This window comes from Oscillatoria sp. FACHB-1406 (assembly GCF_014698145.1).
Taxonomy (GTDB): Bacteria; Cyanobacteriota; Cyanobacteriia; order Cyanobacteriales; family Spirulinaceae; genus FACHB-1406.
Genome location: NZ_JACJSM010000011.1, coordinates 115,344 through 160,197, shown reverse-complemented (window position 1 = coordinate 160,197; position 44,854 = coordinate 115,344). Strand labels below are relative to the sequence as shown.

Annotated in this window: 44 protein-coding genes and 1 pseudogene (1 of these 45 running past the window's edge); 17 read left to right on the top strand and 28 right to left on the bottom strand. The window is 48.2% G+C overall.

The features are described from left to right. Positions 1-240: pseudogene (locus H6G50_RS13160) on the top strand (photosystem II q(b) protein); the annotation flags it as partial. A 158-nt stretch (positions 241-398) separates the two neighbouring features. On the opposite strand, the gene H6G50_RS13155 reads toward H6G50_RS13160, so the two are convergent. After that, positions 399-1,043 (bottom strand): DUF3386 domain-containing protein, encoded by a 645-nt coding sequence (locus H6G50_RS13155; RefSeq protein ID WP_190716941.1) that lies wholly within the window; start codon positions 1,041-1,043, stop codon positions 399-401. Positions 1,044-1,135: 92 nt separating this feature from the next. On the opposite strand from H6G50_RS13155, the gene H6G50_RS13150 reads away from it, so the two are divergent. Further along, positions 1,136-1,744: a TetR/AcrR family transcriptional regulator gene (locus H6G50_RS13150; protein ID WP_190716939.1), complete on the top strand. Its 609-nt coding sequence runs from the start codon at positions 1,136-1,138 to the stop codon at positions 1,742-1,744. Between the two features lie 42 nt (positions 1,745-1,786). Here the strand turns inward: H6G50_RS13150 and H6G50_RS13145 are convergent, their stop codons facing one another. Both H6G50_RS13145 and uvrB read right to left on the bottom strand, forming a co-directional pair. Next, positions 1,787-2,221: a hypothetical protein gene (locus H6G50_RS13145; RefSeq protein ID WP_190716936.1), complete on the bottom strand. Its 435-nt coding sequence runs from the start codon at positions 2,219-2,221 to the stop codon at positions 1,787-1,789. A 232-nt stretch (positions 2,222-2,453) separates the two neighbouring features. Continuing rightward, positions 2,454-4,454, bottom strand: a complete 2,001-nt coding sequence (uvrB, locus tag H6G50_RS13140) for an excinuclease ABC subunit UvrB (protein WP_190716934.1) — start codon at positions 4,452-4,454, stop codon at positions 2,454-2,456. 352 nt (positions 4,455-4,806) lie between these two features. On the opposite strand from uvrB, the gene H6G50_RS13135 reads away from it, so the two are divergent. Then, positions 4,807-5,643 carry a hypothetical protein gene (locus tag H6G50_RS13135; protein ID WP_190716933.1) on the top strand — a complete coding sequence of 279 codons (837 nt, stop codon included), beginning with the start codon at positions 4,807-4,809 and terminating at the stop codon, positions 5,641-5,643. A gap of 276 nt (positions 5,644-5,919) precedes the next feature. On the opposite strand, the gene tsaE is transcribed toward H6G50_RS13135, so the two are convergent. From tsaE to H6G50_RS13120, 3 genes are read right to left on the bottom strand one after another with little or no spacing between them, the layout of a single operon-like run. Then, on the bottom strand, positions 5,920-6,396 hold the full coding sequence (gene tsaE / locus H6G50_RS13130; RefSeq protein WP_190716931.1) for a tRNA (adenosine(37)-N6)-threonylcarbamoyltransferase complex ATPase subunit type 1 TsaE: 477 nt from the start codon (positions 6,394-6,396) through the stop codon (positions 5,920-5,922). Between the two features lie 49 nt (positions 6,397-6,445). Further along, on the bottom strand, positions 6,446-6,913 hold the full coding sequence (locus H6G50_RS13125) for a PspA/IM30 family protein (protein ID WP_190716929.1): 468 nt from the start codon (positions 6,911-6,913) through the stop codon (positions 6,446-6,448). A gap of 11 nt (positions 6,914-6,924) precedes the next feature. Beyond that, entirely contained in the window at positions 6,925-8,076 is a 1,152-nt protein-coding gene (locus tag H6G50_RS13120; protein WP_190716927.1) for a hypothetical protein, read from the bottom strand. A 550-nt stretch (positions 8,077-8,626) separates the two neighbouring features. Here H6G50_RS13120 and H6G50_RS13115 point away from each other — a divergent pair. Further along, positions 8,627-8,896 (top strand): hypothetical protein, encoded by a 270-nt coding sequence (locus H6G50_RS13115; protein WP_242032811.1) that lies wholly within the window; start codon positions 8,627-8,629, stop codon positions 8,894-8,896. A gap of 88 nt (positions 8,897-8,984) precedes the next feature. Here the strand turns inward: H6G50_RS13115 and menB are convergent, their stop codons facing one another. The 9 genes from menB to H6G50_RS13070 form a co-directional block, all read right to left on the bottom strand. Continuing rightward, positions 8,985-9,818 (bottom strand): 1,4-dihydroxy-2-naphthoyl-CoA synthase, encoded by an 834-nt coding sequence (gene menB, locus H6G50_RS13110; protein WP_190716924.1) that lies wholly within the window; start codon positions 9,816-9,818, stop codon positions 8,985-8,987. A gap of 114 nt (positions 9,819-9,932) precedes the next feature. Then, positions 9,933-11,276, bottom strand: coding sequence for a tRNA (N6-isopentenyl adenosine(37)-C2)-methylthiotransferase MiaB (miaB, locus tag H6G50_RS13105; protein WP_190716922.1), 1,344 nt, complete (start codon positions 11,274-11,276; stop codon positions 9,933-9,935). 230 nt (positions 11,277-11,506) lie between these two features. Beyond that, a complete protein-coding gene (locus H6G50_RS13100; RefSeq protein WP_190716920.1) occupies positions 11,507-11,677 on the bottom strand; it encodes a hypothetical protein in 171 nt (56 codons plus the stop codon). Positions 11,678-11,761: 84 nt separating this feature from the next. Continuing rightward, the gene (locus H6G50_RS13095) at positions 11,762-12,220 is read right to left on the bottom strand and encodes a PIN domain-containing protein (protein ID WP_190716918.1); all 459 of its coding nucleotides are present in this window, start codon (positions 12,218-12,220) and stop codon (positions 11,762-11,764) included. Beyond that, entirely contained in the window at positions 12,217-12,468 is a 252-nt protein-coding gene (locus H6G50_RS13090) for a hypothetical protein (RefSeq protein ID WP_190716916.1), read from the bottom strand. The genes H6G50_RS13095 and H6G50_RS13090 overlap by 4 nt, the downstream gene beginning before the upstream one ends. A 94-nt stretch (positions 12,469-12,562) precedes the next feature. Continuing rightward, positions 12,563-12,898 (bottom strand): XisI protein, encoded by a 336-nt coding sequence (locus H6G50_RS13085; protein ID WP_190716914.1) that lies wholly within the window; start codon positions 12,896-12,898, stop codon positions 12,563-12,565. Next, positions 12,895-13,314 carry a XisH family protein gene (locus tag H6G50_RS13080; RefSeq protein ID WP_190716912.1) on the bottom strand — a complete coding sequence of 140 codons (420 nt, stop codon included), beginning with the start codon at positions 13,312-13,314 and terminating at the stop codon, positions 12,895-12,897. The genes H6G50_RS13085 and H6G50_RS13080 overlap by 4 nt, the downstream gene beginning before the upstream one ends. A 53-nt stretch (positions 13,315-13,367) precedes the next feature. After that, a complete protein-coding gene (locus H6G50_RS13075) occupies positions 13,368-15,245 on the bottom strand; it encodes a tetratricopeptide repeat protein (RefSeq protein ID WP_190716911.1) in 1,878 nt (625 codons plus the stop codon). Further along, positions 15,242-15,583, bottom strand: a complete 342-nt coding sequence (locus tag H6G50_RS13070; protein ID WP_242032810.1) for a hypothetical protein — start codon at positions 15,581-15,583, stop codon at positions 15,242-15,244. The genes H6G50_RS13075 and H6G50_RS13070 overlap by 4 nt, the downstream gene beginning before the upstream one ends. A gap of 301 nt (positions 15,584-15,884) precedes the next feature. Between H6G50_RS13070 and H6G50_RS13065 the strand changes: the two genes are divergently transcribed. Next, positions 15,885-16,439, top strand: a complete 555-nt coding sequence (locus H6G50_RS13065; RefSeq protein WP_190716909.1) for a DUF2854 domain-containing protein — start codon at positions 15,885-15,887, stop codon at positions 16,437-16,439. Between the two features lie 240 nt (positions 16,440-16,679). Here H6G50_RS13065 and H6G50_RS13060 read toward each other — a convergent pair whose 3' ends face one another. Further along, complete coding sequence (locus H6G50_RS13060; protein ID WP_190716907.1) at positions 16,680-16,934, bottom strand: chlororespiratory reduction protein 7; 255 nt, start codon at positions 16,932-16,934, stop codon at positions 16,680-16,682. A gap of 66 nt (positions 16,935-17,000) precedes the next feature. On the opposite strand from H6G50_RS13060, the gene H6G50_RS13055 reads away from it, so the two are divergent. Both H6G50_RS13055 and H6G50_RS13050 read left to right on the top strand, forming a co-directional pair. Beyond that, positions 17,001-18,413 (top strand): YdiU family protein, encoded by a 1,413-nt coding sequence (locus H6G50_RS13055; protein ID WP_190716905.1) that lies wholly within the window; start codon positions 17,001-17,003, stop codon positions 18,411-18,413. Positions 18,414-18,570: 157 nt separating this feature from the next. After that, positions 18,571-19,542, top strand: coding sequence for a pentapeptide repeat-containing protein (locus tag H6G50_RS13050; protein ID WP_190716903.1), 972 nt, complete (start codon positions 18,571-18,573; stop codon positions 19,540-19,542). A 275-nt stretch (positions 19,543-19,817) separates the two neighbouring features. On the opposite strand, the gene H6G50_RS13045 is transcribed toward H6G50_RS13050, so the two are convergent. The 5 genes from H6G50_RS13045 to H6G50_RS13025 all read right to left on the bottom strand — a co-directional run bounded on the left by H6G50_RS13045 (position 19,818) and on the right by H6G50_RS13025 (position 24,452). Continuing rightward, positions 19,818-20,666, bottom strand: coding sequence for an HIT family protein (locus H6G50_RS13045; RefSeq protein WP_190716901.1), 849 nt, complete (start codon positions 20,664-20,666; stop codon positions 19,818-19,820). A gap of 736 nt (positions 20,667-21,402) precedes the next feature. Further along, the gene (locus H6G50_RS13040) at positions 21,403-22,065 is read right to left on the bottom strand and encodes a hypothetical protein (RefSeq protein WP_190716899.1); all 663 of its coding nucleotides are present in this window, start codon (positions 22,063-22,065) and stop codon (positions 21,403-21,405) included. Positions 22,066-22,083: 18 nt separating this feature from the next. Next, positions 22,084-22,257: a hypothetical protein gene (locus H6G50_RS13035; protein ID WP_190716897.1), complete on the bottom strand. Its 174-nt coding sequence runs from the start codon at positions 22,255-22,257 to the stop codon at positions 22,084-22,086. A 19-nt stretch (positions 22,258-22,276) separates the two neighbouring features. Then, positions 22,277-23,071 (bottom strand): type 1 glutamine amidotransferase, encoded by a 795-nt coding sequence (locus H6G50_RS13030; protein ID WP_190716895.1) that lies wholly within the window; start codon positions 23,069-23,071, stop codon positions 22,277-22,279. A 34-nt stretch (positions 23,072-23,105) separates the two neighbouring features. After that, positions 23,106-24,452: an OB-fold nucleic acid binding domain-containing protein gene (locus tag H6G50_RS13025; RefSeq protein WP_190716892.1), complete on the bottom strand. Its 1,347-nt coding sequence runs from the start codon at positions 24,450-24,452 to the stop codon at positions 23,106-23,108. Between the two features lie 300 nt (positions 24,453-24,752). Here H6G50_RS13025 and H6G50_RS13020 point away from each other — a divergent pair, with 300 nt between their 5' ends. Continuing rightward, entirely contained in the window at positions 24,753-26,810 is a 2,058-nt protein-coding gene (locus H6G50_RS13020) for a prolyl oligopeptidase family serine peptidase (protein WP_190716891.1), read from the top strand. A 12-nt stretch (positions 26,811-26,822) separates the two neighbouring features. On the opposite strand, the gene H6G50_RS24555 is transcribed toward H6G50_RS13020, so the two are convergent. Beyond that, the gene (locus tag H6G50_RS24555; RefSeq protein WP_190716889.1) at positions 26,823-28,049 is read right to left on the bottom strand and encodes a response regulator; all 1,227 of its coding nucleotides are present in this window, start codon (positions 28,047-28,049) and stop codon (positions 26,823-26,825) included. 499 nt (positions 28,050-28,548) lie between these two features. Between H6G50_RS24555 and H6G50_RS13010 the strand changes: the two genes are divergently transcribed. Then, positions 28,549-30,102, top strand: a complete 1,554-nt coding sequence (locus H6G50_RS13010) for an ATP-binding protein (RefSeq protein WP_190716887.1) — start codon at positions 28,549-28,551, stop codon at positions 30,100-30,102. A 26-nt stretch (positions 30,103-30,128) separates the two neighbouring features. Beyond that, the gene (locus H6G50_RS13005; RefSeq protein ID WP_190716885.1) at positions 30,129-30,806 is read left to right on the top strand and encodes a response regulator; all 678 of its coding nucleotides are present in this window, start codon (positions 30,129-30,131) and stop codon (positions 30,804-30,806) included. 138 nt (positions 30,807-30,944) lie between these two features. Here the strand turns inward: H6G50_RS13005 and H6G50_RS13000 are convergent, their stop codons facing one another. Both H6G50_RS13000 and H6G50_RS12995 read right to left on the bottom strand, forming a co-directional pair. After that, on the bottom strand, positions 30,945-32,066 hold the full coding sequence (locus H6G50_RS13000) for a peptidylprolyl isomerase (RefSeq protein ID WP_242032809.1): 1,122 nt from the start codon (positions 32,064-32,066) through the stop codon (positions 30,945-30,947). Between the two features lie 215 nt (positions 32,067-32,281). Further along, complete coding sequence (locus H6G50_RS12995) at positions 32,282-32,719, bottom strand: Fur family transcriptional regulator (protein WP_190716883.1); 438 nt, start codon at positions 32,717-32,719, stop codon at positions 32,282-32,284. A 160-nt stretch (positions 32,720-32,879) separates the two neighbouring features. On the opposite strand from H6G50_RS12995, the gene H6G50_RS12990 reads away from it, so the two are divergent. The 5 genes from H6G50_RS12990 (at position 32,880) to H6G50_RS12970 (ending at position 37,509) form a co-directional block, all read left to right on the top strand. Next, a complete protein-coding gene (locus H6G50_RS12990; protein WP_190716881.1) occupies positions 32,880-34,013 on the top strand; it encodes a hypothetical protein in 1,134 nt (377 codons plus the stop codon). 215 nt (positions 34,014-34,228) lie between these two features. Beyond that, positions 34,229-35,140, top strand: a complete 912-nt coding sequence (locus tag H6G50_RS12985; RefSeq protein ID WP_190716880.1) for a Uma2 family endonuclease — start codon at positions 34,229-34,231, stop codon at positions 35,138-35,140. Next, the gene (locus H6G50_RS12980) at positions 35,137-35,547 is read left to right on the top strand and encodes a VOC family protein (RefSeq protein ID WP_190716878.1); all 411 of its coding nucleotides are present in this window, start codon (positions 35,137-35,139) and stop codon (positions 35,545-35,547) included. Before H6G50_RS12985 ends, H6G50_RS12980 begins: the two co-directional genes overlap by 4 nt. A gap of 24 nt (positions 35,548-35,571) precedes the next feature. Next, on the top strand, positions 35,572-36,399 hold the full coding sequence (locus H6G50_RS12975) for a YheC/YheD family protein (RefSeq protein WP_190716876.1): 828 nt from the start codon (positions 35,572-35,574) through the stop codon (positions 36,397-36,399). Positions 36,400-36,411: 12 nt separating this feature from the next. Continuing rightward, positions 36,412-37,509 (top strand): RuBisCO large subunit C-terminal-like domain-containing protein, encoded by a 1,098-nt coding sequence (locus H6G50_RS12970; protein ID WP_190716874.1) that lies wholly within the window; start codon positions 36,412-36,414, stop codon positions 37,507-37,509. Between the two features lie 42 nt (positions 37,510-37,551). On the opposite strand, the gene H6G50_RS12965 is transcribed toward H6G50_RS12970, so the two are convergent. The 4 genes from H6G50_RS12965 to H6G50_RS12950 form a co-directional block, all read right to left on the bottom strand. After that, complete coding sequence (locus tag H6G50_RS12965; protein ID WP_190716871.1) at positions 37,552-38,727, bottom strand: bifunctional oligoribonuclease/PAP phosphatase NrnA; 1,176 nt, start codon at positions 38,725-38,727, stop codon at positions 37,552-37,554. Positions 38,728-38,853: 126 nt separating this feature from the next. Then, positions 38,854-39,972 carry a quinone-dependent dihydroorotate dehydrogenase gene (locus H6G50_RS12960; protein WP_190716869.1) on the bottom strand — a complete coding sequence of 373 codons (1,119 nt, stop codon included), beginning with the start codon at positions 39,970-39,972 and terminating at the stop codon, positions 38,854-38,856. Positions 39,973-40,125: 153 nt separating this feature from the next. Beyond that, positions 40,126-41,607: an NAD(P)/FAD-dependent oxidoreductase gene (locus H6G50_RS12955; RefSeq protein WP_190716867.1), complete on the bottom strand. Its 1,482-nt coding sequence runs from the start codon at positions 41,605-41,607 to the stop codon at positions 40,126-40,128. A 112-nt stretch (positions 41,608-41,719) separates the two neighbouring features. After that, positions 41,720-42,769, bottom strand: a complete 1,050-nt coding sequence (locus tag H6G50_RS12950) for a glycosyltransferase (RefSeq protein WP_190716865.1) — start codon at positions 42,767-42,769, stop codon at positions 41,720-41,722. A 401-nt stretch (positions 42,770-43,170) separates the two neighbouring features. Between H6G50_RS12950 and H6G50_RS12945 the strand changes: the two genes are divergently transcribed. Both H6G50_RS12945 and H6G50_RS12940 read left to right on the top strand, forming a co-directional pair. Further along, positions 43,171-44,226, top strand: a complete 1,056-nt coding sequence (locus H6G50_RS12945) for a glycosyltransferase family 2 protein (RefSeq protein ID WP_190716863.1) — start codon at positions 43,171-43,173, stop codon at positions 44,224-44,226. A gap of 131 nt (positions 44,227-44,357) precedes the next feature. Beyond that, on the top strand, positions 44,358-44,854 hold the 5' portion of the coding sequence (locus H6G50_RS12940; RefSeq protein WP_190716861.1) for a glycosyltransferase. 2,203 nt of this gene lie beyond the right edge of the window; 497 of the gene's 2,700 nt are visible here — the first part of the coding sequence; its start codon is at positions 44,358-44,360; the stop codon falls past the right edge of the window.

Genomic DNA, 44,854 nt, shown 5'->3' with positions numbered 1-44,854 from the left:
GGAATCTGGTTCACGGCAATGGGAATCAGCACGATGGCATTCAACCTGAACGGGTTCAACTTCAACCAATCGATCCTTGATTCTCAAGGTCGAGTGGTGAATACCTGGGCAGACGTACTGAACCGTGCGAACTTGGGCTTTGAAGTAATGCACGAGCGCAACGCTCACAACTTCCCGTTAGACTTGGCAAGTGGCGAACAAGCACCTGTAGCTTTAACCGCACCTTCGATCAACGGCTAAGCTCAACTGTTCGAGTTTTTAAACTCAATAATGGTTAAAGCAAAACCCCTTCTCCTTACTGTGGGAGCGGGGGTTTTGTCGTTTTTGGGTGAATTGCGCGAGACAAAAGGATAGATAAAATTATGTCTCTACGCTTGCGGTAATATCAGTTCAGGTGCTTAAACTAATGCGGGTTCGAGCAGTTTAATTTCAGAGAATCCGAACTCCGTTACGTCGCCGTCGTCAGAACGGATGACGCGATCGCTCAAAATATAGTAATCGCCGACTTTCTCGTAAGTATCCTCAAACTCGCTACGGCTGCCTTTCGGTTCGCCAGTTTTAGGATCGGTATACAGGGAGTCGTAACGATGAGAAAGATATCCTTCTCCGGTATTGTGACTGCTGAAAGTGTGAATGGTGACGACAACGCCGTGGATATGGCGGTGAACCAAACACACTTCATTATCGCGGAGTTTGTAGCGATCGCCTTCTGCTTTTCCGCCCATCAGAATTTCAACCGCTCCGGTTTCATCCGTATCGCCGAAACTAAAGGTATTGTTGCCGTGAGTTTCATCAAAAGTACGGCGAATGCGGTGAATCGATGTTTCCCAGAGTTGATTGTGGATTTCTTTCTTCGCTTCCTCATCGGTTACGTCGAAAACTTCCGCTTTGAGATCGCGATTGACGCGCGCTTTACCCGTAACTACCTTATCGCCTTGTTTTAAGGTGACATTCATCGTATAACCGGGAAAGTTTTTGTCCCAGGTGTAACGGTTTTCGTAGGCGGCGCGAAATAAGTCGCGAGCTTCGATTTGCTCTGTCATGGTATGCTCCGATGTTGATGCTGTTAACATTGAAGTATAGCACAAAATGTTGACAGTGTTAACATAACACTTCAGGGACGATGTAGAGCGCGATGACGCAGCAGAAGAAGAGTTACCACCACGGTGATTTACTCCAAGCCTTAATTGATGCCGCTTTAGATTTAGTGGCGGAAAAAGATGCCAGCGAAGTGTCGTTGCGAGAGATTGCGCGACGAGTGGGGGTATCGCATACCGCCCCCTATCGCCATTTTGCCGATAAGGAGGCGTTACTTGCGGCTGTCGCTAGAGAAGGGTTTCAGCGCTTCAAACAGGAGATTGAAACAGCGATTTTGTCGGCAAGCACTCCCTTAGAGCAATTGGAAAAAGGTGGTTTAACCTATGTGAGTTATGCCCTGAAACATCCAGCGCGCTATCGGATTATGTTTGGGGCGCATGGGGCAAATCCGGAAAAAGCAGATGCAGCAATGGTTGCGGTGGCGAAACAGACGTATTTACCCTTTGCCGATGCGATCGCGCGCGGACAAATTGCGGGTATCTTTCGAGCGGGCAATCCGGAGCCGATGGCGCGAGCATTATGGGCATTATTGCACGGTTTGGCGATGTTGGCGATCGGCGGACACCTGGAAGAAGAAGGCGGTACGATTGAATCTTTATCCAAGGCGATGCTACATCAATTTATTACAGGATTAGTCTGCCTGTAGAGTAACCCAATCATTCGTAATTACGCTCTGGCATCATTCCCCTCAGCCTCGCCCAATCCGCTGCACCCACCCCTTCCGCAACGCCAGATCGATCGCAAAAAACGCGCACAAGCAACAAAACAGGCTCTCTCCCCCAAAAATGATCCAAACGAGAAAATGCTCGCTTAAATCGCGTTCTAGCTCGATTGGTGCAACACCCCGCACGATCGCGAAAGCCGCTACTGCCCCGGATTTGAGGTGCGGGTTATCTTCATCGCGGACGATGTAGCGATAGGTTACGCCAAATAAAAATCCGCTTGCCCACGCTGCCCCCCAGCACAAGGCAGTTTCAACGGTATTATTGCCCTGAAAGGCTGCTAAAACTGGAAGTTCGAGCGTATGGACTGCTACTGTCAAACCATAAGCGATGCAAAATGCCAAACCGCCGATAACACCAACTTTTACAGATTCGATTCGTTCTTCGCGCGAAATAGTCAAGGGTTAAACCAGATTGCAACAGTGAGTATAATAGCCCCGATTGGGAGATGGGGTACTTCGGCAAGCTCAGTTCTGGAAAAAACCGGCTGTCGATAAGCCGAAAACGGAATAAAGCGGGGTTGATATAGCAGTCGGTTGGGTCAAGCACAGCGCGACCCAACCAATATCCCTGAATGTTGGGTCTTATCCCTCTACTCAAGCGACCCTAATTATCCGTTGAATTGTGCGGCATTCAATGCCCCAATAAGCGATCGCGCAAACTCTTGATGCGATCGCGATATTTCGCCGCTTCCTCAAACTCCAAGTTCTTCGCCGCGTCTTTCATCTGCGCTTCCAACTGTTGAATTAAATCGGGAATCTCATCGAGAGAAAGTTCGTCGGCGTGGGTATAAGCATCTTCCAATTGTTGGGAGTTCAAGCGACGGGAAATATCTAAAAATGCCAAAATTGAATTGCTCGATCGCGTCACAATTGACTTTGGCGTAATATTGTGCATCTTATTATACGCCTCTTGAATTCCCCGGCGGCGTTCCGTTTCTTCCATCGCCTTCACCATGCTATCGGTGAGGTTATCCGCATATAAAATCGCCTGTCCTCGCACGTTACGCGCCGCCCGTCCAATCGTTTGAATTAAGGAGCGTTCCGCCCGCAAAAACCCTTCCTTATCCGCATCCATAATCGCCACTAAAGAGACTTCGGGCAAGTCCAATCCCTCCCGCAACAAGTTCACCCCAATCAAAACATCAAACTCGCCATTTCTTAACCCCTGGATAATTTCAATCCGTTCGATCGATTGAATCTCTGAATGCAAGTATCGCACCCGAACGGCTCGCTCTTGTAAATATTCGGTTAAATCTTCCGCCATCCGCTTCGTCAGCGTGGTAATTAGTACCCGTTCCTGGCGCATAACTCGTTCTTTAATCTCGCTCAACAAGTCGTCAACTTGTCCGCTCGTCGGGCGCACAAAAATTTCCGGGTCTAGTACGCCCGTCGGACGAATTACTTGTTCGGCAACTCTTCCCTCGGATTGTTCTATTTCCCAATTCCCAGGTGTAGCAGACACAAAAATGCACTGTCCAACTTTATCCCAAAATTCTTCCGATTTTAAAGGACGATTATCTGCCGCACTGGGCAAGCGAAACCCATGCTCGATTAACACCTTTTTTCGCGCTTGATCGCCGTTATACATCCCGCGAATTTGCGGCACGGTAACGTGAGATTCATCGACGACAAGCAGCCAATCTTTAGGGAAATAATCGATCAAACATTCGGGCGGTTCTCCTGCTTTACGCCCTGCTAAATGCCGCGAATAGTTTTCTACGCCATTACAATAACCCACCTCCCGAAGCAATTCTAAATCGTAGCGGGTACGCTGTCTTAGTCGTTGCGCTTCGAGGAGTTTATTTTCTGCTTCCAATTCTACCAAGCGCGCTTCTAATTCTGCTTCAATATCTTGGCAGGCAGCTTCGAGGCGATCGTCGGGGGTAACGAAGTGGCGCGCGGGGTATAAATTAACGGCAGAAAGACTGTGAAGAATTTCTCCCGTCACTGGATCGAGGTAACGAATCGCATCAATTTCATCACCGAAAAATTCCAGACGAATGACGCGATCTTCGTAAGCGGGAACAATTTCTAAAACATCGCCTTTTAAGCGAAAGTTCCCGCGTTTGAGATCGGCATCGTTGCGCGCATATTGCACTGCCACTAAATCGCGCAATAATTGACGCTGATCGAGTTCTTCACCCACCCGCAATGGAATCGCGGCTTTGAGATACTCGGCGGGCATTCCTAACCCATAAATGCAGCTAATCGAAGCAACAACAATGACATCGCGCCGTTCAAACAGCGATCGCGTTGCTGAATGCCGCAGCATATCAATTTCTTCATTAATCGAAGCCGTTTTCTCGATATAAGTATCGGTGACGGGAAGATAAGCTTCCGGTTGGTAGTAATCGTAATAACTGATAAAATATTCGACTGCGTTATTGGGGAAAAATTGGCGCAGTTCGTTGCACAATTGCGCGGCAAGCGTTTTATTATGAGCGAGAACGAGGGCAGGACGACCGACATTGGCAATCGTTCGCGCGATGGTGTAAGTTTTTCCCGTCCCCGTCGCCCCTAATAGGGTTTGCATCGGGTGTCCAGAACGCAGGGATTCGGTTAATTGCGCGATCGCGCGGGGTTGATCCCCCGTGGGTTCAAAAGGGGCTTGCAAATCGAAGGGAGAGACCATGAGCTAAGAAAGAGTACGATTGAGCGGACAACAGCATAATCCATACGCCTGTACTCTATTTTAACGAATTTAGGAAGTCGAAACCTGTCCTTTTCGTAACACTTATTTATCAATTGATAAATTTTGATAGACTCTTGATGAAGATAGGTGTACTTTATTAATATACCTCGTTCTAAACTCCGATCGGCCTGTACCCTCGAAGCCTTTTGAGTCCAACAACTTTGAACTGTTCGCCTTAGAGAACCGCTAAATTATCGTGACGACCGCCCGCAGAAACGCCAGCAGAAACGCAAGAAGACGCAAAACTACTCCAGTTACTCCCCTAAAAAAAAGCAATACTGAGGAAAGTCCAATGAGTGTAGAAACTGAAACCGAGAAAACTCAAAACGAACCTAAAAAAGTAGAAACAGCGGAAGCAGCGGCGCAAGTCACGGCAGAAAAAGCAGCAGAAGCAGCGGAAAAAGCGAAGCTCGCAAAAACCGCAGAACAGAAAGCAGAAAAAGCCGAAGAAGCAGCAAAAGAAGAATTAGTCCAAGCGGCAAAAGTTGAGACTGAAAAAGCCGAAGAAGTGGCAGAAAAAGCGAAGCTGGCGAAAGCGGCGGAAGCCGAAGCTAAAAGAGCCAAAGAAGCCGCAGAAAAAGCTAAACTAGCTAAAGCAGCGGAAGCGGAAGCGAAAAAAGCACAAGAAGCAAAACGCGCCAGAGTAGCGGAAGCGGAGGCAAAAAAAGCCAAAGAAGCCGCAGAAAAAGCTAAACTAGCTAAAGCAGCGCCAAAAGCCAGAACGGCTCCCGCGTCGAGCGCGAAGTCTGAAAAAGTTAATAACAAAACTGCTAAAGAAAAGTTAGCACAAACATCAAAAGTTAAGGAGCAAAACATGGAAAAGACAAACGACAAAGGTGGATTAGTCCGAGCTTCTAAAAATTCTGACGTTGAAGTGTACCAACCTTTATCATTGCCCAACAATCGCCCTATCGAACCCAGCCATCATGAGATTGTCGGTTCTATTGCTGGAAACCGCCCGGTTTTTTCGAGCGGCTTAGAAGTGACGAACAGTTTAGCGATTTCGGGAAATCGCCCCGTTACCAAAGGACATCTTGTGGTTCACGAAGAGTACAGCGTTATGGGGAATCGTCCCGTCGCTTCTAACGATATTGAAGATATCGATACGCTGATCGGTTATATCGATTAGAGTTGCTCGATTTCTCGATTTTAGAAGGCTGATACCAATTCTCATTTTCAATGCACTAAATTTTGTCTGTAGGGGCATAACACTGTTATGCCCTCGCTCTGGGGAATAGTGCAAAACCTATGGGAATTGGTATGACAAGAATTAATCTTTTCGATCGACAAAAATTCTGACTTAGCCTGTCCTCTTTGTTTGAGTTCGCAGCTTGTGAAATGTAGGGACTTTCCCAGGAAATGTCCCTACTCTTTAGTCGTTAAAAAAACTTTCCTCAAAGCAGGGTCACTCATTACTCATTGCAAAAGCAATATTGTCTAACCCGATAAACATTAAAGTTGCTTGGCGCTCTCCAGTGGGGGTATGCTCGAGTTGTAAGTTGAGATAGCTTGGCGGTTTGTAGGGCAAACGCTGCGCCCATTCAATCGCCGTAATGCCGGGATCGACTTCAATTCCTTCCCAATAAGTTTCGGGGAAAAGTTCGGCGGTTTCTGTTGATTCTAAACGATATAAATCAAAATGATAGAGCGGCAAACGTCCTTCAACGTACTCGTTAATGAGCGTAAAAGTCGGACTGAGAATGGGTTCGTTAATGCCCAATCCGATCGCAAGTCCTCGTACAAAGGTCGTTTTTCCCGCGCCTAAATCGCCTTCGAGGAGAATAACGCTATTGGGGGGCAAGGTTTGGGCTAATTTGCGCCCGAGTTCTAGGGTTGCCTCGGAATTGGCCAGGTGAATGGATTGGGGCAGCGCGGCAGTCATAGTCAGGAAGGAAAGCTTCAGGGTACTAACAACGTCCGGAGGGAAGGTATTAGAGTTCGTAGAGGCGGCGCGTGGCTTCTGCCGATCGCGCCCTTGCCACATACATTTGCTGTTTCGTTAGCGCTTCGCTCAGCTTCTGTTCGAGGTGGCGCAAGTTAGCCCGCATTTGCAGGATTGTCTCGCTGTCCCGCTCGATTTGCGCTTGCAAAGTGCGAGCATTTTTAAGATGAGGTTGGCGCTGAGTCAGGGCGGCTCGGGCTGAAATTTCATCGCCTCGGCTTAAAGCTTCTTTCGCCCGACGCTGCAAGCCCTCAGCGACGGCTTCTTCTTGCAACTTCTGGCGCTCGGTGCGTTTTTGCAAAGCGATCGCGCTGGCAACCGCCTGTCGCAACAGGAGCAATTCTTCTTGCATTGCCCTTAGCGTTTCTCCCAACTCCCCTTCGGGATCGGAGTTCGCGGCGCTCGAGCGACTAGCATTGGCTCGCCGGTTTTGCAAGGTGCGATCGAATAATCCCATCTTGGTTTGACCTATCGATGATAAACCGAAGCTGAATACCCTTGGGCTTGCAGTTGCTTGGCAAGACCTTCTGCTTCTGATTGTCGCAGAAATGCTCCCATTTGAATTTGCGTGCTGCCGCCAAACTGACGCAGATAAGCATCGGGAACAGTCCCTTTTGCTTGTTGCAAGGAAGCTTCGCCTGCATAGTTGCTAATAACGTAGTAGAAGCGATCGCCCTGTTTGGGAGCGGGAGCCGTCTCTACATTACTCGATGGGGAAGTCGCAGGGGAGGGCGAAGCCACGGGCGAAGGGTTAACGGGGGGAATGAGCGCGCGGGTGAGATTGGAAGAATTGTCGGCGGGCGCTACGGCGGCGGGCGGAAGCGGAGGAACGGCGACGGGCGAACTGGCGGGCGTAGGAGGAATTGCGGGTTTGGGACTGCCTTCCACCGTACTTAAATTATCCAGGTTTAACTGTACGAACTCGTCGGTCTCCAGTTTGGGCGATTGGCTGTTAGTAGGAGCCGCAGGAACGGCGGCGGGGGATGGATTTTCGGCGACGGTAGTCTTGGATTTCTGCGCGCGAGAGCCGGTAATTTTACTCACGAGGGCGGGATCGATGAGAGCGGCGGCTAGAAGAGTTCCGGATATTAACAGCAGCAGCATCGAGACGACTCCCAAGGGGGTTAAGAGGCGATCGGCAAGATTGGGGCCTCTAACCGAACGTGGGGGGGCGGGGGGAACGATCGGTTCGGGATCGAGACCGCGTAGCAGTTGTTCGGAGGATTCGAGATAGTCGTTAGGAGCCGATGCGCTCTCAGAAGCCGTTGCAAAGTAGGGCGCGGTTCCGGTTGGCGGTTCTGAGGGGGGCGGTAGCGTTTCGCCCTGCGCTGGCGGTAACAAGGGTTCGGGGGAGGGCGCTTCCGTTGGCTCGTTCATCGGCACGAGGGGTGCGATCGATCCGGGCGCTTCCGTCGTTCCCAAAGAAGTCGTGCGGCGCGAGCCGACATAAGCGCTAGGGGTTGGGCGTTTCGGCGCTGTACTGTCTTCGCTCTCGTGGCGCTGTCGTCGGTATCTTGCTAGCTCGGCTTCGAGTTGTACGTCCATGCAGCTTAAGGCGGCTGCAAGTCGGGAATGGGGGCTAGGGGTTTGGGAAGTTTCAACGGAAGTGCGTCTCTTCATTGCGAACCGTTTTTAGAGGAAGTTTGGCCTTCCAGTTTAGCGAAAGGTTTCTTGGAAGGGAACTGCTTTTTCTTAAGACGGTTAAGAAGTGTGTATTTTTACCGATTGGGTGAGAGAAATCACTGATACGAGAGTGCGCTCTTCACATTCTTTTTGTCTAAATACTTAGGACTGTTTCTTATCTCTTTCTGCTCTGATTAAAGCCAACTCTTATTTTTAACAAAATTTTACATTACCAAGTCTAAAGAAAGTCTTAAAAAAAAAATGACCTCATGAAAGTAAAGACTATTCTAGATAAAGAGAAAATAAAAACTAACTGGTCAGGGTGTATGAAATAAAGTTTTTCGCGATCCCCAGTGTTTTTAGTCCAATCGGCGTTCATTTTCTTGCCGATCTTATATAAATAAAATGAGTCAGCGATCGCGATTTGTATCAAATTGTTAAGACGGTTTTTCTTCAAGGCAAGCTAAAGCAGTAGCGAAATTTTGAAGGCAAAGTTAATCCACTTTATTACTCGAACTAAAGACTTATGAGAGCGCAAACTTTCTCAATGTCAACTTGTCGGTGTTGCCAATATTACAAGCCCGAAGGGCGGCGCGGGGGACAGTGCCAGCAACTTGGCGTTCCAGTTCGAGGATGTTGGAAAGCCTGTAGCATCGGCTCTCCAGCCTTCGATGGCTACAGCAGTCACTTGCAAGAAGATTTTGCGATCCTGGAACACTCGTTGAGGTTAGACTGCATCCCCAGCTACACGGTTGCAGAACAATCCACCGAGCTTGAGAGCGTGGCGACATCTAAACCACCCGTCAAAGCTGCTTAATCGAGAGCTTCAAGCCAAAAACCGGACTTTTAGGGCGCACTTGCTTTGAAAGTCCGGTTTTGTTATTAAAAGCCTCCAGGTAAACCGCTTAAGGCAACCAAGGATATTGACGAAAATCTGGCTTGCGTTTTTCGAGGAACGCTTGTTTGCCCTCGCTTCCCTCCTCGGTCATGTAGTAGAGTAAGGTGGCATTGCCCGCGAGTTCTTGCAGTCCGGCTTGCCCGTCGCAGTCGGCATTGAAGGCAGCTTTCAGACAGCGAATCGCGATCGGACTTTTTTCAAGAATTTCTTGCGCCCATTGAATCCCTTCCGCTTCAAGCTGTTCGACGGGAACGACGCAATTCACCAACCCCATTTCTAGTGCTTGCGCGGCATTATATTGGCGACAGAGAAACCAGATTTCTCGTGCTTTCTTTTGCCCGACGATGCGCGCGAGGTAGGATGCACCAAAACCGCCGTCAAAACTCCCGACTTTCGGCCCTGTTTGCCCAAAAATGGCGTTATCGGCAGCAATTGTCAGGTCGCAAATGAGGTGCAAAACGTGACCGCCCCCGATCGCGTATCCTGAAACTAGCGCAATAATCACTTTGGGGAGCGATCGCATCAAGCGTTGCAAATCTAACACATTCAAGCGCGGCGTACCCTCATCGTCAATGTACCCTGCTTTGCCCCGCACGCTTTGATCCCCGCCGGAACAAAAGGCATATTTCCCATCCGTATGCGGACCCGCGCCAGTGAATAATACAACGCCAATTTCCGGATCTTCGCGGACATCACAAAACGCATCGTACAGTTCAAACACCGTTTTCGGGCGGAACGCATTGCGCTTGTGAGGGCGGTTAATCGTTATCTTAGCGATACCGTCGGCTTTGTGAAAAAGGATATCTTCGTAGGTTTTGGCGGTTTGCCATTCAATTTGCATTTTTTAGGTCATTTCAAAAAATGAGGACATAGCAATGCTATGTCCCTACCGACTCCGGGTAAACTCGCTCTCTCTAATCTTAATTTTTGATAAAAAGACTTGACAAAATTATCACTAAGCCAAGGCATTTCCCGTCAAGCTGAAAGCCCGCACGTCGGTAATTTCGACCCGAACGAGCTTTCCTTTCAACTCCTCAATCTTACCGTTGCAGAACGTCAGCCGATTGCCGCGCGTCCGCCCCATCACTTGCGCCGAATTTTTGGGGTTTTGGTCTTCGATTAACACTTCTTCGATTCGTCCGAGATAACGCAGCGAACGTTCGGCAGCTTTGATGGAAACGAGATGGTTGAGTCGCTGGAGGCGATCGCTCTTTTCCTCCTCGCTTAACTGATTGTCCCACAGCGCGGCGGGCGTACCCGGGCGCGGCGAGTAGGCAGCCGTATTGAGTTGGTCGAAACCGATATCTTCGACCAATTTCAGCGTATTTTCAAACTGTTGCTCGGTTTCGCCGGGAAAACCAACAATTGCATCGGCACTAATTGACGCATCGGGCATCATTTCGCGGATGCGGGCGATAATGCGGCGGTACTTTTCGTGGGTATAGCCCCGCGCCATCGCTTTTAGAACCTCGTTATCGCCAGATTGGAAGGGAATGTGGAAATGCTCGCAAACTTTGGGGAGTTCCTGACAAGCGCGGATCAGGCGATCGCTAAAATAGCGAGGGTGACTGGTCGCGAAGCGAATGCGATCGATCCCTTCCACGTCATGGACGAAATACAATAAATCCGTCAGCGTGTGTTGGTATCGTCCTTCTGGCGTAACTCCCGGCAAATCGCGCCCGTAAGCATCGATATTCTGCCCCAACAGCGTCACTTCCTTAAAACCCTGCCGTCCCAACGTCTCCATTTCCGCGCGAATTGCTTCCGGGGTGCGGGATTGTTCGGTTCCGCGCACGCTGGGAACGACGCAATAAGTACAGCGTTCGTTGCACCCATAAATGACGTTTACCCACGCCGTCACCGTACTGTCCCGGCGCGGTTTAGTAATATCTTCGACAATATGAATCGGTTCGGTGGCAACCACTTGGCTGCCCGCAAATACCTGTTCCAGCAAATCTTGCAAGCGATTGGCGTGCTGCGGGCCCATCACCAAGTCTAACTCCGGGACGCGGCGCAACAATTGTTCGCCTTCCTGCTGGGCGACGCAACCGGCAACAATCAGGGTTAAATCCGGCTGTTCGTGCTTGCGTTTGGCTTGTCGTCCCAGGTAAGAATAGACCTTTTGTTCGGCGTTATCGCGAATCGTGCAGGTATTGTAGAGAATCACATCTGCACTCAGGGGATCTTCAGACCATTGCAATCCCATATTTTCGAGAACGCCAGCCATGCGTTCCGAGTCGGCTTTGTTCATCTGACAGCCGAAGGTAGTGATGTGGTAGCGGCGGGGCATTGCGGTCATTAGAGTTATCGGGTTATCAGCGATGGGTGACTATCGCCCTAAAAAAGACGCAGATTCAACTCAGTGATGTAAGTTAAAAACGGCGATCGGGCAAGCAATGTTCTATTTTACCGAAATTTTGGGTTTGTAGGGCAGAGCAGTGCTATGCTCCTACAGTTGTGCTACATATAGCTCCGTAGCTTCGTAGGGTGTGTTAGCGAAGCGTAACGCACCATTGGCTTAAGGCGAACCTACTCCTCTCCTATTTCCGTTAAATATTCCCCCAAATACAACCGGACAAAGGTATCAGCCGCCTTCGGATCGATCTGTTGTAAAGCCGACGCGATCGCAGCGATATTATCTCCGGTTGGGTCTGCAAGCTCGCGAACCCAACGGTAAATGACAGACCGCCGAACCCCCATAACCCGGAAACATCCAGCGAACTCATTCGGTATTCAGAACCCCATCGGTGAAGTTGTAAAAATTACGATTTATTTGATTTTAATTCAAGTTGCAGAACGATTAACCAACTCTTGAGGATGAACGATTACTACATCTGACACGGCAGTAAAATCGCTTGGATTAAAAGTTAAAAGATGAGAAACTTGATGGGATAGCATGACAGCAATCAGACGCACATCATGAGTTCGCTTTCCGATAATATTTCCAGTCTTAACGAGTGCTAACCAGTTTAAAAAAACTCGATCGGACTCCTCTAAAAGGGGGAACTGTTGTAGAAGCATCTCTACAACGTCCTGTGTCTTGGCAGTATTCCATCCCAAACCATTAACTTCTACAGGGCGCGTAGCAACTACCCAAAATTCAATTAAGACTTGGGCAGTTAGTACGCACTCATCTCCTTGTTCTAACAGCAAAGAAATCGCTTTGACAGCTACTTCAGAGCTAGATGAAGAGAGATCGTAAGCGCGCAACAGAATATTAGTATCGAGTAAATATCGAGTCATTCGTCATACATCGTATCGCGATGGAGAGCTATTTCGGGTAAGTTTACCCCTAATGTTCCCGCCCACTTTACAGATTCTTGCCATTGTCGAGCGCGTCTTTCAGGAGTTAAAGTTTGTCTGAAGGAAACGTTAGTTGGCTTGGGGTGGGACACAAATTCTAAAAAAGCGATAAAGTTAGCAACTTGTTTTAATTGCTCTTCGTTTAACCCCTCTAATTGTTGTCTCAGGCTTTCTTTTAGTTCAATCATCTTATCTTAGAATTAAATTCAACCATTCAAAACTGCGGAGCAAAAACACATCTAAATTGGGTACAGGAGAGCGCCCCATCATTCCCTCTCCCCTTCAACCTACCGCATAATCGGTATATTGACGAATAGAAGGCGGATGAAACCCTAAAACAATATCTTGCTTCGGCACATCAAGCTCTACCAAATCTGCTGCAATATCGTGTTCTGTCGCGTTATAAAAAATCCAAATCTTCTCATTCCGAATTGCCAAATGAATGGTGCAATGGTGAACCCAGCGGCGATGATGCCAGCCCCAATGCAAGATTTGATAATGATGTCTCTCTAAGTCGAAAATAGTCGCGACTTCAAAATCTCCGTAAGCAGGCTTAACTTCAGCATATTGTAGAAGTAAATCTCTAACGATTTCTGAATATTGGATCGATTTATTCATGAATCCTTCCAGAGAACGATCTCCTGGTTATCGATGTTATAGACTACGATACTGACTAAATTTTCCTGAAGCATTTGTGCGGGAAAATCAAGCTGAAAAAATGTATGATAAGTGAGTTCTGGAACTCCTAAATAAAGAAAGCGCTCTGGTTCTTCTCGTCGCAGAGCCGCTCGATAATTAATAAATTGTCCCAAAGCAGTATGAAATTCTGAAATTGCCGATGCACTTGCTAAAAAACTTTTGACTTCAATCGCAATTTTTTCGTCACCTCGCTCGGCTCCCAATAGGCGTTCTGCTCCTAGGTCAATTTCCATTTCAACCCCGCCGACTTTAAGCTGAAGCGGATCGTGCGTTACGTTCCACCCGTCTTTGATTAAAGCTGCTTTAACAATGTTATGAAATCGATCCCTTGCCACGCGACGCAAGCCCGTTTGTAGATTGATTGCTGTTTTAATCTGATTATAGCTTTTTATCCGCCCCACATCCCCTGCAATTCCGCCGCCGAAACGCCCAAGATTGTCGCCGCCGATGTTAAGAATTCTTCGTCTTGGGTGGCTTGGTAAATTTGGGAAAGACAGGGTAGCGAGAAGGTTTGGATGTTGTATTCATCGCCATACTCTGCCCAAATTTGCAAGCACTTTAAATGATTAGCTTTTGCTTCCTCATATTCCTCTAAATCTATCGCCACATTTCCCAAACAACAGTAGGTACTCGCTTGGCTGTAGCGATCGCTGAATTCGATCTTAATTGCTAAAGCCTGTTGGTAATGCTCCCGCGCACTGTCCCACTCTCGCAATTCTTGGGCAACGATTCCCAATTGGTGGTAGGTACTCGCTTGGCTGTAGCGATCGCTGAATTCGATGTAGATTGCTAAAGCCTGTTGGTAAAGCTCGCGCGCTGTGTCCCACTCTCGCAATTCTTGGGCAACCATTGCCAAATTGTGGTAGGTTTTGCCTTGTTCGTAGCGATCGCTGAATTCGATGTAGATTGCTAAAGCCTGTTGGTAAAGCTCGCGCGCTGTGTCCCACTCTCGCAACTCTTGGGCAACGCCTCCCAAATTGTGGTAGGTTTTGCCTTGGTTGTAGCGATCGCTGAATTCGATGTAGATTGCTAAAGCCTGTTGGTAATACTCGCGCGCGCTGTCCCATTCTCGCAATTCTTGGGCAACGATTCCCAAATTGTGGTAGGTACTCGCTTGGCTGTAGCGATCGCTGAATTCGATGTCGATTGCTAAAGCCTGTTGGTAATACTCGCGCGCGGTGTCCCAGTCTCGCAATTCTTGGGCAACGATTCCCAAATTGTGGTAGGTACTGGCTTGGCTGTAGCGATCGCCCTCTTGCTTTTCTATCTCCAAACAGCGCTGATAGTTGTCTTTTGCACGCTCGAACTGTCGCAACGCCAACGCTACATTCCCCAAACCAAACCATGCTGCTGCTACTCCGCTGCGATCGCCGATGGTTGCTGCCAACTCCCGCGCGCGATTGTAGGCTGCGATCGCCTCGTCAAATTTGCGAGCCTCTTCATAAGCATTGCCAAGCTGACGATATATACTCAGTTGCAACTGATTATCTTGCCGTTCCCCTGCCAGTTTGAGGGCTTCCTGGAAATAATCGGCAGCTTTATAGGCTCGTTTTTGGGTGAGGTAAGCCAGCCCCAATTTGTAGTAAATATCGGCACAAGTCGCTAAATTTTTGGCTGCGATTGGCTGTCCGGAAGGATGATATTCCATCAGCAACCGCCCGAGGCGATCGATTTGTTCTTGGTTTTCCTCGGAAGCGATTGTGGGAGGAATAGAATCTAGCGCTTGACTGCGAATTATTTCGCGCGTTTCTGGCAAAGTTTTAAAGGTTAATACCGTCGATTCCCACGCCCAAAAATCTGGCGCATACTTAGCAACGCGCGCGATGGCATAGTCGGGCAAAAAGAATAAAATCGGGTGAGGAACGCTAGTGCGATACGCATCGCGAACAAAGTTTAAATCTTGGAGAACGGGCGGGTAAGAACCGATGCTATCAGTGCCAATGGCCGCTTCCAATCCGCGCAAAATAACGACTAATTTTTTTCCGTCCGTAACGGCGAGTTTTTCCAGCCGTAGCACTAGGGCATCCCGCAAAAATCTCAAGTCCGGTTCCCGGGAAAAATCCATCACTTCAATCTGAAGCTCCGCACAATCGGGATGTTGCTTCAAAGCTTCAATCAAAATATCCCCATCCCGCACAAAATTAATCTCGATAAAACCGATTGTCAATCCTTCAGCAAAATCTAAAAACGTCAGCAGTTGTGCAAATTCCTGCTCGTTTAGCTCTAAAAAAGGGTCGTCTAAAATGGTGCGAGACGCGGCTGTCATGGGAGGTTAGCCTCTAAAGCCTGTTGAAAAAATGCACTGCGTTTCACGACCGGGTTGGGATAATTCCAGCGATCGCTGCCGTTATATTCCAACACGGAAGTATTGAACAGCATTAACTGCCCGATTTCGTCTTTTGTTACATTTTTAGTCAGACAAACGCGCGCAATCAAAGGATAGTGTTCGTCGGGCAAAAATCGCTCGAAATTAAACTGTTGTTGGTTGATGGCGTAGGTCACATCTTCCGCTTGAATTTTGGCATGATTTCGCGTCGCTGCTGTCTGACAAGCCGAGCGCATCATCTGCATCAATTGACGAACGTGACCGCCGCTCGCTTTCACGAGATCGATCTCTCCTTCGAGCTTTTATTATATAGCTGTCGCCCATCGCCACTACCCTCTGCATTCCCGCCGCCATCGAACGACTGTCCAAGCTGGTTTCCCGCGCTGAAATCCCCTGCTTAGTCCCGCTTATCCACGGAGAGGGATTTGCTTGGCATTCCCCTTTCGATGCAGAGTTGGCTGAGTTGGGCGCTGAAATTTCGGGACTCGCTGCAAACGTCGGTTTTTAACGCATCCCAAATTCGTGCGAAAATAGAAAGCGCTGCAATTGCGCGATCGCACTTAATCTATAAATACCTTCATGCTCCGAAAAATCTCTCTTGGCAACCTCGGTTTAGTCGTCGGCGGTGCGATGACCCTCATCGGAATTACCTCCTACTTCCTCAACCTCAACCCCACTCTTGACCTTATCGGCATTTTTTACGGCGGTCCCATCCTCCTCGGTGGATTCGCCCTGAAAGCTGCCGAACTCAAACCCGCCACCTACAGCCAAGAAACCCCCCCTGAAGTCGTCGCCCTGCGCGAACAGCAAGCCACCAAAATCCAAAATCAAATTCGCAGCGATGTAACCCGCTTTCGCTACGGCCAAGAAGTTCATTTAGACGATTCTTTACAGCGTTTGGGGTTGAGTCCCACTGACGAAGAACGACCCATCCTCCGAAGCGTGCGCGAAGAAAATCGAGACGGTTCTTATACTTTAGTTCTCGAATTTGAATCTCCTTTCATGACCTTAGAAACCTGGCAGCAACGCCGAGAAAAAATTGAGAAGTTCTTCGGCCCCGGAATTCGAGTTGAGTTGAATCAGCCCAAACAAGATTGGGTGGAAGCGGCTTTGATTTCCACGGGAAACGAGTAAGTTCTTTAGGAATGCGTAAGGGCGCATTATTGTCAACTTTAAGCTTAAACCTGCTCGCACAGCCCGCCTTGGGTTCAAATCCAAGGCTAATAACTCAAGTCCTCTTCAGAAGACTGGGAAATTCAGATGTATCCAACCCGTTTCAACGGGTTTCAGCTATCAGCCAGGAACTTGAGTTCCTGGCAGGCTTTGCTCGTTTTTAAGTTTCCGGTTTAATTTTGAAATTGGTAATTTACCGAACTATTTTTCTAACCGAACGACATACCATTGAAGATATTGCCCCGGCGCAACATCAAACTCGCAGGAGGATTCCATTAAATATTTCGCTTGTTCGCCGACCGTAGAAAAGCGTTTTAAATCTCGCGGTATGTCTTCTCGATCGCGTAAAATATTTTCAAGCTTTTCGAGTAATTCCTCCGGCGAAAGAAAGACTTCGGGTTGGTCGGGTTCGAGGACGACGTAAGCATCCTCTTGGTACATAATTGAATCGGGCATCGCTCGAAAGAATCGTTGATAGGTGTAAAACGTTAGACTGTAACAGCATTGCTCCCCTCATCTTACATGACAAATCCGTTTCTTTCTTTGCCCTACGAAACCGCCTTGGAAGACCTCGGCGGCGATTACTACGATCTCGTAACAGCAGCCGAATTTCCTCAATATCTCCTCCGTTTCCGCAACGATGCGCTCCTAAAAATCCTGGGACTCGATCCCCAACAAGTCAGAGACGATGATTTTATCGAAGCTTTCGGCTTGTTTCAGGGGGTTCGCCCGTTCCTAGCCCTGCGCTATCACGGCTATCAGTTTGGCGAGTACAATCCCTATTTGGGGGACGGGCGCGGTTTTCTCTACGGACAGGTACGCGGTCGGGATGGGGAATTGTATGATTTTGGGACGAAGGGTTCGGGAAGAACGCCTTATTCGCGCACGGCGGACGGACGATTGACGCTTAAGGGCGGCGTGCGGGAGGTTTTAGCGGCGGAAGCGTTGCATCGGTTGGGCGTAACGACCTCGCGCTGTTTGAGTTTGATTGAAACCGGGGAGTCGCTGTGGCGCGGTGACGAACCTTCGCCGACTCGTTCTTCGGTGATGGTGCGTTTTAGTCGCTCTCACATTCGTTTCGGAACCTTTGAACGGCTGCATTTTTTCCAGGAACCGGAGTTAATTGCGAAACTTTTAGACCATGTTATTGCGGTTTATTATCCAAAAATTGACCCACAAGCCGAAGATCGTTACGTGCGCTTCTATGCGGAGTTAGTGCAGCGGGTGGCAACCTTGGCGGCGCAGTGGATGGCGGCGGGCTTCTGTCACGGGGTTTTAAATACGGATAATATGTCGATCGCGGGGGAAAGTTTCGATTACGGGCCGTATGCTTTCATTCCGACTTACAATCTCGATTTTACGGCGGCTTATTTCGACAGCGGCAGACGTTATTGTTACGGCAATCAACCGGGAATTTGCAAACTGAATTTGGAAATGTTGCAAGCGCCGCTGCGATTGGTGGCGGTGAAGGCAGATTTAGAGGCGGAATTGGCGAATTTTTCGGAGTATTATTTTGCGGCTTACCAGCAGTTGATGCTGCAAAAGCTCGGTTTTGTGGAACTTCCGGAGGAGATGGCGAGGGAGTTAGTCGGGCAAACGGTGCAGTTGTTGCAAGAGTCGCAAGTCGCCTACCATGCCTTTTTTGCAGGGCTTGCAGAACGCTTCGATCGCGAATGGCGTTCGTCGGTGACGAGGGTTATTGAGGGGGTAGATTTACCGCGAGAAATTGCTGAGGCATGGTGCGAGACTTATTATCGCTGTTTGAATGAGTTGCCGGGAGAGGAAATGGATCGAGTGCGCGATCGCTTGCGGGAACGAAATCCGAAAACGGCGTTGCTGCGCCCGGTGATTGAGTCGGCGTGGGAAGCGATCGCGCAGGAGGATAACTGGCAGCCTTTTCACGATCTCGTAGCAGCAGTTCGCGCCAAAGATTGAAGCCTTGCGATACGATCGTCTGTAGAAGCGCTGAGAGTAGGGTGTGGGAATTTCTACACAAATCTTCGGAATATTTTCATGGCGTGATTGCGAGAGGGGAACGACAATGAGAGGAAATGCTGTCGCATAAGTAAGCCAAAGAGGGAAAGGAACGCGAATGGACGATTTGGCTCAATATTACAGAGTGTTGGGATTAGAACCTGGGGCTTCTCTTGAAGAGATCAACCAGGCTTATAAGGATTTGGTGTTCGTTTGGCATCCCGATCGCATCCCTCAAGAAAATCAGCGACTCCAGCAAAAAGCCCACGATCAGATCAAGGCGATTAACGAAGCGCGCGATAAATTACGTTCCCACCGGAGCAGTTCCTCGAAAACCGCTTCGCAATCGTCGTCCTCATCTTCTTATAACAACGGCTACTCATCCGCTTCGCAATCCGCCTACGAGCGCGGCTACTCATCCGCTCCGCGATCGCCCTATAATTACGGTCACGCCTCGCAACGCAGCCATTCTACCTCCGAGCATAGCTCCTCGCAGCACAGCCATTCCACCTATAACAATGGCTATTCGCAGCGAAGTTATTCCTCTTCTAGCAACGGTTACTCGCAGCGCGGTTACTCATCCTCCAATAATGGTTATTCCCAACAACCGCGAGAGTCCGACGCTTCCCACGCTTCCCACGCGCCCTCTTCGCCTTACACGCCCAACCGCGATCGCGAACACCACGATCGCGCTTCCTCTCACGTTCGCCACTACCGTTCCGATCCAGACTTAAGCGGGCGCGACTTCAGCGGTATGGATTTAAAAGAACGAGATTTCTCGCGCCGCAATCTCAGTAACGCCAACCTCAGTAACGCCGATCTCAGCGATGGATTTCTGCATCGCATCAACCTTGAAGGTGCAGATCTTTCTCGCGCTAAACTCTTCCGCGCTAATTTACTCGAAGCGAACTTAAGAAACGCCAACCTTAAGGGTGCAAATCTCATCGGCGCAGACTTAAGCGGTGCAGACTTAAGCGGTGCGGACTTAACCGGCGCAAAAATGGGATCGGGTAATAAATGGTTCGTCAAAATGACCGGCGCAATTTTGACCGGCGCGACACTTCCCGACGGCACGAAATGCACGAGATAATGGATAATTGATAATGAAATATAGCATTACTTAAAACGTGAATCTACGTTTTTAAGTGCTAAAGTCTTTGCTGGTGGGCGCTGCCCACCCTACGAAATGTCTGCGTTTTGAAGTGCTAAAGTCTTTGCTAAAGTCTTTGCTGGTGGGCGCTGCCCACCCTACAAAATATTAATGGTTTGGGCGATTTTTAAACTTTAGCGCCATTTTATCCATTGTCAATTATTAATTATCAATTATCCATTATCAATTATCCATTATCCATTATCCATTAGAATCTACTTCGGAATTACCGATCGCATCCCGCCTTTCTTCGCCCCCGTATCTCCCCAATAGCGCGGGATAACGTGAATGCTCGCGTGTTTCATCTTTTGACCGGCCGCAGGACTGACATTAATCCCCACATTAAAACCGTCAGGATTAAATTCTTGCTTCAAAAAAGTTTGGACGCGATCGACCATCAACCAACACGCCGATTGTTCCTCAAACGGAATATCAAAGTAATTCGCCGTATGACGCTTGGGGATAACAAGGGCATGACCGCGACTCATCGGATAGGGGTCAAAAATTGCATAAGCATTAGCAGATTCAGTTAACAAAGTCAAGTTTTTAGAGGGATTGCAAAATAAACATCGGTTGTTGGAATTGCGGCAATCGTTATAAGGTCTATATTCATAAATCTCGCAAGATTCATCGAGGTGAATCGAACGAAAAGGCAATTTAACGCGACATTGGTAAGTTGGCTTTTTATGAACGTAATGTTCCCGAAAGCCTTCTCGTTTCAGATCGCGCCGCACCGCAAAGTAAGCCTTACCTTCCGCTGCTAAAAGATGGGAAACTTCCATCAAAACTCGTGCTTGATCTTCCGGAAATAAGACATTCAGAACGTAGAAACAGAGAATCGTTGAAAACTTTCCTTTCGGATAGTCAGGAAAGTAGTAAGGATCGTAGCCGAGAACGTCCAGTTTTCTTTTTCCAAGCAACTTGACATCGTTCCCAAAACCGCAGCCAAAATCTAAGACTTTGCCTTGAATTAAGTTACGCTCCAATAAAAAACGAGCGGGAAAGGATAGATAAGTTCGGTCGATGGCGGTCAGATGGCTGTATTGATTCTGGGATGGCTTCATGAGAATATACAGTTATGGCTCCGCAGCGAAGAAATTGCCGACTGTTAATTCTGTAACGAGCTTAAAAGTATTAATATTTTTGGTCACTCAGCAAACACAAGCGAATAATGGAGTGGCTGCAATAATGGCATCAATATATTTTATTTATAGTATACATTTATCGAGCAAATGCTGACTACTAATCGATCGCTACGCAACTCGTCAGCCTATAAAAAAACACCCTCTGGAAACCAGAGGGCGATAGAAATAGCCAGGATGTGACTACCACTATGAAGGGAAACTCAATCTCGTTGTTGCTACGACAACTCTAGAAAATATCAGCCCGGGGTGCGAGAAGCTTATGGTGGTATATATAAGCAAGAGGTCGGGCTGATATTTATTAAGATAAGCAAGGGATGTGACTTTTGAGTGTCGCTGCTATGACGCTTGGTTGACATTCTCTTTAGCGATCGCCGCGTGAGTATTTCCAAACATTGCAAGTGGGTGTGTCTGCTTCCGTACCGAGCTTCTAACTCTCGGTGGCTGTAGGTTCGCCTTAAATCTCTCTCCTATCTTAAGACAGGCTCTAAAATTTTTCTCCTTCAGAAGTTGGCTTACGGTGCAAGTCTCACTGATACTCTTCTACCTACTCCCATGACACGACGGTTTTTCGGCTGTTTAAGTAGGCGGTTGTAATTAAATAGAATGCGGGGAGGGCGGGTTTTGATTTCTAGCTCGCTCTCATAACAACAGTGCTCTAAACTTGCGGTATAAACATTCTATCTTCCGGCTGATACTTCCAGGCAATCCCTTCCGGGTCGAGCTTTTGCGTCCATTCACCAAAGTCATCGTTCGTTTTATAACGACTGATTTTGTAGTCTTTGACGTTTAACCGCTTCGCTAAATCGGCTTGAATAAGACTGGAAATCGAACCGCCATCTTGGGTTGAAAAATACTGGACGGGCGCGCTAACAGCGTCATCCGTATCAACTTCGGGCGCATCTTCGCTATCGATATCTCCGAAGGGTTCGCTCGCATCGAGAATGCTGCCTAAAGAACTTGCTGTTAGGAAGTAATATACACTCCCTCGATCGCGAATTTCTTTGCGCTGCGCGCCGTATTCTTCGGCTTTTTTTTCGAGGTAGTGCTTGGCGGTAGACGCATTGAGGTTAGCAGTTGCGGCTAAATCAAGCGGTGTCAGACAGCCTTGATTTTCTTTAACCAGTTGATTGAAAAAGGGATTCACTTGCGCGCTTAATTGCTGCCAAGCATAGGTTTGCCACAGTTTTAGGGCTAAGGCTAGCACGCCTATTGCTAAAAGGATCGGCCAAGCTGCGTACAAAAAAACGACCGTAAATGCTACTGGGATAATCAGAACCAGCAGCCCAGTCGCGCTTCGTTCCATTACATTTCCGGACATGGCTTTTGATGTTTTCCGCTAGGAATATAAAGTAGAATTGGCGAAGCGATCGAGAGCGGCAGTCTCGCGCCGTCTCGATTCGAGTTGCGCCAGAGGTTTTTCTCCCGGTTGGGAATTGTCGTTGCAATTCCAAAACAGCGATCGCGCTTTGTGCAAAAAGCTACTATATTCTACTTTTTGCAGTTCTTGCACGCCAAGTTCTACCCCAATATTAAGGCGTATTGGCTAAAGTGGCTAAGTCCAATCGCTTAAACATGGCCGAGCGTGCTTGCAGTGCAAGAGTATTATCTAGCGGTTCAAGGGAAACGGCTTGCGAGGATTTGCGCTCGAGGGCTTTTTGCAGCAGCCAGTCAGCGACGAAGGGATTTTTGGGCAGCAAGGGGCCGTGGGAATAAGTCGCGATCGCGTTGCGATAAAATGCTCCTTCCGTCCCATCTTCGCCATTATTACCGTAACCGCGCAATACTTTTCCTAACGCCTGCACGCTGCCTAAATACGTCCGTCCGCCGTGATTCTCAAAACCGATAATGACGGCAGGTTTTCCTAACATTGCCTGCAATTCTTCGGCTAAGGGAGAAGCGGCAATCTCAAACGCTAAATTTCCGATGCAGCGTTTGGCTTCAAAACCGGGATGCTTGCTGACTAAATCCAAAATTCCCAATCCCTCGATTCGCTGTCCGAGGGCGGGTTCGTAGTAATGTCCCAGCAATTGAGGAGAACCGCAAGTAAACACGCCCGGTACGCCCGCTTCGATCGCAGCGCGCATTGCCGAAGCTTTTGCACCTTGCAAATCCCGCATCACAATTTCTTGCTGCCGGTCTTGCGCGCCGCCACCGACAAAGATATCGACTTCCTCAAAGGTTTTTGCGTCGCAGTCGCGATCGAGTCGCACGATTGAGGTTTCAATCCCTCGCCACAGCGCCCGTTGTTGCAAGCAAATTGCATTGCCGCGATCGCCGTAGGTACTCATTAATGTTGGGTACAGCCAGCCAATTTTTAATTCCATCGTTCACATCGAAAAACAGCGATCGCTTCTCAGTTTAAGATGTTTTTTGCGGTACGACATATTCTTCGCGCACGGCAAAACGAGCATTTTTCAGCGCTGCTACTGCTGCTTGTCGATCTTGCACCCAATATTGCGGCCCGAATCGAATCAACTGGCGATCGCTAGCGCTGCTGATAATCCCGACAACCGGAATTTTAGGTGCGTTTTTATCGCCGTTACAAGTCTGGAGAATGTTTTTAAGCGTTTGTGCTTGCGCTTGAACTTGGGCGGGAGTGAGTTCGACTGTTACCATCTGCACGCTTTCGATGGCTTCGAGATCTTCAACCAGGAGTTGAACTTTATCGTCTTTACTTTCGACTTTTCCCCAAATAATTAGGCGCGCGTCGGCAAAAAGCGCATCTTGAACCCGTTCGTAGATTTTAGGGAAGACGATCGCTTCGGTCGAGCCGGTGCTATCTTCAATCTGGACGAAAGCCATGCGCTCGCCTTTTTTGGTCATAATCGTTTTTACTCCCGTTACCATTGCCACAACGCTGATTAGCGTCCGTTTGGGTTGTTGGGAAAGCTGACCGATACTGGCGGGGGCAAGAATTTGCTTAGCAGTTTTGAGGGCTGAAAGGGGATGTTCGGAGACGAAAAATCCGAGCAATTCTTTTTCGCGGTTGAGTTTTTCTTGGAGGGAAAAATCTTCGATGGGAGGGGAAGTGGGGGCGCGATCGAAACGATTTTCGTCGCTCGCTCCTACGGAGGGCTGAAATTGCTCGAATATATTAGTTTGACCGCTTTCTCGTTCTTTGGCTCGATTTTGCGCCCAGGCGATCGCTAAATCGAGATCTTTGAGCATTTGGCGGCGGTTAGGATTGATGTTGTCGAAAGCGCCGCAAGCAATCAGGGTTTCTAAGGCGGAACGTTTGACGGTTTGGATATCGACGCGATCGCACAAGTCGCCGATACTCTCAAATGCTCCTCCCGCTTCCGCTCGGGCTTCTAAAATTGCATCAAGCGCCCCTTTCCCGACATTTTTCACCGCCGACAGTCCGAAGAGAATTGAGCGACCGACCGGCGTAAAATCAACCTGCGATCGATTAATATCCGGCGGTTCCACCGGAATTCCCATTCGCGTACAAGTATCGATATAAATTTTGACTTTATCGGAGTTGCCGCTACTTTCACTCAGCAGCGCCGCCATGTACTCAACCGGATAGTTAGCTTTTAGGTAAGCGGTTTGATAAGTCACGTAAGCATAGGCGGTGGAGTGCGATTTGTTAAAACAATTTGAAGCGACGCAACCATTCGCTAAAACAAAATTATGATCGTCTGCTAAGCCAATGTCATAGACGCGATCGACTCCGAGAGATTTACGACTGAGGATTTTTACCATACTCGGATCAAGACAAAATTTTAGAGGTTAAAATTAAAACTTGCTTTTCTACGTTATCGGAATTTATCCTTTACAAGGTCTGCTTGATTTTTGTTTACTTAACTTCATTCAAAAAATTACTTTTTTTGTTTTTTATTGACTTATCTTGCAGGTTTAAGGTATATTTTAGATACTGGAAATAGTGACATAATTAATATTTTTGCACGGATTTCCATTATCTAAATACTATATCCAAAATCCTCAAAAAAAGCAAGCCCAATTTTTAAAAAAATCTTCCCCTCTCACAACTAGAGTTGTATTATGACTTCTTTCTCCTATCCCGATAGCCCCCAACAAGACTGCACTGATAACTATCACGGAACTCTCGTCTCCGACCCCTACCGCTGGTTAGAAGAAGCCGATTCCGAAGCCACAAAAGCCTGGATTGAGGCCCAAAATCGTCTAACCTTCAGCTATCTCGAAACTATCCCAGAGCGAGAAAGCATTAAACAGCGCCTCACGCAACTGTGGAATTATGAAAAATATAGCGTTCCCTTTAAAAAGGGCGATCGCTACTTTTATTTTAAAAACGACGGCTTGCAAAATCAAAGCGTTCTTTACACGCTGAAATCTTTTGAAGACGAGCCAACAGTCCTCCTCGACCCCAATACGCTATCTGAGGATGGAACTGTAGCACTATCGGGTTTAGAAGTCAGCAAAAATGGGGAATATTTAGCTTACAGTCTTTCCCGTTCCGGCTCCGACTGGAAAGAGTGGCAAGTCCTGGAGATAGAAACCCAAAAAAAGCTCTCAGATCGGATTCAATGGGTAAAATTTTTGGGGGTATCTTGGATGCGAGATGGCAGCGGCTTTTTCTACAGTCGCTACGACGAACCCAACGAAGCAACACAGTTTCAAGATAGTAATTATTTCCACAAACTTTACTATCATGCCCTCGGAACGCAGCAATCGGAAGATATTTTAATTTACGAACGCCCCGATCAAAAAGAATGGGGGTTTGAGGGGAAGGTTAGCGAAGATGGTCGCTATCTAATCATTGAAGTTGTGACGGGAACCGCACGGAAAAATCTCGTTTTTTATAAAGATTTGGAGGAACCTAACGCGCCCGTTGTGGAACTGATTCGCGAGTTTGAATCAAGCTATAGTTTCATCGGTAATCAAGGAACGGTATTTTGGTTTAGCAGCGATCGCGACGCGCCGTGCGGTCGAGTTATCGCGATCGATATTGCCAATCCTGCCCCAGAACATTGGCAAGAAATTATCCCGGAAGCGGCAGAAACGCTGCAAGGAATTCATCTATTAAACCATTCTTTCGTCGCTAATTATCTCAAAGATGCACATTCTGCGATTAAGATTTTTACGCTAACCGGCGAGTTTGTGCGAGAGATAGAATTACCGGGAATTGGATCGGCGCTAGGTTTTTACGGCAAGCGAGAAGATACCGAAACTTTCTATGCTTTCACCAGCTTTACGACTCCCGAAACGATTTATCGCTACGATTTTATGACGGGTAAGAGTACAATTTTTCGACAGGCGCAGGTCGATTTCAATCCCGAAGATTATGAAACGCAGCAAGTGTTCTATACCAGTAAAGATGGAACGCGCGTGCCGATGTTTATCGCCCATAAAAAAGGCTTAAAACTCGATGGGAATAATCCGACCATTTTGTACGGCTATGGCGGCTATCATATTTCTTTAACGCCGAGTTTTTCAGTCAGTAATACCGTCTGGATGGAACGGGGTGGCGTATATGCAATGCCAAACCTGCGCGGCGGTGGCGAGTACGGAGAAGATTGGCATCAAGCCGGAATGAAAGACAAAAAACAGAATGTTTTCGATGACTTTATTGCGGCGGCGGAATGGTTAATTGAGAAGGGTTATACTCGTTCCGAGAAACTCGCGATTCGAGGGGGGAGTAACGGCGGTTTGCTGGTTGGCGCTTGCATGACGCAACGCCCGGAATTATTCGGCGCAGCCCTCCCGGCGGTAGGCGTAATGGATATGCTGCGCTTCCACAAATTTACGATCGGTTGGGCTTGGGTAGGAGAGTGCGGTTCGCCCGACGATGCGGAAGAATTTAAAGCATTGTATGCTTATTCTCCGCTCCACAATTTGAAAGCGGGAACGGCTTATCCGGCAACCTTAATTACGACAGGAGAGCGCGACGATCGCGTCGTTCCTGCCCATAGTTTCAAGTTTGCCGCAGCGTTGCAGCAAGCGCAAGCCGGAGAACAACCCGTTTTAATTCGCATTGAAACCAAAGCCGGTCACGGTGCGGGAAAACCGACCGCGAAAACCATTGAAGAAATTGCCGACCAATGGGCATTTTTAACCCGAGTTTTAAACTGCGATCTCTAAAAATTCAAATGATTAAGGTGCAGCTACGGTTTGTGCCTTTAAATGTCGTCTGGCTGCCGCAGTCACTTTTTTCGCATCGACGGGTTTGGTGATAAAGTCCGTCGCGCCGACCATTTTAGCGCGAACGCGATCGACAATCCGATCGCTGCTCGTGAGAATCACCACTGGCGTTTCTTGAAACCCGGGCAGCCGACGAATCTGGCTGCATAGTTCGTAGCCGTTGATCGTGGGCATAGTCAGATCGAGAAAAATGAGGTTAGGTTTGCGTTGAATCAGTAAGGGCAGAGCTTGCAGGGGATTTTGAACCGTTAAGCATTCATAACCGGCTTTGCTGACAATTCCTTCTAAAGCCTCGCAAACTCTTTTACTGTCATCGATACAAGCAATCAGACTGCGAGGTGACGCTTTCTTGCTTTTAGCGAGAGGATTTTGAGGAATTTTAAGGTCTGGAACTTCAACCAGTTTAATCAGTTTTTGGCGCAGGAAAGGCAAGAGCGATCGCGCAACTTCGATTGTCTCCCGTTTGGTTAAAACCGCAAGCTCGCGCAGGGAATGTTTGCCGTTAATGGAGGTTTTTAACTGTCGATAGGTACTAGCCGGAACTTGCTGGGCGAGTTGTTCCGGCTGCACGACAATTGGCGCTAAATCCGGCAATAAAGCCGCAAAACCAGCATTACTCCATTGCATCCAGTTTTCCTGCACTCGTCCTACCGTCGCTTCTAACTCTAGCGTCCACTTCTTCCGCAGCAGACAGGTACTGGTCTGTGAAGGTAGCACGCTGATAGAGTCTTGAATCCGGTAAAGTGGTTCGGCGGCGCTAATCTGGTTTTTCGGCTGATGAGTTACGGCCTGAACGAAATCGATTAAAATCTCAGAGACTAAATCTTCGACAACAGCAAGGATAAACTCGTCAGTTATCCGACCTCGGTGTAAAAGAACGCTAAGAACGTGATAGTCCCAGCATTCAAAGCAGTCCGCCTCCCGCAAGCTGAGCGTATCGGACAGCGCTTGGGGATAGTAGCGATTCATTAATCTTCGCCAGCGCCGAATCGGATGAGCGCCCCCCGAAGCCCAGACAAGATTTCCTAAGTTGAGATAAAGGCTACAGCGCCAACCGTTGTTAAGCTCGAGATCGACTCTTCCGGTAAACTTATTTTCGCAATATTGTCTGACCTCGGGTAGGAGTCGAGCGGCTCGAGGCTGAGTCGTGTTGGGTAAAATTTTGGGTAGATTAGTCACGCTTAAAATTCGGGTATTTCTTGCTGCAATTGGCAATTTCCCTGCGGCAACTGGACAATAAACTTATTCCCTAGTTTTGCCCTAAAACTGTGAAAATTTCGTGAAAAAGGGGCAATTGTCCGAGCGCTTCCCATTACGAAAGATAATTTTATTTACCCCAAAAATGCAGAGGAGACTGCGTTAGAGAAATTCCGAGCTTGTGGCACGGCTTTCTAGTTTCTGAGTTGGACAAAAATTATCGATGTTCCGTTGGCGCTACAGTTTGCAATTGCCCCTTACATCTCCAATCCCTACATTTAGAGTAAATTTATTGCCCTAAAAATGACAACCGCAAAAATCGTGAATTTAGCATCCGTAGTTTCTGGGAGGAACGATTCCGCTCACTTACGCAAAGATGCCTCCGTGAATTGCCGAAGTCCAGACTTTGCAGGATTACGGATGGATCGGTTCGTTCAAATGAACGAAGATATAAGGAAAAGGCACGAGCGGACTGAGTAGAATGATGAACGCGATATCGTTGCAGAGGACTGACGGCTTAGCCGAGCGGATTATCGATCGCAATCCCTTAACAGCAAGCGCTGAAATTTCCCTTCAGGATGCTGTTGGGGCAATGGCTCGAGCGAGTTCGGACTATATCTTTGTCGTCGAACCAGAGCCGACGGGCAGTTCTCGCTTTTTGGGCGGGTTTTCGGCTCGAGATGCGGTTCGCGCCGTCGCTCTCGGTGTCGATTTAGCGGAGGTGACGCTGAGAGAAAGCCTGAGTCCCGACGCGCCAGCGATTCGGGAATCGGAAGTCAAGAATCTCGAAACGATCTTAGCTTTGTTTCGTCACTCCCAGCAACAATATCTTCCTGCGATTGGCGATCGCGGCGAGTTAGTCGGGGCGCTGGCACTGCCGATGCTGCTCGAAGCGCTCTCGGAACTGAATCTGGACGAGATCGGGCGACAAAGCGCAGAGCAAAGCCTCTTAGAACAGCGCTTGTACACCAGTGAGGCGCGTCTGCGAGTGCTAATCGAAAGCGTTCGAGATATTGTCCTTGTCGTTGAAGCTGAAGGCCCTCAGCTTGAAGTTATTCCCACTCATCCCGCAATTGCTTACGATCCCGACACCGATCTTATCGGTCAAACGATCGCTCGATTCACGGGCGAAACGACTGCCGAAGATTTCGTTCGCCCGGTTCGCGACGCTTTAGCCCGTGGGGAAACGGTGAGTTTTGAATACAGTTTAAAGTCGGAATGCGGGGAAATCTGGTACGATGCGCGGATTTCTCCGCTATCGGAACAATCGGCGTTGTGGGTAGCGCGCGATATCACTCAGCGCAAGCGTGCTGAAGCCCAGGTTATTAAGGCGTTGGAGAAAGAACGAGAACTCAACGAACTGAAATCTGGTTTTATTTCGATGGCTTCCCACGAGTTTCGCACGCCCTTGAGCGTGATTAAGTCGTCCGCTCAACTCTTAGAGCGCTACGATTGGGAGCGCAGCGAGCAACTTCAGTATCTCCAGCAAATTCAGGCTTCCGTCGAGCAGATGACGGCGCTGATGGAAGATGTTCTTTTCTTGGGGAAAACCGAAGCCGCTCGAGTACAATTTCAGCCCGAGCCTTTAGATGCGATCGCGTTCTGCCGCAATTTGGTGTATCAGATGCAACTCGCGGCGGGAAAGCAACATTCTATCTTGTTTGACTGCGCGATCGCGGTTGGTTCGTTCTCGGTTTGCCTGGATAAAAAGCTGTTGCGACAAATTTTAAGCAATTTGCTCGCCAATGCGATCGCGTATTCCCCCCAAGGCAGCATCGTTCGATTGTCTCTCAGTCTCGAGGCGAATAGCCGCATTATCTTTGAAGTCAAGGATTCGGGCTTCGGCATTCCTCGCGAAGCCCAATCGCACTTGTTTGAGTCTTTCTACCGCGCTGGCAATGTCTCCCATATCGCCGGAACGGGCTTAGGCTTAACCATCGTTAAACAGTGCGTCGATCTTCATCGCGGTGCGATCGCTTATGAAAGTCAGCTTGACATCGGGACGACTTTTCGAGTCAGTTTGCCCTTTTCGTAGCCCAATTGATTTGTTAATTAAAACCTATGACTACTATTCTGGTTATCGAAGATGAAATATCGCTGCGTAATAACATTTTAGCACTCTTAAAAGCGGAGGGCTTTAAATGTTTGGGGGCAGATACGGGAGAACGAGGAATTGTGCTAGCAACGCAAGAAAATCCGAGTTTGATTATCTGCGATATTATGATGCCGGGAATCAATGGTTATACCGTTCTCGAACGCTTGCAAGGCAACGAGCGCACGGCTTTAATTCCTTTTATTTTTCTGACGGCTAAATCCGATCGCTCCGATATTCGTCAAGGCTTTCTCCTGGGCGCGGATGACTATTTGACTAAACCCTTCGATTCGGACGAACTGTTAGGCGCGATCTCAGTTCGACTGAAAAAACAAGAGCAACTCTACCAGCGTTTCCAAGAACTTTCTGCCGAACTCGAACGCCTCAGTACCGTTATCGCCGCTAAAGATGATGCGCTGGAGAATTTTAGTCAAGAAATGCGTCGTCCCCTGACTAATCTCAAGCTGGCGGTCGATCGCTTGCAGCAAAGCAACGACCCGGAGCAACGCGAAGTCTATTTAGAAATTTTACGCGCAGAATTTCAGCGCGAAATCCAACTTCTCGACCAAGTTTCGGCGCTCCAAAAGTTACTCACTCCTGAAAATATTACGCTTCTCAATCAGTTTAATATGCTCAAGCCTAATTAAGTATTGAATTTTCTATCTTGCCGAACTTTAGCGAGCAAAGGTTAATAAATATGAGGTTGAGTAGACCCGAAGATCTTTAAATATTTACCTTTGCCCGCCTTAAAAAAGCTTGTCCTCAATAATCGCGATCGCGTTTGCTTACGCTCCGGGACGGACTAAGTTTTCGTCTCCGGAAACCACTTTCGCTGAAATAACGCGATCGCCCGGTTGCAGCGAACCTAAAGTCTCCTTACCCTCAACCAGATAACCAATAACGGAATAGCGACCATCCATGAGGTTATACCCCGGCGGGGTCAATTCGTTATCGAATAAAAAGAAGAAAATTTGAGAAGAACCGCCGTTAGCATCATCTCCAGGACGCGCTAGAGCGACCGTTCCGTAAGCCGAGAAGGGCAGGGCAAGCGGTTCGAGGTACAGTCCTAAATCTTCCAGCGTGCTGCCGTAAATCGGTTTTTCCTCGCCTTTAATCAAAACTTCCAGCGGAATGGCGCGATATTGTCCTGATTTCGGGTCGATAAAACCCGTCTCGTCGCCCGCCGGATCTCCGACTTGGACGACGAAACTTTGACCGGGGAGAAACTCGAGACCGTCATAAAAACCGCGATCGACTAAATCGATGAAATTGCCAGCGTTGACGGGCGCGCTGTAGCCATCGGCAACAATCGTCAGGTTGCCCTTCGTGGTTTCCATTTCCACCGTTGCTCGTCCTTTGAGTTGGGGCAGATTGGCATACTCTTCGGGAACTTCAAAGGGGAATTTCGTGACCATCAATTGTTCGACTTCCCCAACTTGGCTCAAAAGGGTGCGTCGCTCGTTCCAAACCGCGTCTTTATCCTGCGCTTCTACTCCGGCTCGCAGTCGTTCGAGTCCTTCCTTCAACTGCTTGAGGAGTTCTTCGGCGCGGGCTTGCCGTTCCGAGGGAATGCTAGCGAGGATTTTATCGGGCGCGCTCAAAATGCGGCTGGCTTGCGCGGCATTGCGGCTGATGGGGGCCCAGCGTCGGTTTCTCAGCGCGTCAGACATTTCTTCGAGGCTGGCTTGCAGTACCCGCACGGGCTTGTTATCGATCGGCAGCGCATACTGCAAGAGCGAGTTGGGGTCGGTAATCGCGTTCCCTTTAGCCAGTTGACTCTTGCGGTCTGCGGCTAGCGCGCCCTCTGCCCAGCCCCAAGATAGGGCAATGCAAACCAGAAGAATCGATGCTGCTTTCAACCAGCGTTTTGCCCAATCGTTCGATAAAGATCTTATCGCTTTCATCATACAAAATACCCTTGACTCCGAGCTTAAAAAATGCTTTGAGGTGAGAGCGACAATTGACGCGCCGACTCATCTAAAATTTCCCGGCTCCAGAGGGTTAATTTCTCTGTGCCTCTCCTAATCTTACCGAAAAGGCGCGATCGTCCCTCGGTTTTCTCGCGCTGAAGCCGGGGCAAAAAATTGCCCTTTTCTTTTTCACCGCCGTACAATTGATTAAATTAGGCGTTGCGATGGCCGTAGAAATCGATGCGATAGTCGGTGATTTTTACGCCGGTTTGTTGTTCGATCGCGCTGATTAATTCGGGCGGTAATTCTACGTTCACATCGAGGATTCTCCCGGTATCGAGGCAGTTGACGTGGCTGTGCGCGTCGCTGATGTTACCGTAGAGTCTGCCGTCGCAGCGATCGACGCATTCAATGATTCCCTGACCCGAGAGGGCTTCTAGGTTTTGGTACACTGAGGTATGTCCGATATCTTTGCCCTGTTGGTTTAGGCGATCGTAAATTTCTCGCGCCGATAAGTGTTCTTGCGCCTGCCACAGCAATTCCAGAATGTAGCGACGCTGGCGACTAACGCGCATTCCCAGCCTCTGACAGCGATCGATCGCGTCTTCTAAGGAACGAATCGGTTTGAGTACAACCTCTTGTTGTTGCATGGGCTAAACCCCAGGGGCTACCGAGTAATACATAATCATTACCACTTTAACTTGTCTGGAAGAGAAATGTCTAGGACAGTTATCAGTCCCCCGTCTCCCAGTCCCCCGTCTCCCAGTCCCCCCGTCTCCCAGTCACCCCCTCACCCCGTCTCCCCTCACCATGTCCCCTCAAGATTGCTCGCAACAATTTGGCAATCCCCGCACCTACTACCCCAAGTTGGCGAAGGTGACGGGAGGAGTAGTGGCGGCGATTTTCTTAGGTTATTTGCAGCAGCAGGCGGAGGAGGCGGGAAGTTGGATAGCGAAGGAAGTAAGGGAAATCGAGCGGGAGACGGGACTTTCAGCTAAAGAACAGGAATGGGCGCGCAAGCAACTGCGCGATCGCGGTTTGATCGAGGAACGCCTAACCGCATCTTCACCGTCAATGCTAGAGTTTGGCCCGCGCTGGGAGGTTTTACAGGAAAAACTTGCTGTCTTTGGGCGATTGTTGGGCGAGGAAAGTTCGCTATCGGGAGAAGGTACGCCTGTCGTTACTGCACCGCTAATGGAAGAATCCGCACGCAGTTGGGGACGAGATCGCAACGTCCTTCCCAATTATCGCTTTGAAGGTCCCTGGCAGTCGCGCGAACAGTTGGAGGCTTTTCAAAGAGCGTTACTCGATTATGCGATCGCGCAGGGTTGGGAGTATCCTTCGGGATGGGCGTTTAAAATTATCGACGGTTTAACTAAAGGCTTAATTTCTCCTTATTGGGACGAATTTCTCAAAGGCGTTCCCTTCGGTTCTACCCAACAAGTCCAGCGCGATTGGGAAGTCGAACCGGGCGTTCCCTATCCCGCTTTTGAAGAGGAGCGCGTTCAATATTACATTCATAAAGGCGAACCGTTAGATGCAGCGGTGGCGCGATCGCGGGCAGAATTGAGAAATCCTAAGATAGCCGGGGACTTATGGGAAGGTTTTTTGCGACGCTGCGATCGTTGGGCAGACGAAGCGATTAAAGCACAAAAATTGGGCGTAAAAGTTCCCTATCTTCCGCCCTCTTTTACTGAAAAAAACGCTATCACTTCCGAAAGTGTGGCGCAAAAACTCGCCACTTTAACATCTCAGCCCGAACTGCCCGCCGCGCCGTCCGTTCCCCTAACCTCTGCCGAAACTGATATTCCTTCTCTGGCAACGCTGCAAACCCTTTATAAAAGTCCTCTCTCGCGCGCGATCGCGCAACGACAAATTGCCGAGCATCCGGAATGGGGATATACAATTATCGATGGCAGCGTAGTCGATTTATATCCTTTCTAAAGTCAATTTTTTTGCAAAAAGGTCGGACTTTTTAAGGAGTGCTATATAACTTTTTGTTAACAATTGTAGAGACGTTGTACACAACGTCTCTACGGAGAAGGCGGTTATCGAATTGCTTAGTATCAAGAGAGCAATTAATTTGTACGAACTTTATCCATTGTCAATTATTCTGACCTGCTAAACTCAAGACAATAGAACGAAGTGGGGCCTGGTCAATGTTAAAATCGGAAACTCAAAATCTCCCCAGCAGCGCCGAACTCCCCTGTTCGGACGATACACCCGTGGATAACGAAGAACAGAACTTTATCCCTAACTTCCTATTATTCTTGCTCGAATACCTTTGGGGCGATCGCCAAGATTGGTTCTTCGGAGTCGATATGGCGGTGTATCACACCACAGGTACAAATGTTAGAGTCCCCGTTATCCCCGATGGATTCTTAGCGCTCAATGTCGAGAGGCGCAAGGGGGGGGACTCGCGTAGCAGCTACGTGATGTGGGAAGAAAACAACGTCGCACCCGTTTTAGCCCTCGAAGTGGTTTCCCAAACTCCGGGCGGAGAATACAGCAGTAAAGAAGAAATTTATGCCAAGTTAGGAGTTCTGTACTACGTCATTTACAATCCCAAGCAATTCGGACGGGGCAGCCATCAACGATTGGAAGTGTATAAATTAGTTAAGGGGAAATATCGCGGGCAGGTACGAGAACCAGTGTGGATGCCGGAAATCGGCTTAGGTATCGGTCGAGGTGTCCGCAATTATGGGGGAGTTCAAAGAGAAGTTTTATACTGGTTCGATGAGGAAGGAAATCGGTATATCAGTACGGAGGAAGCAGAACAGCAGGTTCGGACGCAATTGTTGGTTGTGCGCGAGGAATTGGAGGTGGAACGCCAGCAGCGCGAGTTAGCCCAGCAACAGGCCGAACAAGAACGCCAGCAGCGCGAGTTAGCCCAGCAACAAGCCGAACAAGAACGCCAGCAACGAGAGTTAGCCCAGCAACAAGCCGAACGAGAACGCCAGCAGCGCGAGTTAGCCCAGCAACAGGCCGAACGAGAACGCCAGCAGCGCGAACAACTACAACGAGAACTCGAACGCTACCGCCAGCAACTTGGCGACTTACCCGAATTATGAGCATTGACATCGGACTCACTCATATTGCCCTGCCTGTATCCCAACTCGATCGCAGCATCGAATTCTACGCAACTTACGCAGCGATGGAAGTCATTCACCGCCGTATCGATTCTACTACGGGCGTGGCGGTGGCTTGGCTGTGCGATCGCACTCGTCCTTTCGCGATCGTTCTCATCGAATCAAAATCCGTCCATCCCATTCTCTCACCTCTGGCTCACCTTGGCGTTGGTTGCCCGAGTCGGGAGCATCTAGACAAACTTTGCGATCGCGCGCGACAAGAAGGCATACTGGTTCAAGAACCCAAGGATTCCGGCTATCCCATCGGTTATTGGGCATTTTTGCGCGATCCGGACGGACATACGCTCGAACTGTCCTACGGGCAAGAAATTGGATTGAAAGCGGAATGAATAATACTAATTAATTTCTACTTTATGCTAGGAAATATTCAGCTACTTATTGCTGCTTGTCAAGAGTTAAATATAGATTTTCAGATTATTCACTCTACTCAAAATATTGTCAAAGTCAATTTAGGAAAATCGTATTTTTTTGTGAACTACACGACTCCTTTTTTAGACCAATCCCTTGCTAAAATTCTTCGCGATAAAGACTATACGTTTCAGGTCTTGAAAGCGTCGATTAAAATGCCCTATACAATGTCTTTCCTCTCGCCGTTCTGCGATCCTAAATACCAAAGGTACTTAAAACTGGATACAATCGATAGCATAACCGATCGCATTATCGATAACTTTACACTTCCTATTATTGTTAAACGGAATTCGGGTTCGTCGGGGAGTAATGTCTTTCTTTGCGAAGACAGAACCTCTATCAAAAAAGCGCTTGAAAATATTTTCGATCTCAATACTAAAGAATACGATTATATTGCCCTCGCTCAAGAATATGTTAAAATTGAATTAGAATATCGGGCCATATTTTGCAATCGCCAGTTGAAATTGCTGTATCGAAAAAATAATAGCAACGCTTGTTTTACCGGAAATCTCAGTCCCTTACACTGGGAAGGCGCGATCGCGGAACACATCACCGATGCTCGAATCCTCCAAGAAATACAAGATTTTGTGCAACCCGTTTTTCAAGAACTCGATTTAGCTTACGGCGGCTTTGATATTGCTCGTGACGATCGGGGAAATTATTGGTTAATAGAAATCAATTCTCACCCCAACTTTGACATCTTTACTCGCGATAACGATCCGAGTTTAGCAATTGAGATTTTTAAAACTATGCTCCAAAGTTTGAGCGCGTGAATAAGAGAATCTATGAGCATTGAAGTTGATTATCGCTTTCCTCCTAATATCGATGCCGAACGCCAAGCCAACGTTATCGCGATCGGTCAAACTGCCGGAACTTGGAACGAATGGTTTTCTCATCGAGATGCTTCCCTAAAATCGCATTTAGCCGAAGTTCTCAAGGTAGAAACGCAAGAAGATTGTAGCATCGCGACGGTTCGTTTTCCTGAAGCGAATGTAGAAGGCGATATTGCGAGTTTGCTGACGATGATTTTTGGGAAATATTCAATGGCGGGGGCAGCCAAAGTGGTGGCGGTACGCTTGCCAGAAGGATATGGAACGCGCCCAAAATTTGGGATTGAAGGAATTCGCGCGCGCGTCGCCGTACCCAAACGCCCCCTCGTTATGGCGATTTTCAAGCCCGCCCTCGGTCTGACTGCCGCCGACCATGCTACGATTCTTGCTGAAGTCGCCGACGCGGGCTTGGATTTAATCAAAGATGACGAAATTCTCGGCGATTTGCCCGAAGTTCCAACTTTAGAACGGCTTGCGGCTTGTCGCGAAGTTATCGAGCGAGTGAGGGACAGTAGCGGACGCAATCTTTTATATGCCGTTAATGTTACCGGAGCCGCAGACCGCTTGCACGAAAAAGCGCGCCAGTTGGTTAAAGCGGGTGCTAATGCACTCCTTCTCAACGTTCTGGCTTACGGATTCTCGGTTATAGAAGCGCTAGCGCGGGATCCTGAAATTAACGTTCCCATTTTCGCCCATCCTGCCCTTGCAGGGGCTATGTGCGCCTCGCCGGATACGGGATTCGCCTACTCTGTTATTTTAGGAACTTTAATGGCTCATGCGGGAGCCGATGCGGTGTTGTATCCCGCTCATTACGGCAGTTTACCTTTTGATGCGACCGAAGAACGTAAAATTGTCGAAAACTTGCGATCGCGCCGCGTTTTTCCCGTTCCTTCCGCAGGCATAATTCCGAGTATCGTTCCCCGCGTTCTCGAAGATTTCGGCAGTGATATCATTCTTAATGCAGGAACGGGGATTATGGACGCACCTCATGGCCCTGCGGCGGGTGTCAGCGCATTTTTTGAGGCATTAGAAGAAGCCGGATTCCGACGATAATGCCTATCTATGTCCCCACCTCGCCCCAATCCCATCGGCTTCTTAATCAATTGCGTCAGTCCCCGGATTTACCAAACGCGCCAACTTTTGCTTAATTTGCGCGTCGAAGACTTCCCATTTAAGCTTGGCATATTTAGCACAATCATTATAGCCCGAAAGAAAACCCACCGTAACTTCAAAACCGCCCGCCCGCAAGCGCCCTCCGCCAAAAAAGCGTCCTTGAGAATCTTGTCCGAACGCTTCTTTTAAAAAATCATCCGGATCTAACGTAATTTTATTGGTTCGCAGCGAACCAATAATCGCTTCGCGTTCTTCTTCTTCATTGCGAACTAAACCATAAACGACTGCCGTATGCACGTTTTCTTCGGTGACTAAAAAATCGGCAGCTTGCGGGATTGCATCGCGATTTTCCGCCCGCAAATAGCCAATTCCCGCGATCGAAAAACCATTCGCTACCACGCGATTAGAAAGCGAACGTTCGATCGCATCCATCACATGGCGCGATCTCGACGATTGTAGCACTGCACTCAGCAACGGCGGATCGTAAAATCGACTTAAATAAGCCGCCGCCAAAAAATCTTCTTCCTGCGCTTGCATCAATCGATCTGTATCCGAACGCAAACCGTGCATTAGCGCTGTCGCGCAACGAACGTGCTGTTTATTATTGGCATCCAAACGCAACATTCCCGCTTGCAGATATTCTGTCAAAATTGTTGCTGTCGCCCGAACGTGGGGGCGCAAATCGATAAATTCTGCTGCCAATTTATCCTGCGGGCGATGATGATCGATCGCGACAACAACCGGAATATTTGCCTCTAGCAATAAAGGGAAAAGTTGACTCGTCGTTCCTTGACTATCGACGAGAACGCAGCCCCGATATAAAGACAAATCGCGTTCTTTTAAACTTTGAAGAGTACACCGCTGCGCCGGAATTCCTGCTAATTTCACTAAGGCAATATTTTCCTGATGCGATAGCGTCCCTGCGTAAATAATTTCCGATTGAATTTCGTATTGTTGAGCAATCAGTTGATACGCCCAAGCGCTAGAGAGAGCGTCAGGATCGGGGAAATCCTGAATGACAATTAATTGTCGTTCTCCCCGATGGCGTTCTAATGTTTTTCGCAAGTTGCTAACGATTTCATCTAACGCCATTACCGAAGAGGGTAATATTTGAGGCTTTAGGCGTGCGATCGATTCTTCTGGCGAACCGTTAGTCATAGCCAATGAAATTGAGTTGTTCAGCGTTGAGCTATTCACATTCAGTTGAGGGTGGCACTATGTCGATCTTATCGCAATTCCCACGTTCTGCTGAAAAATAAACCGTCTCCCTTCACCCCTTGTCTGTTACTTAATATTCACGGCTTCAGCAATTGACTTTAAACCTTCACGCTCTAACTTTTGGACTAATCCTGCCAGAATTTCTCGAACCATCCACGGGCCTTCATAAATCCAGCCCGTATACACTTGAATTAAACTTGCACCGGAGATGATTTTTTCCCAAGCATCCTCTGCCGTGAAAATACCGCCCACTCCCACAATTATTAATTTTCCCTGCGATTGTTTGCGGATAAAACGAATGACTTCTGTCGCGCGATCGCGTAACGGTTTACCGCTGATTCCTCCCGCTTCTTCCCCAATCGATTTTCCCGTAGCCGCGAGCATTTTCGTTTTCAGTCCCTCGCGACTAATCGTAGTATTCGTGGCGATAATTCCCGCTAGTTTGTGAGTAAAAGCTAAGTCGATAACATCCGCGATCGCATCCCACTCCAAATCCGGTGCAATCTTCACTAAAATTGGCTTTCGAGCTTGATTTTCGGCTTGTAAAACGGTTAAAATATCGTTAAGTTGGCTCTTATCTTGCAGCGATCGCAATCCCGGCGTATTCGGCGAACTCACATTCACCACAAAATAATCTCCCAGCGATTGCAAGCGCTTAAAACTGCCCGCATAGTCCGCTGCTGCCTCTGCTAACGGCGTAATCTTAGACTTTCCTAAATTAATTCCTAATGGAACTTTTCGCGCTTTTAATTGTTGCAAACGTTCCGCTAAAGCAGCACTTCCCCGATTATTAAATCCCATACGATTCAGCACCGCTTTATCTTCGAGCAAGCGAAACAAACGAGGACGAGGATTTCCCGGTTGCGGATGGTACGTTACCGTTCCTAACTCGGCAAATCCCATCCCAAAATCGCCCCAAATTCCAGCCGCTACGCCATCCTTATCAAATCCCGCCGCTAACCCCAAAGGATTGGGAAACTCAATGCCCCATAACTGCTGCTTTAAGCGAGAATCTGGGTAGCCAAACGCGCGATCGAACTGCTTTAAAATAAGGGCAGCCGGTTGATACTCTTGCGCTTCCTCCAACCATTGAAGGAATTGCAGACTTTGTTGATGGGCGAACTCCGGCTCGATCTTAAGTCCCGAAAAGAGAAGCGGGCGCAGGGCATTGCGGTAGATGTCCATAACTAGAAAAGCTTAGGGAAAGTCAGAGTTGGTTTTAGGATCGCTGTCGAATTTCGTACCGAAACTGTTACCCTATAATTATCTCAAATTTACATCAAGTTAGTCTCGATAGTTCCCCTAAAGCTTTAACTCGTAACATCCCTCAAACTTCGATTAAAGACTATCCGGCATAACTTCTCGGCTAGCTTTTGATAAAGATTTCTGGCGCTTTTCCCATTCTTCCTGGGTGAAATCTTCGTAGTAAGAGCGTTCGACATTGACTTGCCACAAATCGTGTTTCTCGCCAATAATATTTTTAGCAGCCAGCAACCCCGTCAGCATCGAGTGGTCTTGGTTATTATATCGGTGCATTCCATTACGTCCGACAGTTTGTAAATTATCAAAACCCGCTAAGTAGTCTTGCAAGACTTGTAAATGTTGGCGATAATTGCGATCGTAAACGGGGTAAGCTTTCGGCTGTCGTAAAACCGTTCCATCTTCTACCTTTGCCGATTTAGCCAAACCTAATATCCCGATTTCTTTCGTCGCGAGTTCCAGTAACTTTTCGTTGGAGAGATTCCACAGATCGTCGCCTTCATCGCAAAAATATTCCATACCCAAACAGGTTTTATTCGGATCGGGAACCATTGCCGGACTCCAATTTTTAAAGTTTTGGATGCGCCCGACTGTCACTTCTGGAGAGTGAATATAAATCCAGTTATCTGGGAAAAGATTGGGAGCGTCAATAATGAGTGCTACGATAATAAAAGCCCGATATTTTAGCGATCGCGCTGCTTCCAATATTGGCTCGGGCGGACGAGGGTCGAGACAGCGCACTAGCGCCGTCACCGGCATACTCGAAATAAAATGTTCTGCCTTCACCTCGACAACTTCCCCATTGCGATCGACCTCCATACTCTCAATTCGCTGCTGATGGTGTTTAACGCGAATTACGCCGGTATCAAGCCAGACATCGCCCCCTAACTTTTCCACCGCTTCAGTAAAACGCTCCCACATCATGCCCGGTCCCAAAATGGGGTAGTCAAATTTCTTGATTAAAGTTTTGGTGTTATTTGTGCCGAATAAAGCATTAATAACTGCCTGCTTTAAAGATAATCCTTTAATCCGTTGAATGGCCCATTCTGCACTAATTTTATTGCAGGGAATCCCCCAAACTTTTTCTGTATAAGTTTTAAAAAAAGTTTCATAAAGGCGACGACCAAAACAATGAGTTACCCACTCCTCAAAAGTTTCTGGTTCCGGACGTTTGATAAAAGCCTGAATTTTTGCTTTGATGTAGCTCAGAACAATTGCAGCACTTGTTCCCAATCCGAGATTCGATAAAGTGTTAGCAAAAGAAAGAGGATAATCAAAAAATTTACCCCTGTAATAAATACGCGAGAGGCGAGGAACTTGAATGAACTCGTCGCCCAGCACTTCGAGCCACAATTGTTGAACTTCTCCTACTTTGGTATAAAAGCGATGTCCTCCAATATCGAAGCGATAGCCTTTATAAATTTCAGTGCGAGCAATGCCTCCTACTTTATCATCTCGCTCTACCACGAGCAGATGAATTCCTTGCTTGGCGAGTTCGTAAGCAGCCGTCAAGCCTGCTGGCCCAGCCCCGACAATCGCCACCCGATAATTTGTTTGCATAAGACTCCTCTAGCAATTAATTACGATCTAGGTATGAAGTATGAAAAAAGTCTCGTCTCTTGAATATACACAAGTTTTCTCTTATTGAGTTGTCGGGTCGGCGCTAAATAAACTAGCAAGGGGCAGATGGCTTACTTTTTCGGGTGAAGTGGGCCATCGCTTGCTTAAAAGATTGAAGTTGGTAGCGCATATTGCCAATTGCGAAAGCCAGTCCGCTGTAAAAATAATAAAGCCAGTGCCAGAATATTGTTCCGAGGGTAAATGATAAGCCGCGTTTATGATAGAAAAATTGGTAAACTGAGACATTGAGAAAGAGTAAAGCAAGGCTCGCTAATACGACCAGACAGAGGGCAATGGGATACTTCACAGAAGCGATTAGGCTGACCGAGAGTAAGTAAATCGCGACGACGCTGAGACGACTGGAGTATTGAAGGTTCAAATCGTTAGACAAAGCGCGATCGCGTAAAATCAAAGCCGTCCAAGGCAGCGCCCGGTAAAAAAAATCTGCTCGCAACAACGAGATTATCCCCCAACGTTTGAGATGTTTGACTTGAATCTCTTTGCAAAGTTGGATGCGATAGCCTGCTTTTTTTAAACGATAGCCTAGTTCGATATCTTCCACACAGGGAAGACGATAACTTTCATCAAACCCCCCCATTTCCAGAAAAATATCGCGACGAATCGCTCCACAAGCTCCCCAAAATGTCGATGCTTCTTCTGAGGAAATTTGGTGGGTGTAATGGTGGAATAAGTTTTTATACTGAGATAAAAAGTTAGCCGCTCCGGGTGCGTCGTCGTAGGAACCGATTAAAGCGGCTAACTGGGGATCGGATTCAAAAACGGCTGCGATTTTAGTCAGGGTATCGGGATAAATTTCTACGTCCGCATCCACAAAAAAAAGAATCTCATTTTTAGCTTGTTTTGCCCCAATATTTCGTGCAGTTGCCGGTCCTCGAGATTCTGGCAGGCGAATCCCCTCGAACCCGAATAATTGGGCTTTTTCCCAAGAACCATCGGTGTCGCCATCGCCCACGACAATCACCTCAGTTGATGGGGAAACTCCAGAAGCAATACTGGTCAAACAGCGCTGAAAATTATCACCGCCATTATAAACCGGGACGATCAGTGAAATTGCGGGTAAGCTTTGAGAACGTCCGCTCATCTTTAGTGAGGTGTCTATTAAAAATTATTGAGTTTGCGGTAGAGCCGTATTGAAGAGACGTAAAAACGTCCTAAGAAGTCCTAAATCGTTATGAAGGCATTAGCCCCATAAACTTACGGTCATTTTAGTAAGATTTAGCTTGGAATTTCAATAAACTCTACCCTAGTTTGGCAATCGCCGTAATTTTCGTCAAGTTTTTGTAAAAGAGGAATCCTGGACTTTACGGAGCTAACTTGACTGTGCTATCTAAGAGCAGTAGCTAAGATTTGCGCGTGAAAATCAAGCCAAGCGAACAGCTTGAACTCTCAAGTTACCTCCCACCCGTTTTTAACCCTCGTACCATCGCGCCTATCGCCAGATGAGCGTCCCCAAATCCTTAAAATTGCCAAGCAATCTCTCGCATGACCGCTCTCTCTTGCCTCCCCTTGCCCCGCGTTTCCGTCATTATTCCTGCCTACAATGCTGAAGTGTGGCTCGAGCGAACCGTAAATTCGGTTCTCGCTCAAAGCGATCGCGACTTCGAGATTATTATCGTTGATGATGGCTCGAGCGATCGCACCGTCGAAATTGCCACCGAACTTTCCCAACGCGATGGGCGCATCGTTATCCTCCAGCAGTCTAACTCCGGCGTAGCGGCGGCGCGCAACTTCGGCATCGCTAACGCGCGCGGCGAATTCATCGCGCCCCTCGATGCGGACGATATTTGGTATCCCCAACACCTCGAAAAGCAAGTCAAGCGCCTTTCGCAATCCGATAGCAGCGTGGGTTTAGTCTATTCCTGGTCTGTCGATATCAACGAAAATGATTCTCCCCTCGGCCCGTTCCACGCCAGCACGATTGAGGGTGACGTTTACAAAACGCTAATTTGTCATAACTTTTTAGGCAATGCCAGTGCGACGCTGATTCGTCGTTCCTGCTTAGAGCGGGTCGGCGGTTACAATAGCGACTTAAAGGTTCAGAACGCCCAAGGTTGCGAAGATTGGGATTTATACCTGCGCATCGCCGAAAAATATCGCTTTTGCGTCGTCCCGGAATTTACCGTCGGCTATCGCAAAATTGCCAGCAGTATGTCCCGAGACTACCAGAAAATGGCGCGATCGCACCGCTTAATGCTGCAAGCCACTCGCCAAAATCGCCCCGATATTCCCCTTCTCCTGCACCGCTTATCCTGTAGCAGTTTTTACCTCTACCTCGCACGCCAAAGCCATCACGATCGCGATCCCGAGCAAACCATCTTTTGGTTGCTCGAAGCTCTAAAAGCCGACTTCATCACGCCTTTGGGACGCTACGGCTGGTACAGCTTGCTACTACAAAGTCTCTGGCAAATCTTAACGGGGAGGCAAAGCGCGCGTCCCACTCAGCCCTTAAAGGTTTCCGAAGCGCGTCAATCCAAACTCAGTATTTATTTCAAGCTTTTAGTCGGCAAAGTCTTACATTACTCGCTCTCAGCAATCTAATTTTGATGGGCGATCATTCAGAAATCCCGTAAAATGTGGCGAAATACTTTCGCGAGCGAATTGGGAATTTTAAATTCCGAAGAGGCAGTTTATGCCGAGTATTAACAGCACTATTTCAGGAGAGTTAGGGAATGCTTTATCCGCTCAAGGTTGTCGATCTCGAACTCAGTCGTCCGCTGGAAACCCTAGAGAATTTAGAGGGTTATCTGGGCGTACAAGGATTAGTCCGCTTGCACGGCGCGCCCATCGGTTATATTCAAGCGCCAATCGCCAACGGATGCTGCACGGCTGAAATTCTCGGGAAATGTCTTCTCGAACAACAGAGTTGGGGAATTCTCCAGCGCCTGTTGCAAAATGGATTAGCAACCTCCCCCAATCCAGAAGGTATACGACTTAAGGACTTATACGATTTGCAAGTGCCGGAATGCGATGGAGAATTACCGCTCGTAACGATAGCCGTTTGTACGCGCGATCGCACCGCCGACCTCGCCCTCTGTTTGGATTCCCTCTGTCAGTTAGACTATCCCCACCTCGATCTTTTAGTGGTCGATAACGCCCCCAGCACCGAAGCAACCCAAGAATTATTACAAGCCCATTATCCCCAGATTCGCTACGTCTGCGAACCCCG

Coding starts and splice junctions, on each gene's coding strand:
- H6G50_RS13155 (WP_190716941.1), bottom strand. CDS start 1,043: ATGACAGAGCAAATCGAAGCTCGCGACTTATTTCGCGCCGCCTACGAA.
- H6G50_RS13150 (WP_190716939.1), top strand. CDS start 1,136: ATGACGCAGCAGAAGAAGAGTTACCACCACGGTGATTTACTCCAAGCC.
- uvrB (WP_190716934.1), bottom strand. CDS start 4,454: ATGGTCTCTCCCTTCGATTTGCAAGCCCCTTTTGAACCCACGGGGGAT.
- H6G50_RS13135 (WP_190716933.1), top strand. CDS start 4,807: ATGAGTGTAGAAACTGAAACCGAGAAAACTCAAAACGAACCTAAAAAA.
- tsaE (WP_190716931.1), bottom strand. CDS start 6,396: ATGACTGCCGCGCTGCCCCAATCCATTCACCTGGCCAATTCCGAGGCA.
- H6G50_RS13125 (WP_190716929.1), bottom strand. CDS start 6,913: ATGGGATTATTCGATCGCACCTTGCAAAACCGGCGAGCCAATGCTAGT.
- H6G50_RS13120 (WP_190716927.1), bottom strand. CDS start 8,076: ATGAAGAGACGCACTTCCGTTGAAACTTCCCAAACCCCTAGCCCCCAT.
- H6G50_RS13115 (WP_242032811.1), top strand. CDS start 8,627: ATGTCAACTTGTCGGTGTTGCCAATATTACAAGCCCGAAGGGCGGCGC.
- menB (WP_190716924.1), bottom strand. CDS start 9,818: ATGCAAATTGAATGGCAAACCGCCAAAACCTACGAAGATATCCTTTTT.
- miaB (WP_190716922.1), bottom strand. CDS start 11,276: ATGACCGCAATGCCCCGCCGCTACCACATCACTACCTTCGGCTGTCAG.
- H6G50_RS13100 (WP_190716920.1), bottom strand. CDS start 11,677: ATGGGGGTTCGGCGGTCTGTCATTTACCGTTGGGTTCGCGAGCTTGCA.
- H6G50_RS13095 (WP_190716918.1), bottom strand. CDS start 12,220: ATGACTCGATATTTACTCGATACTAATATTCTGTTGCGCGCTTACGAT.
- H6G50_RS13090 (WP_190716916.1), bottom strand. CDS start 12,468: ATGATTGAACTAAAAGAAAGCCTGAGACAACAATTAGAGGGGTTAAAC.
- H6G50_RS13085 (WP_190716914.1), bottom strand. CDS start 12,898: ATGAATAAATCGATCCAATATTCAGAAATCGTTAGAGATTTACTTCTA.
- H6G50_RS13075 (WP_190716911.1), bottom strand. CDS start 15,245: ATGACAGCCGCGTCTCGCACCATTTTAGACGACCCTTTTTTAGAGCTA.
- H6G50_RS13065 (WP_190716909.1), top strand. CDS start 15,885: ATGCTCCGAAAAATCTCTCTTGGCAACCTCGGTTTAGTCGTCGGCGGT.
- H6G50_RS13060 (WP_190716907.1), bottom strand. CDS start 16,934: ATGCCCGATTCAATTATGTACCAAGAGGATGCTTACGTCGTCCTCGAA.
- H6G50_RS13055 (WP_190716905.1), top strand. CDS start 17,001: ATGACAAATCCGTTTCTTTCTTTGCCCTACGAAACCGCCTTGGAAGAC.
- H6G50_RS13050 (WP_190716903.1), top strand. CDS start 18,571: ATGGACGATTTGGCTCAATATTACAGAGTGTTGGGATTAGAACCTGGG.
- H6G50_RS13045 (WP_190716901.1), bottom strand. CDS start 20,666: ATGAAGCCATCCCAGAATCAATACAGCCATCTGACCGCCATCGACCGA.
- H6G50_RS13040 (WP_190716899.1), bottom strand. CDS start 22,065: ATGTCCGGAAATGTAATGGAACGAAGCGCGACTGGGCTGCTGGTTCTG.
- H6G50_RS13030 (WP_190716895.1), bottom strand. CDS start 23,071: ATGGAATTAAAAATTGGCTGGCTGTACCCAACATTAATGAGTACCTAC.
- H6G50_RS13025 (WP_190716892.1), bottom strand. CDS start 24,452: ATGGTAAAAATCCTCAGTCGTAAATCTCTCGGAGTCGATCGCGTCTAT.
- H6G50_RS13020 (WP_190716891.1), top strand. CDS start 24,753: ATGACTTCTTTCTCCTATCCCGATAGCCCCCAACAAGACTGCACTGAT.
- H6G50_RS13010 (WP_190716887.1), top strand. CDS start 28,549: ATGATGAACGCGATATCGTTGCAGAGGACTGACGGCTTAGCCGAGCGG.
- H6G50_RS13005 (WP_190716885.1), top strand. CDS start 30,129: ATGACTACTATTCTGGTTATCGAAGATGAAATATCGCTGCGTAATAAC.
- H6G50_RS13000 (WP_242032809.1), bottom strand. CDS start 32,066: ATGATGAAAGCGATAAGATCTTTATCGAACGATTGGGCAAAACGCTGG.
- H6G50_RS12995 (WP_190716883.1), bottom strand. CDS start 32,719: ATGCAACAACAAGAGGTTGTACTCAAACCGATTCGTTCCTTAGAAGAC.
- H6G50_RS12990 (WP_190716881.1), top strand. CDS start 32,880: ATGTCCCCTCAAGATTGCTCGCAACAATTTGGCAATCCCCGCACCTAC.
- H6G50_RS12985 (WP_190716880.1), top strand. CDS start 34,229: ATGTTAAAATCGGAAACTCAAAATCTCCCCAGCAGCGCCGAACTCCCC.
- H6G50_RS12980 (WP_190716878.1), top strand. CDS start 35,137: ATGAGCATTGACATCGGACTCACTCATATTGCCCTGCCTGTATCCCAA.
- H6G50_RS12975 (WP_190716876.1), top strand. CDS start 35,572: ATGCTAGGAAATATTCAGCTACTTATTGCTGCTTGTCAAGAGTTAAAT.
- H6G50_RS12970 (WP_190716874.1), top strand. CDS start 36,412: ATGAGCATTGAAGTTGATTATCGCTTTCCTCCTAATATCGATGCCGAA.
- H6G50_RS12965 (WP_190716871.1), bottom strand. CDS start 38,727: ATGACTAACGGTTCGCCAGAAGAATCGATCGCACGCCTAAAGCCTCAA.
- H6G50_RS12960 (WP_190716869.1), bottom strand. CDS start 39,972: ATGGACATCTACCGCAATGCCCTGCGCCCGCTTCTCTTTTCGGGACTT.
- H6G50_RS12955 (WP_190716867.1), bottom strand. CDS start 41,607: ATGCAAACAAATTATCGGGTGGCGATTGTCGGGGCTGGGCCAGCAGGC.
- H6G50_RS12950 (WP_190716865.1), bottom strand. CDS start 42,769: ATGAGCGGACGTTCTCAAAGCTTACCCGCAATTTCACTGATCGTCCCG.
- H6G50_RS12945 (WP_190716863.1), top strand. CDS start 43,171: ATGACCGCTCTCTCTTGCCTCCCCTTGCCCCGCGTTTCCGTCATTATT.